The organism is Enterococcus sp. 3G1_DIV0629, from assembly GCF_002141285.1.
Taxonomy (GTDB): Bacteria; Bacillota; Bacilli; order Lactobacillales; family Enterococcaceae; genus Enterococcus_B; species Enterococcus_B lactis.
In genome coordinates this window covers 436,349-494,019 of the sequence record NZ_NGLI01000001.1, presented here as the reverse complement: position 1 = coordinate 494,019, position 57,671 = coordinate 436,349, and the positions used below count along the sequence as shown (strand labels likewise).

General features: G+C 38.7%; 54 protein-coding genes and 1 riboswitch (1 of these 55 cut by a window edge). Of the genes, 12 read left to right on the top strand and 42 right to left on the bottom strand.

Translation table 11 applies throughout. The features are described 5' to 3' along the window. Together A5816_RS02440 and A5816_RS02435 are read right to left on the bottom strand one after the other, a co-directional pair. On the bottom strand, nt 1–283 hold the 5' portion of the coding sequence (locus tag A5816_RS02440; protein ID WP_002291603.1) for a putative DNA-binding protein. The gene continues 56 nt to the left of window position 1, outside the view; the window shows 283 of its 339 coding nt (coding positions 1–283); it begins with the start codon at nt 281–283; its stop codon lies off the left edge, out of view. After that, nucleotides 243–746, bottom strand: coding sequence for a DUF523 domain-containing protein (locus tag A5816_RS02435; protein ID WP_002291604.1), 504 nt, complete (start codon nt 744–746; stop codon nt 243–245). The genes A5816_RS02440 and A5816_RS02435 overlap by 41 nt, the downstream gene beginning before the upstream one ends. Nucleotides 747–876: 130 nt before the next feature. Between A5816_RS02435 and A5816_RS02430 the strand changes: the two genes are divergently transcribed. Both A5816_RS02430 and A5816_RS02425 read left to right on the top strand, forming a co-directional pair. Beyond that, nucleotides 877–1,581, top strand: a complete 705-nt coding sequence (locus A5816_RS02430) for a response regulator transcription factor (RefSeq protein ID WP_002291606.1) — start codon at nt 877–879, stop codon at nt 1,579–1,581. Continuing rightward, nucleotides 1,578–3,314, top strand: a complete 1,737-nt coding sequence (locus A5816_RS02425; RefSeq protein ID WP_086310599.1) for an ATP-binding protein — start codon at nt 1,578–1,580, stop codon at nt 3,312–3,314. Before A5816_RS02430 ends, A5816_RS02425 begins: the two co-directional genes overlap by 4 nt. 92 nt (nt 3,315–3,406) lie before the next feature. On the opposite strand, the gene A5816_RS02420 is transcribed toward A5816_RS02425, so the two are convergent. The 3 genes from A5816_RS02420 to A5816_RS02410 all read right to left on the bottom strand — a co-directional run bounded on the left by A5816_RS02420 (nt 3,407) and on the right by A5816_RS02410 (nt 7,697). After that, complete coding sequence (locus tag A5816_RS02420) at nt 3,407–5,878, bottom strand: cation-translocating P-type ATPase (protein ID WP_086310598.1); 2,472 nt, start codon at nt 5,876–5,878, stop codon at nt 3,407–3,409. A gap of 250 nt (nt 5,879–6,128) precedes the next feature. Then, entirely contained in the window at nt 6,129–7,019 is an 891-nt protein-coding gene (locus A5816_RS02415; protein WP_002320320.1) for a phosphate ABC transporter substrate-binding protein PstS family protein, read from the bottom strand. Between the two features lie 195 nt (nt 7,020–7,214). After that, the gene (locus tag A5816_RS02410; protein WP_002291615.1) at nt 7,215–7,697 is read right to left on the bottom strand and encodes a hypothetical protein; all 483 of its coding nucleotides are present in this window, start codon (nt 7,695–7,697) and stop codon (nt 7,215–7,217) included. A gap of 207 nt (nt 7,698–7,904) precedes the next feature. Between A5816_RS02410 and A5816_RS02405 the strand changes: the two genes are divergently transcribed. Beyond that, on the top strand, nt 7,905–8,270 hold the full coding sequence (locus A5816_RS02405; RefSeq protein ID WP_002313555.1) for a hypothetical protein: 366 nt from the start codon (nt 7,905–7,907) through the stop codon (nt 8,268–8,270). Between the two features lie 64 nt (nt 8,271–8,334). Here A5816_RS02405 and A5816_RS02400 read toward each other — a convergent pair whose 3' ends face one another. Together A5816_RS02400 and A5816_RS02395 are read right to left on the bottom strand one after the other, a co-directional pair. Continuing rightward, the gene (locus tag A5816_RS02400; RefSeq protein ID WP_002291618.1) at nt 8,335–8,910 is read right to left on the bottom strand and encodes a hypothetical protein; all 576 of its coding nucleotides are present in this window, start codon (nt 8,908–8,910) and stop codon (nt 8,335–8,337) included. 73 nt (nt 8,911–8,983) lie between these two features. Continuing rightward, complete coding sequence (locus tag A5816_RS02395) at nt 8,984–10,276, bottom strand: hypothetical protein (protein WP_086310597.1); 1,293 nt, start codon at nt 10,274–10,276, stop codon at nt 8,984–8,986. Between the two features lie 257 nt (nt 10,277–10,533). Between A5816_RS02395 and A5816_RS02390 the strand changes: the two genes are divergently transcribed. Genes A5816_RS02390 through A5816_RS02380 form a run of 3 tightly spaced genes read left to right on the top strand, consistent with a single transcriptional unit; the run spans nt 10,534 to nt 14,716 of the window. Further along, nucleotides 10,534–11,478 (top strand): MoxR family ATPase, encoded by a 945-nt coding sequence (locus A5816_RS02390; RefSeq protein ID WP_256925975.1) that lies wholly within the window; start codon nt 10,534–10,536, stop codon nt 11,476–11,478. Between the two features lie 3 nt (nt 11,479–11,481). Beyond that, entirely contained in the window at nt 11,482–12,555 is a 1,074-nt protein-coding gene (locus A5816_RS02385) for a DUF58 domain-containing protein (protein WP_086310596.1), read from the top strand. After that, nucleotides 12,545–14,716 carry a transglutaminase domain-containing protein gene (locus A5816_RS02380; protein ID WP_086310595.1) on the top strand — a complete coding sequence of 724 codons (2,172 nt, stop codon included), beginning with the start codon at nt 12,545–12,547 and terminating at the stop codon, nt 14,714–14,716. Before A5816_RS02385 ends, A5816_RS02380 begins: the two co-directional genes overlap by 11 nt. 112 nt (nt 14,717–14,828) lie before the next feature. Here A5816_RS02380 and copB read toward each other — a convergent pair whose 3' ends face one another. The 19 genes from copB to A5816_RS02280 form a co-directional block, all read right to left on the bottom strand. Continuing rightward, complete coding sequence (copB, locus tag A5816_RS02375) at nt 14,829–17,000, bottom strand: copper/silver-translocating P-type ATPase CopB (RefSeq protein WP_086310594.1); 2,172 nt, start codon at nt 16,998–17,000, stop codon at nt 14,829–14,831. 19 nt (nt 17,001–17,019) lie between these two features. Beyond that, nucleotides 17,020–19,206 (bottom strand): cation-translocating P-type ATPase, encoded by a 2,187-nt coding sequence (locus tag A5816_RS02370; RefSeq protein WP_086310593.1) that lies wholly within the window; start codon nt 19,204–19,206, stop codon nt 17,020–17,022. Then, on the bottom strand, nt 19,206–19,415 hold the full coding sequence (gene copZ, locus A5816_RS02365; protein WP_086310592.1) for a copper chaperone CopZ: 210 nt from the start codon (nt 19,413–19,415) through the stop codon (nt 19,206–19,208). Before copZ ends, A5816_RS02370 begins: the two co-directional genes overlap by 1 nt. A gap of 12 nt (nt 19,416–19,427) precedes the next feature. Then, nucleotides 19,428–19,868: a CopY/TcrY family copper transport repressor gene (locus tag A5816_RS02360; protein ID WP_002291784.1), complete on the bottom strand. Its 441-nt coding sequence runs from the start codon at nt 19,866–19,868 to the stop codon at nt 19,428–19,430. 73 nt (nt 19,869–19,941) lie between these two features. Beyond that, nucleotides 19,942–20,481 carry a topology modulation protein gene (locus A5816_RS02355; RefSeq protein WP_086310591.1) on the bottom strand — a complete coding sequence of 180 codons (540 nt, stop codon included), beginning with the start codon at nt 20,479–20,481 and terminating at the stop codon, nt 19,942–19,944. A gap of 109 nt (nt 20,482–20,590) precedes the next feature. Beyond that, nucleotides 20,591–22,057, bottom strand: a complete 1,467-nt coding sequence (locus A5816_RS02350) for an APC family permease (protein WP_002291780.1) — start codon at nt 22,055–22,057, stop codon at nt 20,591–20,593. A 310-nt stretch (nt 22,058–22,367) separates the two neighbouring features. Beyond that, nucleotides 22,368–24,449, bottom strand: a complete 2,082-nt coding sequence (locus A5816_RS02345; protein ID WP_086310590.1) for a heavy metal translocating P-type ATPase — start codon at nt 24,447–24,449, stop codon at nt 22,368–22,370. Between the two features lie 142 nt (nt 24,450–24,591). After that, entirely contained in the window at nt 24,592–25,374 is a 783-nt protein-coding gene (locus tag A5816_RS02340; protein WP_086310589.1) for a cyclase family protein, read from the bottom strand. A gap of 342 nt (nt 25,375–25,716) precedes the next feature. Beyond that, nucleotides 25,717–26,076: a YccF domain-containing protein gene (locus tag A5816_RS02335; protein ID WP_010732208.1), complete on the bottom strand. Its 360-nt coding sequence runs from the start codon at nt 26,074–26,076 to the stop codon at nt 25,717–25,719. Between the two features lie 29 nt (nt 26,077–26,105). Next, on the bottom strand, nt 26,106–26,447 hold the full coding sequence (locus A5816_RS02330) for a hypothetical protein (RefSeq protein WP_086310588.1): 342 nt from the start codon (nt 26,445–26,447) through the stop codon (nt 26,106–26,108). Continuing rightward, nucleotides 26,444–27,118: an SGNH/GDSL hydrolase family protein gene (locus A5816_RS02325; protein ID WP_086310587.1), complete on the bottom strand. Its 675-nt coding sequence runs from the start codon at nt 27,116–27,118 to the stop codon at nt 26,444–26,446. The genes A5816_RS02330 and A5816_RS02325 overlap by 4 nt, the downstream gene beginning before the upstream one ends. 168 nt (nt 27,119–27,286) lie before the next feature. Continuing rightward, the gene (locus A5816_RS02320) at nt 27,287–27,673 is read right to left on the bottom strand and encodes an iron-sulfur cluster biosynthesis family protein (protein ID WP_038398575.1); all 387 of its coding nucleotides are present in this window, start codon (nt 27,671–27,673) and stop codon (nt 27,287–27,289) included. A gap of 403 nt (nt 27,674–28,076) precedes the next feature. Beyond that, the gene (asnS, locus tag A5816_RS02310; RefSeq protein ID WP_002308688.1) at nt 28,077–29,375 is read right to left on the bottom strand and encodes an asparagine--tRNA ligase; all 1,299 of its coding nucleotides are present in this window, start codon (nt 29,373–29,375) and stop codon (nt 28,077–28,079) included. Nucleotides 29,376–29,414: 39 nt separating this feature from the next. Next, nucleotides 29,415–30,605: a pyridoxal phosphate-dependent aminotransferase gene (locus A5816_RS02305; protein ID WP_086310586.1), complete on the bottom strand. Its 1,191-nt coding sequence runs from the start codon at nt 30,603–30,605 to the stop codon at nt 29,415–29,417. A gap of 20 nt (nt 30,606–30,625) precedes the next feature. Then, a complete protein-coding gene (locus A5816_RS02300; RefSeq protein ID WP_038398574.1) occupies nt 30,626–31,153 on the bottom strand; it encodes a DUF5590 domain-containing protein in 528 nt (175 codons plus the stop codon). A 46-nt stretch (nt 31,154–31,199) separates the two neighbouring features. Beyond that, complete coding sequence (locus A5816_RS02295; protein WP_086310585.1) at nt 31,200–33,989, bottom strand: helicase C-terminal domain-containing protein; 2,790 nt, start codon at nt 33,987–33,989, stop codon at nt 31,200–31,202. Between the two features lie 146 nt (nt 33,990–34,135). Further along, complete coding sequence (locus A5816_RS02290) at nt 34,136–34,336, bottom strand: cold-shock protein (RefSeq protein ID WP_002288762.1); 201 nt, start codon at nt 34,334–34,336, stop codon at nt 34,136–34,138. Between the two features lie 451 nt (nt 34,337–34,787). Continuing rightward, nucleotides 34,788–35,108 (bottom strand): hypothetical protein, encoded by a 321-nt coding sequence (locus tag A5816_RS02285; protein ID WP_002291761.1) that lies wholly within the window; start codon nt 35,106–35,108, stop codon nt 34,788–34,790. 292 nt (nt 35,109–35,400) lie between these two features. Continuing rightward, nucleotides 35,401–36,519, bottom strand: coding sequence for a hypothetical protein (locus tag A5816_RS02280; protein ID WP_002294874.1), 1,119 nt, complete (start codon nt 36,517–36,519; stop codon nt 35,401–35,403). A 232-nt stretch (nt 36,520–36,751) separates the two neighbouring features. Between A5816_RS02280 and A5816_RS16470 the strand changes: the two genes are divergently transcribed. The 3 genes from A5816_RS16470 to A5816_RS02270 all read left to right on the top strand — a co-directional run bounded on the left by A5816_RS16470 (nt 36,752) and on the right by A5816_RS02270 (nt 39,619). Beyond that, nucleotides 36,752–36,874 carry a hypothetical protein gene (locus tag A5816_RS16470; RefSeq protein ID WP_002291757.1) on the top strand — a complete coding sequence of 41 codons (123 nt, stop codon included), beginning with the start codon at nt 36,752–36,754 and terminating at the stop codon, nt 36,872–36,874. A gap of 117 nt (nt 36,875–36,991) precedes the next feature. After that, entirely contained in the window at nt 36,992–38,299 is a 1,308-nt protein-coding gene (locus A5816_RS02275; protein ID WP_086310584.1) for a serine hydrolase, read from the top strand. Between the two features lie 120 nt (nt 38,300–38,419). Beyond that, on the top strand, nt 38,420–39,619 hold the full coding sequence (locus A5816_RS02270) for a YdcF family protein (protein ID WP_086310583.1): 1,200 nt from the start codon (nt 38,420–38,422) through the stop codon (nt 39,617–39,619). A gap of 28 nt (nt 39,620–39,647) precedes the next feature. On the opposite strand, the gene A5816_RS02265 is transcribed toward A5816_RS02270, so the two are convergent. From A5816_RS02265 to A5816_RS02245, 4 genes are all read right to left on the bottom strand, one after another. Beyond that, on the bottom strand, nt 39,648–40,916 hold the full coding sequence (locus A5816_RS02265) for a voltage-gated chloride channel family protein (RefSeq protein WP_086310582.1): 1,269 nt from the start codon (nt 40,914–40,916) through the stop codon (nt 39,648–39,650). 55 nt (nt 40,917–40,971) lie between these two features. Next, nucleotides 40,972–41,038, bottom strand: a riboswitch (Fluoride riboswitch). A gap of 41 nt (nt 41,039–41,079) precedes the next feature. After that, on the bottom strand, nt 41,080–41,727 hold the full coding sequence (locus tag A5816_RS02260; protein WP_086310581.1) for a FusB/FusC family EF-G-binding protein: 648 nt from the start codon (nt 41,725–41,727) through the stop codon (nt 41,080–41,082). 275 nt (nt 41,728–42,002) lie between these two features. Further along, nucleotides 42,003–42,506, bottom strand: a complete 504-nt coding sequence (locus tag A5816_RS02250) for an HD domain-containing protein (protein ID WP_002291751.1) — start codon at nt 42,504–42,506, stop codon at nt 42,003–42,005. 122 nt (nt 42,507–42,628) lie between these two features. After that, the gene (locus tag A5816_RS02245) at nt 42,629–43,393 is read right to left on the bottom strand and encodes an RNA methyltransferase (protein ID WP_086310579.1); all 765 of its coding nucleotides are present in this window, start codon (nt 43,391–43,393) and stop codon (nt 42,629–42,631) included. Nucleotides 43,394–43,500: 107 nt separating this feature from the next. Between A5816_RS02245 and A5816_RS02240 the strand changes: the two genes are divergently transcribed. Both A5816_RS02240 and yidC read left to right on the top strand, forming a co-directional pair. Then, entirely contained in the window at nt 43,501–43,776 is a 276-nt protein-coding gene (locus tag A5816_RS02240; RefSeq protein ID WP_002289551.1) for an acylphosphatase, read from the top strand. A 559-nt stretch (nt 43,777–44,335) separates the two neighbouring features. Then, complete coding sequence (gene yidC / locus A5816_RS02230) at nt 44,336–45,286, top strand: membrane protein insertase YidC (protein ID WP_002291748.1); 951 nt, start codon at nt 44,336–44,338, stop codon at nt 45,284–45,286. A gap of 45 nt (nt 45,287–45,331) precedes the next feature. Here the strand turns inward: yidC and A5816_RS02225 are convergent, their stop codons facing one another. The 12 genes from A5816_RS02225 to pfkB all read right to left on the bottom strand — a co-directional run bounded on the left by A5816_RS02225 (nt 45,332) and on the right by pfkB (nt 56,233). Next, on the bottom strand, nt 45,332–45,733 hold the full coding sequence (locus A5816_RS02225; protein WP_086310578.1) for a PTS sugar transporter subunit IIA: 402 nt from the start codon (nt 45,731–45,733) through the stop codon (nt 45,332–45,334). Between the two features lie 13 nt (nt 45,734–45,746). After that, nucleotides 45,747–46,556 (bottom strand): PTS system mannose/fructose/sorbose family transporter subunit IID, encoded by an 810-nt coding sequence (locus A5816_RS02220; RefSeq protein WP_002311319.1) that lies wholly within the window; start codon nt 46,554–46,556, stop codon nt 45,747–45,749. Beyond that, complete coding sequence (locus tag A5816_RS02215) at nt 46,543–47,433, bottom strand: PTS sugar transporter subunit IIC (RefSeq protein WP_002311317.1); 891 nt, start codon at nt 47,431–47,433, stop codon at nt 46,543–46,545. Before A5816_RS02215 ends, A5816_RS02220 begins: the two co-directional genes overlap by 14 nt. Nucleotides 47,434–47,445: 12 nt before the next feature. Continuing rightward, entirely contained in the window at nt 47,446–47,925 is a 480-nt protein-coding gene (locus A5816_RS02210; protein WP_024635520.1) for a PTS sugar transporter subunit IIB, read from the bottom strand. A 176-nt stretch (nt 47,926–48,101) separates the two neighbouring features. Next, the gene (locus A5816_RS02200) at nt 48,102–49,043 is read right to left on the bottom strand and encodes a hexose kinase (protein WP_086310577.1); all 942 of its coding nucleotides are present in this window, start codon (nt 49,041–49,043) and stop codon (nt 48,102–48,104) included. Further along, the gene (gene lacD / locus A5816_RS02195) at nt 49,040–50,035 is read right to left on the bottom strand and encodes a tagatose-bisphosphate aldolase (RefSeq protein ID WP_086310576.1); all 996 of its coding nucleotides are present in this window, start codon (nt 50,033–50,035) and stop codon (nt 49,040–49,042) included. The genes A5816_RS02200 and lacD (A5816_RS02195) overlap by 4 nt, the downstream gene beginning before the upstream one ends. Further along, nucleotides 50,028–51,224 (bottom strand): SIS domain-containing protein, encoded by a 1,197-nt coding sequence (locus tag A5816_RS02190; RefSeq protein ID WP_086310575.1) that lies wholly within the window; start codon nt 51,222–51,224, stop codon nt 50,028–50,030. Before A5816_RS02190 ends, lacD (A5816_RS02195) begins: the two co-directional genes overlap by 8 nt. 17 nt (nt 51,225–51,241) lie before the next feature. Continuing rightward, nucleotides 51,242–51,970 carry a GntR family transcriptional regulator gene (locus A5816_RS02185; protein WP_002311311.1) on the bottom strand — a complete coding sequence of 243 codons (729 nt, stop codon included), beginning with the start codon at nt 51,968–51,970 and terminating at the stop codon, nt 51,242–51,244. 441 nt (nt 51,971–52,411) lie between these two features. Further along, nucleotides 52,412–53,386, bottom strand: a complete 975-nt coding sequence (gene lacD, locus A5816_RS02180) for a tagatose-bisphosphate aldolase (RefSeq protein ID WP_086310574.1) — start codon at nt 53,384–53,386, stop codon at nt 52,412–52,414. Then, complete coding sequence (locus tag A5816_RS02175; RefSeq protein WP_086310573.1) at nt 53,383–53,841, bottom strand: fructose PTS transporter subunit IIA; 459 nt, start codon at nt 53,839–53,841, stop codon at nt 53,383–53,385. Before A5816_RS02175 ends, lacD (A5816_RS02180) begins: the two co-directional genes overlap by 4 nt. Beyond that, nucleotides 53,838–55,301: a PTS fructose transporter subunit IIC gene (locus tag A5816_RS02170; protein WP_086310572.1), complete on the bottom strand. Its 1,464-nt coding sequence runs from the start codon at nt 55,299–55,301 to the stop codon at nt 53,838–53,840. Before A5816_RS02170 ends, A5816_RS02175 begins: the two co-directional genes overlap by 4 nt. Continuing rightward, complete coding sequence (gene pfkB, locus A5816_RS02165; protein ID WP_086310571.1) at nt 55,283–56,233, bottom strand: 1-phosphofructokinase; 951 nt, start codon at nt 56,231–56,233, stop codon at nt 55,283–55,285. Before pfkB ends, A5816_RS02170 begins: the two co-directional genes overlap by 19 nt. A 142-nt stretch (nt 56,234–56,375) precedes the next feature. On the opposite strand from pfkB, the gene A5816_RS02160 reads away from it, so the two are divergent. Beyond that, a complete protein-coding gene (locus A5816_RS02160) occupies nt 56,376–57,125 on the top strand; it encodes a MurR/RpiR family transcriptional regulator (protein ID WP_002302187.1) in 750 nt (249 codons plus the stop codon). The last annotated feature ends 546 nt before the right edge of the window (nt 57,126–57,671 follow it).

The window sequence follows — 57,671 nt, the reverse complement described above, 5'->3', positions numbered from 1 at the left end:
GATACTTATCTGTAATATATGCGGTCATCTTTTCCAATATCTGTTCTCGGACAATATAATCAGAGAAGAGATGGAGTTTTTTTTCATAATCCTCCAAGATCTTGCTTGTCCGCTTGATATTGTCATATACTGCTTGACGACTTACTTCGTATTCTTCCGCGATCTCACCTAATGAAAAATCATCTGCATAATATAACTCCATGTAGTTCATTTGTTTTTCTGTCAATAAGGTCGAATAAAATTCAAAGAGCGCGTTCATTCGATTGGTCTTTTCGATTTCCATTCTGCTCACCTCTAGTTTTCAGCCATTCTTCATCAGAGAGCACAGTCATTTTTTGCTGAATAAAATAAGCAGTGGCCACTCCGGCGCCATTTTTTGTTATTCCGGAAAAGCTTCCATCATAAATCGAATGGGTTCCGCATGAAGGGCTTTTTTCCTTCATAATGACTAGATCAATGTGTTTTTCCTGCAATTTTTGATATGCTTTAATCGCGCCGTTTTTATACGCTTCCGTTACATCTTCGCCGCTTGTCGTCCATACTTTTGCTTGATCTTTCCACACATCGAACCCATTTCCACCAATGATTTCAGCAGGATCTCTAGGGATAGGCAATCCGCCGATTACTTCTGGACAGACCATGACAGCTTCGCCAGTTTCAACTAGTTCCATCAATTCTGGTACTTCTTTTTTCTGTCCATCATAGCGACAGGCTAGACCGCCTAAACATGCACTGATTCCAATCATTGACTGCTCTTCCTTTCTATTCAGCAAAGTGCCTTCCTATTATACCATTTATTTCTTTTGTAAAATAGCCCCTTGTACTGATTCTATGCTAAAATATAAACAGAATGAAACCTATTTAAAGGAGATTTGAATGAAAAAAATACTAGTTGTTGATGATGAACCTTCTATTGTGACGCTCTTGACGTTCAATTTGGAAAAAGAAGGCTATAAGGTAACCAGTGCCGCAGATGGAGGCGAAGGATTAGAATTAGCATTAGAACAATCATTTGATTTCATCATTTTAGATGTGATGCTTCCAACGATGGATGGCATGGAGATTACTCAGCGGCTGCGTCAAGAAAAAAATGAAACACCGATTTTGATGCTGACGGCTAAAGATGATCAGGTGGATCGGATCATTGGTCTGGAGATAGGTGCTGACGACTATTTGACCAAACCATTTAGTCCACGTGAAGTATTAGCCCGTATGAAAGCCATATTCAGACGGATCGAACCTCGTAAGCAATCAAAAGATGAAGCTGAGCCTGAATATCTATCGATTGGACAAATCACTGCTGATTTGACCAATTATCAAGTCACCGTAGACGATCATCTGATTGAACTCACACCGAAAGAATTTGAATTACTCGTTTATTTCATGAAACGAAAAGACCGTGTGATCGATCGCGACACATTGCTAGACCGCATTTGGAATTTTGACTTCGCAGGACAAAGCCGAATCGTAGATGTACACGTTAGTCATTTGCGAGAAAAAATCGAGCGAGATCCAAAACATCCAAAGTACTTGGTGACTGTTAGGGGATTTGGCTATAAGTTTCAGGAACCAAAACGATGAAATGGAAAAAAGTTTATGAACGTCTCTTCTTTCTTATTCTTTTGATCAGTTTGTTTTTTGGTGGTTGGCAATTGATCTCCCATTATTTCCAACAACAGATCGTCGAACAGCAAGAAAGCTACCTGACAAAAAAAGCACAACTACTGATCCGGCAATTAGATGTCGAAAACCTCCAAGCAGCGCAAAACAAAACTGCTTTGGAAGAATTCGTCCATCAGTCGAACGAACGAATCACTTTAATGGATGCTAATGGAAAAATCTTATTTGACACAAACAATGAAACATTGAATGAACAGCGAAGTTCTCGTCCAGAAATAAAAGCTGTATTGAATGGTGGGAACCTAGGCAGCGCTTTGCGTAAAAGTACTACTTTGAATGAGGATCTTTTATACGTCGCATTACCAGTCAAAAAAGGAGGCCAGTTAGAAGCCATTTTACGTATCGCAGAACCGACAAGCGGATTTTTACCGAGAACGGAAAGTTTTCGCCGTTGGGTCTTTTTCTTCTTTCTGTCTTTCTTCCTTGTTCTGGCAGGAATGATCTATTACCTGATCTACCAAAAAAATCAGCCTTTGAAAACTGTCCTGCCTGTTCTTAGAAAAATGGTACAAAATCCAAACCAAGCAGAAGTAATCATGCAGACACCTGACCAATGGGAGGAATTGTATCAAACAATCAATGCGCTGAGCGAACAAATGAGTAAGATGTATCGAGCGTATACTACAACAGAAGAACAATTGTACACATTATTAAATGAACTGATGATAGGCGTATTCCTGATTGATGATGCTGATTCTCGTTTGCTACTGCTTAATCCAAAGATGCAGTTGCATTTAAACGTGACAAGCTATGAACCCGAACAACGGTACACAGAAGTCATCCAAGAGCCAAAACTCATTCAGCTGATTCACCAAGTGACTCCTGAGCATCCGCTGATCCATCAGGAGATCACCATCACTGAAGGACGACAGACATTAGACTTGAGTTTGCGCTACTTTACTAATTCAGAAGGTACCGGACAGATTCTAGGGGTGGCGTATGACTTAACGAAAGTGCGACGTTTAGAAAAGCTACAAAAGGATTTCGTTGGCAACGTCTCTCACGAATTAAAAACTCCTGTGACTTCACTGATTGGTTTTACCGAGACTTTACTGGATGGTGCAAAAGAGGACCCGCAAACTCTGACTTCTTTTCTTGAGATCATGCAAAAAGATGCGATTCGGTTAGATAAATTGATTCGGGAAATCATCCAGCTGTCAAAAGACGGTGAGAATTCTTACGAGATCCAGACGATTTATACAGAACCTTATTTCCAGCAAATCGTTCAAAATTATCAGCCAATCATCGAAAAGAAACGGTTGACGATTCGATTGATTGGAAAGAACGAACCATTTACTACTAAAACAGATATCCTTTATCCAATCCTCAAAAATCTGATTGAAAATGCTGTCCAATACTCAAAAAACGACAGCGAGATCATTATCCGTTATCAGGCAACAGATGAATTATCGTTTTCTGTCCAAGACTTTGGTATAGGTATCGACATTGAGGATCAGGAACGAATCTTTGAGCGTTTTTACCGCGTAGACAAGGCGCGAAGCCGACATTCAGGCGGGACCGGACTAGGGTTAGCGATTGTAAAAGACTACGTGCAACTCCTTCATGGTACGATTACTGTAGACAGTCATCTTGGAACAGGTTCGACTTTCACCGTTACCATTCCGAAAATGTAAAAAAGAGCAACTGCTCGTGCGTTTTAAAGTTGGATGACTCATCCTGCTTCGAAAGATACACGAGCGGTTGCTCTTTTTTAAGACGATTTTCTTCAATTTTCTCGTTTAAATATCGATAGAAATTTTTTAACTACGCGACTAAACGGCTTTGGCTCTTTTTCATTTTTACGTTCAAACAAATATTCTACCAATGTAGTCAAATGCCTAAAAATCGAATCTGCCGAGAAAAATAGAATGCTCAACAGCAAAAGCGATACAGCTGAGATACCGGTGATTGAAAACAGTTTATGCAAAAAAACGACCGAAAAAAAGATACCGCTAGCACAGAAAAGAATGATCTGACTTCTGAATTTATTCAGAGGTGAACAGATTTTATAGAGAACGAGGAACCCTACTGCGATCAAAAGCATAGTAGATGCTGTAGAAACATCTGTTTTATTTAGATTCAAAGTCACCCCGCAGATTACCAACGCACCGACTACGATCATATCTGTTAGTCCACCTGGCACAGCCTTTTCCATCACATTCATGATGAATTTCCCTCTGATTCGCTTTTTGTTTTCTTCTAGAGCAAGCAAGAAAGATGGGAGTCCGATCGTAAACAAACTAATCAATGTAATCTGTGATGGTTCTAAAGGATAGGTCAAAGCAAAGATGACTGAAAACAGCGAAAGCAAAAAGGAGAAAATATTCTTCACTAAAAACAAGCTGGCTGATCGCTCAATATTGTTCACGACGCGCCGTCCTTCTGCAACAACTTCCGGCATGCGTGAAAAGTCAGAATCAAGCAAGACCACTTGTGAGGCCTGCATGGCGGCTTCATTGCCAGAAGCCATCGCTATACTGCAATCTGCTTCTTTCATGGCTAGAATGTCATTCACGCCATCACCTGTCATAGCTACTGTATTGTTACGCTTTAGCAATTGAACGAAGATTTTCTTTTGTTCTGGCTTGACGCGTCCAAAAACTGTATATTTTTCGACAGCTGCTTCATATTCTTCTTCTGATAATTTAGACGCATCAACGTACTGATCAGCATGTGAAATCCCTGCTTGGACAGCTACATTAGATACAGTGAGCGGATTATCTCCAGAAATCACTTTGATGGCTACTTGCTGTTTTTTGAAGTAATCGAATGTGGCTCTTGCTTCTTTTCTGATAGGATTAGCAATCAGAATATAGCCTAATGGTGTGACTGCTTCCGTTAATACTGGTTCTTCAAGAATCCCATCGTACACACCAAAGACCAACACGCGATAGCCTTTTTCAGCGAAAGAAACAAACTCTTCCGCATATTCCGACAACTGATCTCGCAAAACCATTTCGGGTGCTCCTAAAACATATACCTTGTCTTCCAACGCTACACTGCTGAATTTTTGGACAGATGAAAAAGGAATGACCTGGTGATAGGATTGATCAGTGGTTTTTGTAAAGTATTCTTTGACAGCTTCCATTGTTGCATTATCTCCTGCCATCGCTTTTGCATAGTCAGCAATGCGCTCTTCCAGTTGATCTGATTGGCTGATTATTTCTTGTTTTTTAGAGACAATCACTTTTTGGACAGACATTTTGTTTTCTGTGATCGTTCCTGTTTTATCTACACAAAGGACATTTACTCTTGCCAATGTCTCAATGCTTTTCATATTGTGTAAAAGAACTCTTTGCTTTGCTAGTTTAGTCGCACTTAATGCTAATGCAATCGTTGTTAGCAAGTACAGTCCTTCAGGTATCATACCGATCAATGCTGCTTCCATTGCGACGACACTTTCTTTCATCGTGTTTCCATTAAAAAAGTAACTTTGAGAAAAAAGCAGAATACCGATAGGAATAATGATGATCCCAATCCATTTGATCAATTGATTAAGAGAAGCAATCATCTCCGACTGTTCTCCTTCTCCCATTGTCTTGGCTTTGACTGTCAATTGGGAAATATACGAATCCGCTCCGACTTTGTCTAATCGGGCGTAAGCTTTTCCGGAAACAACGAAACTGCCGGACATCAATGGATCACCTATTTCTTTGGTTATCTCATCTGCTTCACCTGTTAATAAAGCCTCGTTGACTTGCAGTTTTCCTTCCACGACCTCTGCATCTGCTGGAATCTGATGTCCAGTCTCTAGAATAACAATGTCATCTAATACAAGATTTTCTACATCTACTGTTTGTTCTATCCCCTCTCTTATGACATTGACTTTTGCTGTATTCAACACATTCAATTCATCCAAGATTTTTTTGGATCGAATTTCCTGAAAGATAGCGATTCCTGTATTGGCTATGATAACTGGTAAAAAGGTCAAGTTTTTATAAGATTCTACTAGGCAAAGCAAAATGGCTAAGATAAGAAAGATCAAATTGAAATACGTAAAAATATTTTCTAATATAATTTGCTGGTTTGTTTTGAATGTGGGATCGACTGAATCGTTTGCTGCACCTTTTTCTATTCGTTCCTTAATTTGTTCTGCTGTCAATCCTTCTTTATACGAGGGAAAAAGACGGATAACTTTGTCAGATGATTTTTGTGTTCTTTTCTTTTTTTTACTTCGATTTGTCCATTTATTCTTCATGTGGCTACCTCGATCAATTTCGTTTTCTGGATATTTACAAACTTCTCCTATCCAGTATAGAACAGATATGAAAAGTGTTCCTCATATTAAGCTTGCATACACCTTTCATTCCTGTCATATAGCAAAAAAAGAGCGACGACAGTTCTATGTCGTCGCTCTTTTTCTCAATTAAAGGAAAAATCTATATGCGGGGAAACATAGTTGATTTTTCCTTGATAGTCACAATAACTGTAGGATATTTATCTGCTAGTTATTTGATATTTCCTTCGTGATCACGTTCTACTTCCATCATTGTGATTGGTAAATAACCCAATTCTTTGACAGGTCCTTCTTGGATTTCTTCTGTCATCATGTAGTCTAAGAATTTTTGGACTTCAGGGGAAGGTTTTCCGTTCGTGTACATATGTTCATAGGACCAGATTTTCCAGCTGTTATCCGCTACATTCTCTTCTTTTGGTTCTACACCGTCGATACTTAGTGCTTGTGTGGAATCATCGAGATATGAGAAGGCTAAATAGCTGATTGCTCCTGGTGTTTGACTTACAAGCTGCCGAACAGTTCCTGATGAGTCTTGTTCTTGGGACTGTATAGGTGTGGCACCATCTAGTCCCCATTTTTCAAATGTCGCACGGGTACCGCTGCCGTTTGCACGGTTCACAACGTTGATTTTTTGATCTTTCCCGCCAACTTCATTCCAATTAGTGATTTTTCCTGTAAAGATATCAATCAATTCCTGTTTTGTGATATCTTTGACACCTGTATCTTTGTTGACGATTGGTGCCATCCCGACCACTGCTACTTTATGATCCACTAATTTAGAGGCATCGATCCCGTCTCTTTCTTCTGCAAATACATCAGAGTTTCCGATAGTAACTGCTCCAGCTTCGACTTGGCTCAATCCAGTTCCGCTTCCTCCTCCTTGTACAGAGATTTGATAATTCGGATTTTCTTGCACAAAACTTTCTTGCGCTGCATCGACCAAAGGCTGTAATGCTGTCGAACCTACCGCAACGATTTTTACTTGTTCATTTGAGTCACTTGAATTATTTTGTGTGGCAGAGCCATCTGTATTTCCTGATCCTGAGCCGCATCCGGCTAAAAGAATTCCCATCATACCTAGAGTAAACAATACTTTTTTCATTTTATTGCTCCTTTCTTATTTACAACTAAAGTTTATCAGTCGACTGTAAATCCCTCGTATGGTTGCTGTAAAAATATAGTTAAGTTATGTAAAAATCATGTAAACGTTTTTCGGATTCTTTACACGATAATAAAAAAAGCATATGAGAAACAGGAGTTTTCCGCCGCTCATATGCTTGTTACCGATGATCCACCATCAACGGTTATTTTTTATAGATACAGATCGTTCACTTTTTATCCGGATCTCTGTCCAGAAGTAAAAGAATGTCGCAAGAATAAATGAGACAATGACTAAATAGAAACACGGTTTAATGGTCAAGAAATACATGGAAGGATACGCTGAATCCTTCAGTCCGCTCTCGCTCAAACCATTAGGGCCGATGATCATACGAGGCAACAAGGAAAACATAGATGTGAATATGAGTAAACAAGAAAAATAAAGCAGCTGCCAATTATAATGATTAATCAGAGATTTTGGCAGTAATAGACCTACACTTATCACTAAGTAAAAAACAGTCAAAGCTGGAAAATTTCTAGAAACCACAAATCCACTTCCTTGGATCAGCCCTAATATCTCTGCACCTTGCACAACAGCATTTACCCATGTAAAAGGTAGCAAAACGATAGGAAAAAACCAAAAAAATAAATAAAGCCGATCGATTACTGCTTTTCTTCTCATCAATGTTCCCCCAAACCAATTTTTCTTTCATCATACTATACAATTTTCTATCTAAAAAAATTAGGGGGAAAAACTTTTTTTTTAGAGATAATGGCATGAGAGTTTATTCATTTAATCTAGAAATAATGAAAAAGTAATTGATTATTATATGATTCAATTTACAATAAAACTAACAAAATAATAACACTTGTTAGGTGGTGACAAAATATGATAAAAACGTGTTGGAAGAATCTTCCATTGCTTTTATCTTTTGTTCCTTATGTGCATTTCGCTTTACTGCTTGATTTCTATTATCATTCCGTAAGCGGATTCATCACATTGATATTTTTATCTCTTTTTGCTGGATATTATTTCCAAAAAAGCAGGCGTATTTTATCTTTATTTATCGCCAATATTATATCTACTGTCACTTCCTATTTATTTTGCGTCAATTTTGCTGAATGGCGGTACTTTTATCATCCTTTAAAACCGACCCAACTGATTTTGATTCTAGCTGGCATTTACTTAGTTCCACAAATCCTTGGGTCATTATGGGCGGTAGCCTTATCTTATAAAAAAGCACGGCATCCCTAAAAAAACAAACCCTATATGTACAAAGAGAAGCTGTTTTTCTTCTTTTTGTACATATAGGGTTTTCTTATAATTCATGTAGAAAAATTTTCTTGATAATGATCTTATCCATCAATTGGGATTGACTGTTTTGCTCCCCTATGATTTCAGCGATGATGGTCCGATTTTGCGGTTTTCTTCTTAGCTGGTAATTGATTTTCCCGGTTTTCATCAATTCGCTGAGCATATCCACGACCCCGCCAAATCCGGTTTTTTTCGTAATAAAACCAAGTGCGACCATTCGTTCATCTAGATTTTTTGCTGTAATCGTCACACCAGTAATAAGCGAGTGCTGTAATGTTTGAGCCAGCTCTTCCATCCCTTCAGCATTGGATACGACGGAAGCTGTTTTATTGACAGATTCTTCGTGTATTTCTTTTTCCTTTGGTTCTTTCAGTTCCTCTTTCACTGTTTGACGAAGGACATCTAGTTCTTGCAAGAGCGTTTCGTATTGTTCTTGGGTCAGCATTACACCAGCTACTTTTTCCCGATTAAATATATATACGCCAGTTCCCGCGTCTCGCGCTTGAGCAAATACATCCATCGGCGATCGTTTTACTTCTGTGATCGAAGATGTGGGAACTTCTAATTTCTTTAATTCCAATGGATTTCCTCCTTTACTAATCGCTTTTTATTATAGCATAGACTGATTTGTTTTGATCTTTTTTCCAAAGGTTTTATCGGTTTTTCCCTAACCAGTAATTGATATCTGTAAGAAGTCTTTCGATACCAAATGAAGGATGGTACAGATACGTTTTTTGATCTTCGTTATGGTCTAATGGAAAAAAATGATCCGTAATCACTAGATCTGCATAACGAGGTGGTTTATTTCGAGTGCAGACATGAATTGAAATCCGTTTTCGATGTCTTAGCGTTTTGTTCAGTACCCCGGCAAGTCTTCTTGCTTCCTGATGTTCATAACGAAAAAAAAAGACGATTTTCACTTCAGGAGGATGGACATCTAAATAGCCCCGTTCTTGGAGTGTCTTAAGTAAAAGCATTCCCCACTCAACTGCGGGGTGTGCAAGTGCTTGTTGGATTGCTAGACGAAATTGATACAGTTTATCTTTGGAATTGGGAAACTTTTCTAATGTTTCCTGATAATAACGAACTTCTTCTTCCACCAATCGATCATGGATACCAATCACATAACGAAGCCATTCTTGGTAAAGTACTTTTGTCAGTTTTGATTTATTTCCATTTTCAAACTCACTATTCAGCCAAAACAGCGAATCAAGCTTTTCAGTTACGATCGTCAATTTCCGATAGTCTTGTGTCTCTTCTATCCGTTCCCACCGTTTTTCAGTAATCTGATTACAGCTCAAGCGCAAGATCGCTAGATAATTTTTTTCTTTTATTGGCAAAATCTGCTCTTCTCTAAAAAGTAATTCTGGAAACAACTCAAAGAAAAGGGTTCGACTGTCTCCTAAAATCTCGATTTCTGCTGGATCCTTTCGTTGCTTCAATAATTGGATGAACATCTCTGAAAAGGACTGCTCTCCATCGTCTGCAAAAAAATGGGGGAAATCTTTCAAGAAACAAAATAGCCGGTACCGTATTTTTCTTTCTGAACCAAAGATCTGCGCTTTTTTATAAGAAAACGAAAGGTGATACTCACCAAACCATTTTCTCAACCGCTCTTGTGTAGAACGATCATACTCCTGCTCATAAGGTTCATTCAACAGCAGATTTTTCAGTAGACAAAAAGGTGGTGATTGAATCAGAAAAACAAAAAGGAGGTAAGGTTCGCTATATCCTTGATCATAAACTAACTGAACGGTTTTCTTATGAAGAATCAGCTGGATTGGACAGTCGCTTTCTGCCAAACGTTTTAGATGCCGATCAACTGTTTTGACATCGATTTTCAGTTCTTCAGCTAGATCCGTTTTTCGCCAGATCAGATCTTTCATTAGGTTGATTAGTGAAAATAAATTCTGTGCATTTTTTGATAATAGTTTTTGCCATCTCATTGATCATCTCTCACCTAGTTTCTAAACATATTGTTTGATCAGAAAGGGCTCTTTTCTAAAAAGATAAAAAGTCCCTTTCTATTTACTTAATTACGCAAATTTCTCTCATTATTTTTTATTTTACTTAATTTAATTGTATTCTCATTTTAAAACGAATGTACTTTAAAAAAACATAATAAAATCACTTTGCTTGTAGGATGTATCCCCTTCCATTACAATTAAAATAAATAGTGATTTCATGAGAAGGTGATGTGGAAATGGAAGCTAAAATCGAAGAATCCAAACAAAAAATCGATCAGTTGATACAAGAATTAGAAAAAGCGGTCCTCGGTAAACGTTCCACTATCCAATTGATGATCGTTGCCCTGCTAGCAGGTGGTCATGTCTTGTTCGAAGATATTCCCGGTGTAGGTAAAACATTACTAGTCAAAGCACTAGCAAAGGCTGTGCAAGGAACCTTTAGCAGAGTCCAATGCACACCCGATCTTCTTCCTAGTGATATTTTGGGCTTTTCCGTCTATAACTCACAATCAAAAGAGTTTGAATTTCGTCCGGGACCAATCTTTACAACGATCTTGTTAGCAGATGAAATCAATCGTACGACTCCTCGCACTCAGTCAGCACTTTTAGAAGCAATGGCAGAGAATCATGCAACGATCGACAACAATACATACCCCCTAGACAATCATTTTTTTGTCTTAGCTACACAAAATCCAATCGAGTATGAAGGAACATATCCTTTGCCGGAAGCACAGCTCGATCGTTTTTTATTCCGACTACAAATTGGTTATCCTTCTTTTGACGACGAACTTCTGCTACTTTTGGATAAATTTGAAAAAGTGTTGGATAATTTGAAGGTCGTCTTGAACAGTCATGAAATAGAAGAAATAAAAACAAGTGTGGCGAATGTCTTTGTCAGTCCAGAAGTGGCATCTTATGCCTTGCAGTTAGTATCCGCAACAAGAACCCACTCTGCTATCCAGCTTGGTATCAGTCCACGAGGAAGCCTTGCCTTTATTCAGGCAGCAAAAGCCTATGCATTGATCCATGGGAGAAATTACGTCACGCCCAAAGATTTGCAGGATTTAGTTCCTTTCGTTTTTTCCCACCGCCTGATTTTTTACGATCGTTCATTGAAGGAAGACGAAAAGACACAAATGATCCGTGCCCTTGTTGCACAAATCCCAATTCCCGTGAGGTAGATAATGGAAAAAGCCAAAGATTATTTCATTAATTTTGTGTTATTTCTGATATATTTCGTCATTGTCTTTTTTGCTCTTGTATTCAACAATTCTTTAGGGTGGTTCTTATTGGCCTTTTTTACTCTTTATGTATCATGGAGTGTGTTTTCATTAAGCACCTTTCTAAAGAAACTTTCTGTTACTTGCACAGTCCAGCCAGTCGTTTATCGTAAAAAAAGTATACAGGTTATTTTTTCTATAGCCAAAAAGAGAGCTTTTTCTTTCCCTCTCCCTCGTTTACAGATCGTCTTTCCAGAGATCTTTGCAGAAAAAAAACAAGAAATATTGATCCTTACAAATAAACCGCAAGAAGTCCAAGTACTTTGGCAACCAAAAGAGAGAGGGTTCCATGAAGCATTAACCGTCATTTTTACAGCCTATGATAGTCTAGGACTTTTTAGAAAAAGGACAAGAAGGGAGCTTTCTTTTCCTGTGACTGTTCTTCCTGCTTTTCATAAGACTCAAGCAGAAACATTGCAGAGAGTTCTGGAAAAAAAACAACAGCTGAACGCGTATCAAAAAGGTCTTGATTTTCGAGAACATCGCTCTTATCGCCCCGGCGATTCTTTTAACCGAATCGATTGGAAATTGTCTGCTCATAGTCAAGAGTGGTTATATCGCGATTACGAGTATCAAGAAGAAGAATATTCTCCGCTTCTTTGCTTTTGGGGTTCACCTAGCTTGAAATTTGACCATCTGCTAGATTTGTATTTTTCTTTATGGCATCTGAGAAAAGAAAAGCAGCCAGAACTTCTGATATTAGGCGACCGTATCTTTCATGGCAAAGATCCTGGATATACCTATTTTGCTTCTTTGAACGCTGGAGATGAGAAAACTTTTTTGGCACACTTGAAAAAACAGGCAAAAAAACAAATCGTCCTCTTTATTCCTGAGCATTCTCCTGAAGTCTCAGAAGCTGTCGAAACATTGTCGAAAGATCGAACGGTCTATCTTGTTTATTTCGCAGAAAAACAAATCATGATCCAAGAAAAAGACAAGGTATGTTCACTGCCAGGAGGTGAATGGATTGACGATTAAATGGGAAAAATACCTGCGTGGCGTTTACTCCTTTATGATGCTAAGTGTAGGTGCTCCGATATTTGTAGCAGCTAATCAATTGCAAAACAGCTACCCTCTTATCCTAACTATTGGTATCCTATGTCTTATTGTCTGCTGTATTCCTAAAAAATGGGTACGATTGCTGCTTTCTTTGCCAGTAATGATTGGCTGCTTGTTTACCTATTTTCCTTCAAAGATATTTTCTTTATTATGGGTCTTACAGTTTTTTTCGTCAGTTACAGAGGAATTCTTCCATCTATCCCAAGGTAAACTTCATTATTTACCAGAAAAGACAGCTTTTTTTCTTATATTGTTGTTGATCTATTTATTTATTACTTTGACCGTGGATTACGACTATTGGTATGCACCCTTTCTTGCGTTGATGGGTTACTTCATGATGCTTACCGTTTTTCGGGAAAAAGAACTATTGTACGAAATGATTGCGGTAGTAGCTGTTTTATGCGTATATTTGGCAGCAAGGCAATTTTTCTCCATCCGATTGTTGTCGGGAAACGCTCGATTCCAGTCGTTTACTACGATCCTGCTTATTTGTTTGTTCACTTTCAGCGCCATCTTGCCTTTATATCTCCCAAAAGTACACCAATCTCTTGAGGAAACGAGTGAACCGATCCGAGAATATCTTAATGATGAGGGGCTTTATGACACACTCCATGAGTACCAATTAACCGGAAGTGCCAGAACGGGTTTCAGTGAAAATGATGAACAACTTGGTGGTCCATTGTATGATAATGGCGAAGTTGTTTTTACAGCGAACCAGAAAGTAAACGGCTATTGGAAGATAGAAAATAAGAATCATTATACCGGTTCTGGATGGGTAGAAGATCCGGATGCACCCATCCAACCAATCCAAGAATTTCCTGTTGATATCACAAGCTACCAAACAGTTATGGAAGAAAAAGAAAACATTACATTGACGCTAAAAAACCAAGCTTTCTTACCTTATCCTTATGGAAATACTACCTTGACTGATTTTTCATTAGCCAGTGGACAAACGCTTTACTATTTGCCTGAAAGCCAACGATTCATCCCTGTCCCGAATGAATCGACGCGATTGGCGTCCTTACAAACAGAAAGATTAGCTTTTACGAGAGAAGAATTAAAAAGCAGTCAGTTAGAGGCCGATGATTTAGAAAATCAACAGACAAATCTTCAGTTGCCGAAAGGTTTGCCTCAACGTATTGAGGACTTAGCGATCGAATTGACCAAAAATGAAGCAACTTTAATTCGTAAAGTCGAAGCTGTCGAACAGTATTTGAAAACAAGCGGGAATTTTCGCTATTCCAAAACGGATACCGGACATACGCCTAAAGAACGCGATTATGTAGATTATTTCCTCTTCGATTCAAAAATCGGCTATTGTGACAACTTTTCAACTGCTATGGTCGTCCTTCTTCGCACGCTAGGCATCCCTGCTCGGTGGACAAAAGGGTTTACGGATGGGATTAGAACAGGAACAGATGAGCAAGGAAATGAGGAATACAGCATTCTCAATAGTCATGCTCATTCTTGGCCAGAGGTGTACTTTCCTGGGTTTGGCTGGCTCCCATTTGAACCAACCCCTTCATTTGCCAATCCAACTATTTCACAACCAGCCGCTGAAACAACAGAAATCGTCCACTCTGCTGAAGAACAACCAAAAGAAAGCGAAAATATAGCAGAAACTATTTCCAGTGAGAAACCTGAGGCTATTTCGTCAGATAACACGACACTCACACCGTCTTATAAAATCGTCTTATTCAGCCTTGGGGTGTGTTTATCCGTCTTGTTGTTCTTTCTATTGTTATTTAGAAAATCTCTGCGCTGGACAAGTTATCTTATCTATCTTCATTTTTTTGCTTCTACTAATGCGGTTGCGTATCAAAAACTTCTCCACCATTTGGAAACACTGGTACCGCGCAAACCCGCAGAATCTTTGCAGGCATACAGCCAACGAATAGAACAAACATTCGATCTAGATCAACGTTTCATTCGATTAACTGCTCAATATGAAGCAGAAATATATGGACAACAAGCAGATCCGGTAAAATTCGATAAAAAAACCTATTTAGAACTAACGCATATAATAAGAAAAACGGTATACAAAAAGGTTATGACAAAAGGGAGCAGCTTCAAAAAATAAGATAAAATTACTAGAGAATCTACTTCTGGAATGCCGAGAACCAGCTGATTGAGCATCGATTATTCGTAAAAAAAGGTTGTGACACGTGTTTTGTCACAACCTTTTTTCATTATTATTTGATTTTCAATGTCAAAGCATTCAGCGCTACGACTACCGTACTTAATGACATCAAGACAGCACCAACTGCTGGACTTAATAGGATACCAATTGGTGCAAGTATTCCGGCTGCTAGTGGGATTGCGAGAATATTGTACCCTGCTCCCCACCAGAGGTTCTGGATCATTTTCTTTCGCGTTTGCTTAGCTAAATCAAGGAAATGCAAAATATCTTTTGGATCGCTGTTTGTCAAGACGACATCCGCAGAATCGATTGCGATATCTGTTCCTGCACCTATTGCCATCCCAATAGAAGCACGGGCTAAACTTGGCGCATCATTGATCCCATCACCCACCATGATTACTTTTTTCCCTTGGTCAAGATATTTCTGGACAACAGCTTCTTTATCATCTGGTAATAAACCGCCGTAATATTCTTCGATCCCTAAATAATCTGCTACTGCTTGAGCAGCATTTTTATTGTCGCCAGTAAGCATGACTGGAGTGATTTTTCTTTCCTTTAATGTTCGGATAAACTCTTTTGCTTCTGTTTTTACTACGTCACCTAAAGCAACGATTGCAGCTAGATGATTTTCTAAAATCAGGAAGCTGATGGTATTTCCTTGTTCTTGGTAAGGTTTCAATAATGCTTGTTCTACGTTTAATCCGAGACGCTCAACTTCTTTTTCATTAACTATTTTCACTTGTTGGTTTTTGACTGTTGCCTCTAGCCCAACTCCTGAAAGATTTTTTAGATTTTCGGCTTGATAAGGCTTGATTGCATGTTTTTTCAAATAATTCATAATGCCAACAGCCAATGGATGATTGGCATTTGCTTCCAATGCTCCTAAATATTGAAGGATTTCATTTTTATTGAACGCATCATCAAGAACTTCGACACCCGTTACCGTAAATTTTCCTTCTGTCAGTGTCCCGGTTTTGTCCAGCATGATCACATCTAGATCATTGGCTTGCTCTAGTGCGTTGCGGTTTTTCAAAAGCAATCCGTTTTTAGCGGCGATCGATGTGGAACGAGCAACAACTAATGGGATAGCTAAACCTAGAGCATGGGGACAGGCGATGATAAAGACAGTGACCATACGTTCCAATGCATTAGGAAGATCTGTCAAGAACAACCATGCGATAAATGCCAAGATACCGACAATTAAGGCAACATAAAACAGCCATTTTGCCACTTTGTCTGATAATGACTCTAGCTTGGATTTTTCTCCTTGTGCTTTTCGCACCATTTCCATAACCTTCGCTAGATAACCATTTTCACCAGTTCCAGTTACTTCGATTTCGATCGTTCCATCCCCATTGATAGAACCGCCGATCACTTTGTCATTGGCTCGTTTTTTGATTCCTTTTGATTCGCCAGTCACAGCTGATTCATCAACGATTGTTTCACCTTTCAAGATAACACCATCTGTTGGCATTTTGTCACCGGAACGGACGATCAAATGATCGCCTTCGTTTACTTCTTTTAGTGAGACTGTCTCTTCTTTTCCTTCATTTGTCAAGCGTTTCACTGATTCTGGCAGTAATTCTGCTAGTTTTTGTAAAGCATTGCTGGCATTCGAAACAGCGTTCATTTCGATCCAGTGACCTAGCAACATAATGACGATCAATGTAGCTAATTCCCAGAAGAAATCCATGACGTGCGTATGAGGATTGATCAGATTCGCGATAAACGAATAGACACTATAAATATATGCAACTGTAATCCCCATCGCGATCAGCGTCATCATAGCAGGACTTTTTTGTTTCAATTCCATTTTTGCCCCGCTTAAAAATGGCTGTCCGCCATAGATAAACAGTATAGTTGCTAAGATCAGTACGAGCCAATCCGAACCAGGAAATGTTATTTGGAAGGGAAATTCCATTCCCATCATTGGTGAAAAAAGAATGATTGGGATAGCTAGGATAAGCGATAGCCAAAATTTTTGTTTGAAATTCCCCATGTGCATGGAATGATCCATGCCGCCATGATCGTGATCCATGTGCATCGAATGGTCCATTTGTTTGCTGTCCGCTATATCTCCATGGTTATGTTCCATATGCATTGAATGGTCCATCTGGCTATGGTCATGCTTCATCTCCATCTGTTTTTCGTTTGAATGAGCACTTTCTTTGTTTCCTGCTTCTTTTTTATGCTCCTGTTTTTTCTCCATATCGTTCCCATTCATTTTTACTCCATCCCTTCTCTTACTTTTTCATGTGCTGATTTAAGCTCAGGGAGTTCAACAATACACTGACGGAACTAAACGCCATCGCTCCTCCTGCAATGATTGGATTCAAAAAGCCTAATGCAGCAAAAGGAATGCCAATCGTATTATAGACAAAAGCCCAGAAAAGATTTTGTTTGATTTTTCTCAATGTCATTCTAGACAACTCGATTGTTTGAGCAATGGACGCCAAACTACTATTCATCAGCGTTACATCTGCTGTTTCCATCGCGATGTCCGTTCCACTTCCCATTGCCATACCAACATCAGCTAATGCGAGAGCTGGCGCATCATTGATTCCATCGCCTGCCATACCGACTTTTTTGCCATCTTTCTGCAGTTTTTCCACATAGGCTGCTTTATCCTCTGGAAGTACTTCGGCAAAGATGTGCACTGGATCAATACCCACTTGTTTACCGATCGTTTCGGCTGCCAGTTTGTTGTCTCCTGTCAACATAAAGACATCTAATCCTTTATCCTGTAACTGCTTGATTGCTTGTTTGGCTTCTTGTTTGATTTGATCTGCCACGGCAATCAGCCCGATTACTTGCTTTTCATCAGCTAAAAACATGACTGTTTTTCCCTGCTGTTCTAATTCTAACGCGTGATCTTGGTATTCATCAAATGATAGGTTCAATTCAATTAATCGTTTACGTGTACCCGCAAAATAGCGTACTCCGTTAATCGTACCGCTGATTCCAGCACCTGGGTGAGCTGTAAAATCAATCATATCGTATGTTGCTACTTCTTGCAGTTTTCCGTATTCCACGATTGATTTACCTAGTGGATGTTCAGAAGCTTGTTCTAAAGTATAAAAAATAGATAGGACTTCTTTAGAACCGACTAGATCTGTAACTTTGGGCTTTCCTTCTGTAATCGTTCCAGTTTTATCCAAAACAATGCTGTCTAAGTGAGCAGCTGCTTCTAATGCTTCTCCGCCTTTAATTAAGATTCCGTTTCGTGCGCCAACACCCGTTCCTACCATGATAGCTGTTGGAGTCGCTAAACCTAATGCACATGGACACGCAATGACTAATACAGAGACGCTATGGATCAATGCAAGTTGCCAATCACCCGCGATCAAACCTGTCGCCACTAGCGTGATGAATGCAATGACTAAAACGATCGGAACAAAAATCCCTGAGATTCGATCTGCGATTTTTTGAATTGGTGCTTTGCTTCCCTGAGCGTCTTCCACCATTTGGATGATTTGAGCTAAAACTGTCTGCTTACCAACTTGTGTGACTGCCATGTGAAGCAGACCATTCGTATTGATTGTTCCGCCAAAGAGTGTGTCATCTGGATTCTTTTCTACAGGAAGACTTTCGCCAGTAAGCATACTTTCATCGATCGCACTACTTCCTGAAATGATTCGACCATCTGCTGGGATCTGCTCACCAGGACGGATGACTAGCTGATCGCCAACGACAACTTCTTCAATCGCTAACGTTTCTTCTTTACCGTTTCTTATCACTTGAGCTGTTTTTGTTTGAAGAGACATCAATTGTTTGATTGCATTACCTGTTTTCGTTTTTGCTGTATGTTCCAAATATTTGCCGAGCAAAATCAGCGTGATGATCATACTGCTGCTTTCAAAATAAAGATCTTGGGGATGTCCACGGAAAAATCCGTTGTAAATGCTCAATGCAAAAGCAGCTGATGTTCCAATTGCTACCAGTACATCCATATTTGGTGCTTTCGTCTTGATTGCATGATACGCCCCTTTATAAAAACGTGCACCAACATAAAATTGAACAGGGGTAGATAGGACTAACTGAACGATTGGCAAATGAAAAAAGTGAACAATTCCCGCATGGCTCCCCAACATCATGGCAATCATTGATAGCATCAATGGCAAAGTCAAAATCGTACTCAATACAAGATCGAATAGCATTTTTTTCAAATATGCTTGCTTTTCTTCCGCAATTTTTTGTTTATGGGCTTCATCGTACAAAATCGCACCATAGCCGATATTCTCTACGCTTTGGATTAATTTTTCAGTGGTCGTCCCTTCATATTTGACACTTGCTTTTTCAGTGGCCAAGTTGACTGTGGCATTGACAACACCAGGTTGTCCGTTCAGCTCTTTTTCGATCCTAGCAGAACAATTTGCACAAGTCATACCTGTAATGACGAATGTGTCCATTTTGGTTTCTGCTGCTGCCATCAAATCACCTCTGCTTTATATCCCAATCCATTGATTGCTTGACAAATCTTTTCGGATTGGACTTTTGTTTCATCAAACTTGACCGTACCGTTTGCTTTTTTCAAGTTCACTTTTACTTTCTGTACGCCGTCAAGTGAGCTTACCGCTTCTTCGACTCTTGCAACACAATGATTGCAGCTCATACCTTCGATTGAAAATTGTTGTTTCATTTTTTCTTCCTCCTATTGATGTTGTTTACATTCACATTGGCCTGGGATACAGTTGCATTCGATTGTTTCGACTGGTTGCTTTTGTTCTAATTGTTTCAAGATTTCATTGATATCTTCTTGAGTCAAAGTAGCTTCTTCTACTAGATCTGCAATCGTCTCTCCAATCCTTTTTGCACAGATATGGGAAAAAAGATTTTCCGTCGCACTACGAACTGTTTCCATCTCTGAGACAGCTGGATGATAAATGAATTTTTTTCCTTCTTGTTCTGTCCAGATCACTTCTTTTTTTACCAAACGTCCCAGCAAAGTTTTGATCGTTGCTGGTTTCCAATCCATCGAATCAGCTAAGATCTGCGTGATTTCTTGGGCAGTCGTCTGTCCAAGTGTCCAAATAACCCGCATGATCTCCCATTCTGAATCGCTGATTTTTACCGGCGTTTTGACTTTCTCCATTTATTTCACACCTTTCGTTTACAAATGTAATCAATAACTTATGAATACAGATTACACTTGTAAACAAAAACTGTCAATTATTTTTGCTCTCTATTTTCAATTTAGTTAAAAATTCTTGTTTTCCCCCTCTTGTTTTAAGGATGATCAGTTTGTTTCGTGCATGGTTTTCTTGGATCAGCTGTTGTATTTTCGGCTCATTGTTTTCTTCAAAATGCCAGATAAAAGATAAAAATTCTACGTATTCCTTATTTAGTTTCTCTGTAAATGCTTCAGGTATATCTGGCCGTGATTTTTTGTTTATCTTTCTTTTTAGAGAACGCCAAACTACTCGGTAGATGGCGACATAACGCGGCACTTTAAGCCAAATGATTTTATCTGCTTCTTTGATTCTCTCTTCTAACGTAGAAGTATAATTTCCCTCAACGATCCATGACGGATTAGATACCATAAACGATTGCTGTTCTTGCAAAAACCACTTTTTTGCCTGAATACTGTAATCTGTTGTATGCCATAAAAGGTCTAGCGGCAGTAGCGGAAAGCCCGTGATTTCTTTGATCTTCCTTGCGAGGGTCGATTTACCCGACCCACTTTGTCCAATCACGATGATCTTCATTTTCCTCCCTCACTTCTCTTTGGAATTTGGTTCGATCATACCACTTATAACGACACAAAAAAACAAGAGTTGGCTCTACACGCCAACTCTTGCAAGAAGTAATTTTATTTTAAGGCTGAACCACAGTTTCTGGCTCAGTGATTTCTTTATTTTTGTCTCGACGAGCGATGGCCGGCAAGATCATGCCTAATAAGATCAAAACGATTGGCGTGATGATATTCGTGAATAGCTGGAACCACCATGCTTTAGGATCCGCAGTATAATCTACTTTTGGCACCATTCCTAAGATACAGGCGAACGCAGTGAAGGCAAAGCACCAAGCACCGAAGATAAACCCGATTTTTGGATTTTTGACAAATTTATATTCAGAATTGAATTTCTTATAAGCTTTATTCAACATCATATACGCCAAGAATACCCATAGGTAACGCATTGGCATAACAACTGAGTTCAAGTTCGTCAACCATTTAACTAATTCATTCATATCTTTGATACCGAAGATTGGCAGCAAAATAATGATTCCTACTAGTATACCTGTCAAAAGATAGCCGTTTACTAATGTACCTTTATGACTACGTTTACGTAGCCAGTTTGGTACGAATTCTGGATCTGCATCTGCTAACAAGATTTTTAACGGTGCATCGATTGAAAAGGCTAATGCGGAGATTTGTCCGATCATATTTGTCAATGCGTAAATAATCATCAATGAGTTACCGATACCATAGTAATTACCTAAAATTTGAAAAGCACTGTATGCCCCATTTGCCATCAAGTCTTTAGGAATATTATCGCTAGCAAACAGCATGCCCATTGCGACTGAACCTAATACAGCACAAATCCCTACCATTGCTGCTAAGAAAATCATCCCTTTAGGAAATTCTTTTGCAGGGTTTCTTGTAGAGTTGACATAAGGGGATATTTTTTCCGCTCCTCCAACTGCAAATACTAACATAGAGACGGTTGTGAAATAACTGAAGTCAAAGGTTGGAATATAAGTTTTCACTTGATTCATATGCGGTGTGGCAAATTCCATCGTTGGGTTGATGAACGGTGCCGTTACTGCTAAAAGAATAAATAAGATCGACATAACGAACATCGCTGTTCCGGCTAATCCGCCGATTACTTTCAACGTAGAAAGTCCTTTTGTTGATAAATATAAAAAGGCAAGAAATATAATAAGTGAAATAACTGCTACCATTTGGACTGACATCGTATTTACGATATTTCCATTTCCTTGGACCGCCCAACCCCCTGCAATCAGGATGGCTTGAGGTTTTTGTGCCAAATAAGGAATATGCACGACCCAGTAAGTCCAAGCAGCATAATATGCCAGCCGTTTATTGGATGTCGTATTTTCGACCCATGAACTGACGCCTCCTTTACTATCCTTGAAGGCTGATCCTAATTGTCCAACGATCAATGCGTATGGAATGAAATAAATGGCTAGAATCAATAGCCAAGAGGTGACAACTGATACTCCTTGCTGGGCATAGTTATTAACTACATTCCCCATGCCCCAAACCATGTTGAATGCAATTAACGCAACAGTGAACCAGCGTAATTGTTTATTGTTCATTCGTTCTCTCCTTTATAATAAAAATTTGTTAACCAAATGTAATCATATTCAATTTTTAACAAACTTACAAGACAGCGTTATTTTATGTGTGTATTCTTTTATTTAATACACATCATTTTTTCATATTTTTTCCATCAAAAAAAGGAGTTGTTTTCTTTCATTTCATTGATTTTATTGTGTTTAAAGCAATTTTGAATTTTCTGTAAAATTAAAAACACCGGTTATTTTATAATCTTAGCTATTTTCTTTGTATTCTTTTATTAAGAAAAAGGAATAAAAAAAGAGGACGTTCATTCGTCCTCTCTACTGGTCAATATTTATTTTTTACATGTAAGCTTCGCATGGCATTCAAAACAGCTAGGACAGTTACCCCGACATCTGCAAATACTGCATCTCCCATTGTTGCAAAACCAAAAGCACCTAAGGCAAGTACCAGCATTTTTATCCCAATAGCAAAAACAATGTTCTGCTTGACGATCTTCAATGTTTTCTTTGCTAACCGGATCGCATCTGCAATCTTCGATGGTTGATCGTTCATGATGACTACATCTGCTGCTTCAATTGCAGCATCGCTTCCTAATCCACCCATTGCGATCCCTACATCTGCTCTTGCTAGCACCGGTGCATCGTTGATCCCATCTCCGACAAAAGCGGTCTTTTTATTGCTTCTTTGTAAGATTTCCTCTAACCGCTGTACTTTATCTTCTGGGAGTAGTTCACTGTATATCTTGTCCACACCAACTTGCTTCCCGATATGATCAGCGATTTTTTTCGAGTCACCTGTCAACATGACTGTGTGCTTGACACCAGCCTGTTTTAGTTGAACCAATGCGTCTACGGCATCTTCTTTCAAGGTATCCGCAATGACAAGATAACCACTATAACTTTGGTTGATTGCTATATAAAGCAATGTACCGATTTCTTGACTTGAAGGAAAAGAGATCTCAAACCTTTCCATCAATTTGTGATTACCTACTAATATTTGTTTGCTGTCAACTTCAGCTAAGATCCCTTCACCTGCAAATTCTTGGATATTTGTTGCCGGTAAAAGCGGACCTTCGTAGCCTTCTAAAACGGATTGAGCAATCGGATGTGTAGAAAACTGTTCTGCACTTGCAACATATTGCATAAATTTCTTTGAATCAATTCCTGTTGGATCGATCGTCTGGATCGAAAAGTCGCCTTTCGTTAATGTGCCAGTTTTATCGAATACCACTGTCTCAGTTTGTGCAAGCAATTCCAAATAATTTGAACCTTTTATTAATACACCAATTTTACTTGCTCCTCCGATCCCACCAAAGAAACTAAGGGGTACGGAAATCACTAATGCACATGGACATGAGATCACTAAAAACGTCAACGCACGGTAGATCCATTCAGAAAACGCCGCTCCAGAAACTATTGGAGGTAAAACAGCCAATAAGACGGCCAGCCCTACAACGACTGGTGTATAATATCGCGCGAATTTGGTAATGAAATTTTCAGCTGGTGCTTTTTTGCTGCTGGCATTTTCTACTAATTCTAATAATTTACTGATGGTAGAATTTTCATAGGATTTTTCTACTTGAACTAAAAATGGTTTATTTTTATTGATAAATCCACTTAATACTGTTTCACCAACATATACAGATTTAGGAACGGATTCACCTGTAAGTGCTGATGTATCGACTAATGAGTCTCCTTCGATGATCGTTCCATCTAACGGTACACGTTCACCAGGCTTAACAAGTACATACTGACCAATCCGCACGTCTTCAGGATTCACGGTCATCAGTCCTTCTGCTGTCTGTATGTGCGCTGTTTCTGGACGGATAGCCATCAATTCACGAATCGATTTTCTTGAATGATTGACTGCCAATCCTTGGAAATATTCGCCGATTTGATAAAATAGCATAACCGCTACGGCTTCTGGATATTCACCGATCAACATAGCACCAATCGTAGCAACAGACATGAGGAAATTTTCATCAAAGATCTGTCCTTTGACGATATTCATCACCGCTTTTTTCACTACATCATATCCTATCAGTAGATAAATCAATAAATACCCTATCAAACGAATTGGTTCATTAAAATCAAATAATAGCAAGACAGCGATACCTGCAAGTGAAAATAAAATCCGGATCAGCGTGTTTCTCTCTTTTTCATTTCCATGTTCAGATACTTTTTCCTTGTCTATTTCTGTTACCTTGACATCTGGTTCTAATTTTTTCACTACTTTTTTTGTTTCCTGTTCAACCGCAGCTAATTGATCTTCCTCTACGTCAATCGTTAGTTTTCCAGAAGTGAAATTTACCGTTGCTTCCTTAACTCCATCGATTTGTTGGACTCCTTTTTCGATTTTCATCGCACAGTTCGCACAGTCTAAACCTTCTAATCTGTAACTTTTCATTTTAATGACCTCCTCGCTTTAACATATGAATATCTCTTCATAACTAATTATAAATGAATGGTTATTCATGTGTCAAGGTATCCGAAAGAAAAAATGAAAAACATCTGTATCGGAAAATTTCTTCCAATACAGATGTTTTTGCTTATTCTTTCTTTTCCTCTTCGATCATTGCCACCGCTCTTATCCAACCCGCACTTGCCTTCTTGATTTTGACAGGATAGCAACTCAGTTTGAATCCTGTTGCTGGCAATTTGTCTAAATTCGTTAATTTTTCGATATGACAATATTTTTTTTCGATCCCTGCAAAATGTCCTTCCCAGATGATCGAAGGATCTCCAGTTTCATCAAATTCTTTTGCGATATAAGGTAATGGTCTGTCCCAAGACCAAGCATCTGTACCAACAACACGTATTCCTTGTTCCAGCAGCCATAATGTAGCTTCTCTGCCGACACCGCATCCGCTGATGAGGTATTTCGGTGTTCCCCAGTATTGATCTGCTCCAGTTCGAATCAATACGATATCTTTTTCTTTCAATTCATAGTCGATTCGAGACAAAGCTTCTTCAAAATCTTTCACAGTCAGTTTAGTTCCATCTGGCTTATCTGAAAAATCTAATACTACTCCATCTCCATAACACCAATCTAAAGGAATCTCATCAATTGTCCAAGCAGGTTTGCCCTTGTCCATCGTTGGATGGTAGTGATAAGGTGCATCTAAATGTGTCCCCGTATGTGTTGTCAGTTCGATTTTTTCGATTGCCCAAGCTAATCCATCTGGAAGATCTTTTGATTGAGCCGTTCCAAAAAAGCGAAGCATATCTGGCACGCTTTGTTCATGGTCCATATACATAATCTGTGGGATCATTTCCTTTGGATCACTTGCCAAATCGTTTTCAATTGTTATGCTTAAATCAATAAATCTCAAAATTCAACCTCTCCTCATGCTTTTTTATCTCTATTGTTATGAAACTTATGACACGATAATAACTGACCAGCCACTGCTTATTTTTTCTTTTTTTGAATACTAAATAAAAAAAATATAAAAGCCGTATCGCTGATTGATGCTCTATCATTCATTATGACTGATTTAAAGAAGTCTTTTAGAACTATTTTTTCAATAATAAAAAAATGAAGTTCTTTAAAACCGAATAGAAAAAATGAGTTTTCAAAATATAAAAAGAACCAGATAAAACACGTGATAGTTGTGTTTCATCCAGTCTTCTCGTTCATAAAACATGTTTAGGATACTCTTTTAGAATATCCCGACTTATATAATCTCTGCGCCAAATGGCATCAACGCCAATCGAGCAAGCTTGAAAGATTGCTTTGCAAATGGTATCCCTATAATCGTGATACATAGAAGGATGCCGCTGACGACATGTCCGAGAGCAATTGGGAGGCCTGAAACGATCAGCCAGATGATGTTGACAATCAATGACATGCCGGACTGGTGATAAATTACTTCTTTGCCAAACGGCGCAAAAGAAAGGGAGGCGATTTTAAAACACTGCATACCGATGGGGATACCAATGATCGTGATACACCAAAGTACCCCTGCTACTAACCAGCTAAGACCACCAATTAGTCCGCCAAATATAAACCAGATGACATTTCCTAAACAACTCATTGTATTTCTCCTTTTATTACTGTTTTTAATTAGAACTGGACAAAAAACGACTTGATTTTTCGTTTTTTAGCTTCCAGCATCAAGTATTCCGCAAATTTTTTTTGGATTTCTTCTGTTTTTTCTTTTGTTACTAATGTGTGTTGGATTAGTTTTCCTGCTGGTCGATGATCCACCCGTTCTTCTGATTGCTGTTCATCTGCTTGCGCAAAACCGATAATCCGGTTTTCTTTTGTTACAGCAACGATCAATAGTTTATTCCTATCATGTAGTTCAGCTGCCGTTTTTACTTTTACGAATGACTCTGGATGATCAGTAATCAGCTGATTGATTTGAGGGAGATCTTCTTTTACAGCCCTTCGTATTTCCATCATTTCTCCTTTTTCTTTCGTTCATTTTTATTTCCACTAAAAAAATCAACTGCGGAAATCGCATCTATCCAACTTTGTGCAATAATCTCATGTCCGCCAATCGTTGGATGCACGCCATCTTCTTTTGTATATTTCGAAAAACCATAAGCGATTCCTAAAGCATTGAATATTCCATCTAAAGGAATCAGCAATGTGCCATATTCTTTTGCGAGTTTACGAACGATTTGAATCTTAGGGTCTAAGTCTTTGCGCCACCCATAACGATCATTTGTCACAGGAAGTACAAAAGGTTCCATTAAGACGATATTGCAGATTCCAGCTGCTTGAAGCTTATTTAGTAACTCTCGATAAACGGATTCAAATTGCTGCACAGATTTCTCAGTGCCGAATATAGCTTGATCTCCAGTATTATGCCACGTATCATTGATTCCAATCAAAATCGATACATAATCAGGTTGCAGAGCTAAACAATCTTCTTGCCAGCGTGCTTGCAGATCTGCGATTTTGTCTCCTCCTATCCCACGGTTTATACATTCAAATTTCATCGTTGGATATTGAGAGATTAGTTTCCCGGCAATCAAAAGCGGATACCCTTTACCTAGATCCGTTGCTTCTGAACGGTCTCTTCCTGCGTCTGTAATGCTGTCACCAATAAATAACACACGTGTTTTCATTTGTCAAAAACTCCTTTTTGAATAAAACGACGATTTCCTTCCTTATATTATCCCATAAGCTCTACCAAGACGAAAGAGAAAATAGATGTATAAAAAAAGACACCCGCCTAGTTTCCTCAAACGATTGGATGAATACTCAGCAAGTGCCTACTTTTTTATGCTTTTTTCTTAACGTGCCGGATTTTTCTTGATTCCTTCGTTGTTTGATTCAGTGAAATCGATCAGACCTAAGTTTCCGTCAATCAGCCCACTGTCGCCCGTCAAACTCAAAATATGACGAGAAGCATCAAAACGTATATTCATATGCTCATCTAAGTCTGCCAACGAATATCCCTTTACTAATATCTCTCCTAGATTGCTTGGGATAGATTGGTCATAACTTTCTGTCGACATATCTGATCCGATGATTCCAAGGGTGAATTGAACTTGCATGTGGATCATTGCATGCTGAGAATACGGACCTACTCCATCTTCGAATGTTAATATTAGTTTGTTTCCAGGTGCTAGATGCTGCTTTATTTCAGCAGCAGAAGCATTATCAAATCGGATCTCCATTTGAATCGCCTTCTTTGTATATGTTTGATTGATTGCGATTTCATTATAGAACCTTGTGAATCAAATAGCAATTTCTTTTGCTTTCTTCTCTTGTCTGCTGGAAACTTCCTTTATCCCGTATTAAAAAAAAGAACTGCGAGAGTTCGCAGTTCTTTTTTAGAATAAACGGTGTTCAATCAGCTGACCCTCGATATTAGCTCAAAAAACGGTAAAATATGAGAAGCTATTTTTCCGTTTTGTTTCTCTAATACTCAGGTCAAGGCACTGATTTCACAACCTCTTCCTTAAACGGTGTTCAAAAGCCAGTTTCTCGGTATTAAGTCAAATTTATGCAAAAATGTGGAAAGCCATTTTCACAAAATTTTTCTTAATACTCGAAACTAAACAGCTTTTTCATCACTTCTTATGGATAAATTCGGTTCAACAAACGTGGGAATGGAATAGCTTCACGCACATGGTCGATACCAGCAATCCAAGTGACTGTTCGTTCAAGACCTAGACCAAAACCAGAGTGCGGAACAGAACCGTATTTACGTAAATCAAGGTACCATGAATATTCTTTTTCATCCAAACCGTGATCACGGATTTGTTCTAACAAGAAATCATAGTCCGTTGCCCGTTCGCTTCCGCCAATGATTTCACCGTAGCCTTCTGGTGCGATCATATCTGCACAGATCACCACGTCTTCTCTTGTTGGATGTGGTTTCATGTAGAATGGCTTGATGGCTTTTGGATAGTTTAGGATAAAGACAGGTTGTTCGAATGAATTCGCAATGAACGTTTCATGAGGTGAACCAAAATCTTCGCCCCATTCGATGTCATCAAATCCATTTTTCTTCAGTAATTCGATTGCATCATCGTAAGTAATACGAGGGAATGGCAATTTTGTATAAGTTTTTAAGACTTCTTTGTCTCGTCCTAGTACATCCAATGCGTATTCGCAATGATCTAAAACATTTTGTACTAAGAAGGCTACATATTGCTCCTGTACTTCTAAACTTTCTTCTTGGTGAGTGAAGGCCATTTCTGGTTCGATCATCCAGAATTCAATCAAGTGACGGCGTGTCTTTGATTTTTCAGCACGGAAAGTCGGACCGAATGAAAAGACTTTTCCGAAAGCCATAGCAGCAGCTTCCATATATAATTGACCACTTTGAGATAAATAGGCTTTTTGATCAAAGTAGTTTGTTTCGAATAGATCTGTTGTGCCTTCTGGTGCTGAACCAGTCAAGATTGGCGGATCGATTTTGACAAAATGATGTTGATTAAAGAATTCATACGTTGCACGAATGATTTCATTTCTGATTTGCATGATCGCATGTTGTCTTGAAGAACGTAGCCATAAATGACGATGATCCATCAAGAAATCTGTTCCGTGTTCTTTTGGTGTGATTGGATAATCGTGGCTCTCGCTTACTACTTCCACATTTGTAATCCCGATTTCATAACCGAATTTTGAACGGCTGTCTTCACGGATTTCTCCAGTTACTAGCACGGATGTTTCTTGGTGCAGATTTTTAGCTGTTTGGAAAACTTCTTCTGGCACTTCGCTTTTTACAACCACCCCTTGGAAAAAGGCTGTTCCATCTCTTAATTGTAAAAATGCGATTTTTCCGCTTGATCGTTTATTTGCGACCCAAGCGCCGATTGTTACTGTTTCTCCCACATGGTTTTTCGAATCGATGATTTGAATTTGTTCCACGTATGACTCTCCTTTTATATTCCTTGAATTTCTTCAGGATTAATTTTGACTTTTACTCTCAATAAATTGCTTGATTCTGCGTACCGCTTCTTCTAACGTAGCACGATCAGTCGCATAACTCATGCGGACATTTTCTGGTGCCCCAAAGCCTTCGCCAGTCACAAGTGCTACCCCTGTTTCTTCTAAAAGATCTTCTACCCATTGTGTGACATTTTCATACTTACACATGCGTAGCGTTTCTTTTACATTAGGAAAAAGATAGAAAGCTCCTTGCGGCTTTTCAAGAGAAACACCTGGCAGTTCTGCCACAAGCGGATATAACGTATTCAGGCGTTCTTCAAAGGCGTTCCGCATTTCTTCCACTGTATCTTGCTCACCTTTCAATGCTTCAACAGCTGCATATTGACTGACTGCTGTCGGATTGCTAGTTGACTGGGAAGCAATAGCGATCATTCCATTGATAATTTCAGGATTCCCAACCGCATAACCGATGCGCCAGCCTGTCATCGCATATGTCTTAGACACGCCATTGATGATGATGGTCTGATTTTTGATTGCTTCTGAAATCGTTGCAATTGGAGTAAACTCATTGCCATTATAAACTAAACGACCATAAATATCATCAGCAACTATCAAAATATCATTTTTTACTGCCCATTCACCAATTGCCTGCAGTTCATTCTTGCTATAAATCATTCCAGTCGGATTCGATGGCGAATTGATGATCACGGCTTTTGTTTTTCCTGAACGAGCTTGTTCTAACTGTTCAACAGTAACTTTCCAGTTATTAGATTCTTTCCCTTTCACAAAGACAGGAAGACCTTCTGCCAGTTTCACTTGCTCGCCGTAACTGACCCAATAAGGCACAGGAATGATGACTTCATCTTGCGGGTCCAGGATTGTTTGAAAAAGTGTATACAAAGCAAATTTCGCGCCATCTGTTACGACCGTTTGTGAAGATTCATAGACAAGTCCATCGTTTTTCTTCAGATAATCAACGATCGCCTGCCGAAGTTCTGGGATTCCTGCTGTTGGTGTATAATAGCTAGCTTTTCCGTTGCGGATTGCTTCGATTGCTGCTTCTTGGATGTTTTCTGGTGTCGCAAAATCCGGTTCTCCCACAGTCAAACTCAGCACATCTCTTCCTTTTGCTTTTAACGCCTTGGCTTTTGCCGCAGCTGCCAAAGTAACAGATGGTTCTAATCGTTTCGTTCTTTTTGATAACTCCATCCCATTCATTCCTTTACCTATTAAATTCCCTTGATTGTCTTGACTTCATCTCCTGATTCAAAACCAATCAGGTAATAATTCAATTTTCCATTTGTTTCTTTTCCTACTACTTCCCATACAGGCTGATCATCGTACATTCCTAAAGCTGCTTTTTCGATTTGGATTTCAGGATGAGCTGCAGCAATTGTTTGTTTCGCTTCGTTTTCAGTCAATCCCTTCGTTTGATCCAATACTTTTACTTTTTCACCAGATTTAGGAATGATAACGGCGATTTCTTTTCCTTTATCATTCGTACCCGTCAATGAAAAGTACGTTTTCTTTCGAGTAAACCAGTAAAAATGATCGGCTTCCTCGAGATTTGCATATTTCTTTGCGATTTCTACTGCTTCTTTTTTCGCCTGGACCGCCGGACGACTGGAACGCAAGTAAAAAATCGAGCTGATCACGATGACCGCTAATAAAAATACGATCAAGCCAAGCAACACGCGATTAACCGTTTTTTCCTTTGTCTGTTTTTTCTTCAAGGGTCGTCGCTCCTTTATCTTCATTCCTTTTCATTATAGCAGATTTTAATGATGAAAAAAGACGGCACCTTTAACTTCCTTCTTCATTTTTCTTTAAGAATTCATGGATATCCTGATAGATTTCATCCATAGCTAGCTCTTTTATCGGTACTTTTTTCGGTAATGCATGGATGATTCGTGCACCATATTTTGCAGTGACTAATCTCCGATCCAAAATAAGTAATACGCCACGATCTGTCTCCGTCCTTATCAAACGACCTAATGCTTGGCGTAACTTCAAAGCTGCTTTAGGCACGGATTCCTGATAAAAAGGATTGATTCCCTCTGATTCCAGATAAGCATTCCTAGCTTTGACCATCGGACGTAACGGGTTGTCGAAGGGTAAACGTGTGACTACAACGATCTGCAAAGCATCTCCAGGTAAATCTACGCCTTCCCAAAAGCTGTCAGCACCAAATAATACGCTTTTTTCTGACAAAATGAAGCGTTTCAAAAGTTTTTCCCGACTTCCTCCAAATCCTTGAGCAAGAATTTCACGTCCTTTTTCTAGCATAGACAAATGCATTTTCTGATATACCTTTTGCAAAACATCATGAGAAGTGAATAAAACAAGGATCGGCCGATCTTCTTGTTCAATCAATCCTGTGAGTGCTGCTTCTAAATAATCGATATATGCTTGATTGCTGACTTGATGGACTGCAGGTGCTTCTTTCGGCACATAGATTCTTGCCTGTTTCTCGTAATCATAAGGAGAAGCAATCACTTTAAGAGGTGCTGCTTCAATGCCAAGTCGTTTAGAGAGATACTGTCGATTAGGTCCGATCTTCAGCGTTCCTCCAATATAAAGAATATGGTCATATCGAGGATACCACACAGTTGACGGCAACATCGCCGCTTGAAAATCATGGAGATGAAAAATCATCTGCTGTGCTGTATTCCCGGGAACGAACCAATGGATCAAATGATCTCGCCAGTCTTCTATCCATTGGTCCATCAGCAAGTATTGCTTGTCTAATTGATCAAATAAGCTATATAAACTTGCTAAATCGATCCGCATCTGGTTGGTCCAACTTTCTTGGATAATCTCAAAAGTCAAGCGCATTTGTGATTGTAGTTGTTGGATTTCTTGATAGAAAAGTTGCAGATGATCCATTGCTGTCCCAGATTCCAGTGGCAGCTGATCCAACATTTCTTTTGTCATCATGACTTCTTCTGGATATTGTCCGTTAGGTTGTTTGCTGCTTACTAAGTTCATTAATCCCTCTGCCACGCAAATCTGCGCTTCGCATAGCGCAGAGAGTTCTTCTCGATAAATCGACAACCAGCGTAAGGCTTCATGTTCCTTCGGCAAATAACTTTGTATGCGGTCAAATAACTGATTCGGCTCTTCCAGCTGCTGGATTTGTTTATGGAAGTAGTTAATACTTAGTCGTTTATCATTTACTTTTTCAGCAATTTCCGGCAAATGATGCACTTCATCAATCAACAAATAAGGACTAGCTGGAAGCAATGGTTCTTTTCGCTGTGTTTCTTGTACTAAAAATGCATGGTTGACAATCAAAAAATTGCTTTGTTTGATTTTCTTTTGCAAGAAACGCACAAAATCTTGTTTGTAAAACGACTGATTCCTTGCTAAAAACCCGGTTCCTCTGTGCGCGACATCTGCAAAGAATGCATGGTTCAGATTAGTTAAATGTAATTCATCCAAATCACCGGTCTTCGTTTGTGTTAGCCAAACTAAGACAGCCATTTGGTACAAAGCATATTGTTTTTGTCCCGGCGGTTCCACAAGTGTACCTTTAAAACGCTGTAAATCAATATAGTGGCGATAGCTTTTGATAATCACAGGTTGTATCGGCTGCTGTAGCAATTGATTCAGTAATGGAATGTCTTTTTCCATGATCTGCTGCTGCAAAACAAGCGAAACGGTGCTGATGACAGCTGGTTTTTCAGGTGTAGCCAAATAACTCAAAGGCAACAGATAACCAATCGTTTTGCCCATTCCTGTAGCTGCTTCGATCATCAAATCTTTTGATTCATCCTTTGTGAAATGGTCGTAGACAGCATTCATCAGCCTGTTCTGTTCTTTTCGATACATCAGTGTTTTACCAAACATTTTTTCTTTTGCTTGTTTTTTTCTTGGATATGTCCGCTCGCCATAATGGACGGATGTGAATAATTCCACTTCTTTTTTCTGCAAAGCTAGCCCATCGACAATTTCTAATGAGAGATCAAGGGGCTCCGGGTTTTCTTTCATTTCTTCAAGCACGTGGTAAATGAAACGACTCGTATCCATTCCTGTATGGCTACTCAATCGTGCAATCTGCTCTAATGTGATGATCGGCAATTTCCTCATTCGTTCTTCGATCAGTAAAAGAAGCTGACCTGTCACTTCGGCATCACTATCCGCCTGATGAGGATTCTCATGAATAAAGCCAAGGCTTTCTGACAAATCAGCTAAGCGAAAACTTGGTTCCGTCGGCAAGAAAATTTGTGCAAGTTCTACGGTATCGATGCCCGGTATCTTCAAACTAGGAAGTCCGCATCGCATGAGTTCATGGTTCAAAAAATTATAATCAAAATAAATATTATGCGCGACAAATATGGTGTCTGCCAAAAGATTGTAAATCGTTTGGGCGACATCTTCAAAATAAGGCGCTTTTTGGACGCGTTGATTCGTGATCCCTGTTAAATGCTGGATTTGTTTTGAAATCTTCCGCCCTGGATGAATATCGATCGAAAAACGTGAAGTAATCCGACCAGCTTCAATCATGACGCAGCCAAATTGGATGATCCGATCTTCTTTTGGATTCGTCCCAGTCGTCTCGATATCAACGACTGCATAAGTTCTTGGTTTCAAAATATCTTCCTCTTCTCCTGCCTCTAATGTTCTTTTGAAATTATACTACAAAGTGCAGAAAAATACTCTCATCGCTTTTTAAGGAAAAAAAGACAAAAAAGCCCAGACACGTAAATGTCTGGACTTTTATTTTTAGTATGGGTGAATTAAGCTTTAGTAACGTTTGTTGCTTGAGGTCCGCGTTGACCTTCTTCAACGTCGAAAGTTACTGCTTGGCCTTCTTCTAAAGTTTTGAATCCGTCGCCTTGGATAGCTGAGAAATGAACGAATACATCGTTTCCGTTTTCTGCAGTGATGAATCCAAATCCTTTTTCTGAGTTAAACCATTTTACTGTACCTGTTTCCATAATAAAAATCCTCCTTGTGTTTCAACACATATTTTGCAATTACTTGAATGGTGTATATCTGGAAGATGTTTATTTGAAACAAGCTACCACAGATTACCGAACAAAAACTACTCCTATAGTATATCATACCGTTTACAAAAACGCTAGAGTTTTTCGATATTTTTTTATAAAAAAATGTTTTCTCAGCGATTACATCAAGTGAAAAACCGAACTTTCTTAATGACAAACGTTCTATTGTTCAGATACCCCTCTTTCGACCCATTGCACCTCTTTAAACTAAAAAATTATTCTGTCTGACTATTTATTGTTTCTGTTTCACCGGTTGAGGATGGGGAAGACTCTTTAGTAGGTCTGATGTTCTCATGGTATTTCTGATAGCCTATGACAGTGACCAGAAGAACAAGGCAGACCAATACGATCAACGAGATTAATTTTTCTTTTTTGTTCATACCTATACCTCATAAATGACAGGATGATGCCCATCATATTTCTGAGCATGGGTAACAGCAAAAGCTGCAGCTGTTGAATGGAAGAAATGCCAGCAACTTTCGTAATCACATGACGGACAATACCAAAAATAGCCAAACCTTGGCTGCAAAGCCCGTTCTTCTGTTTCAGGGAACGCAGAATCAAACGCTGATGTCTGCGCATAAATATTTTTGTACATACGTGCGCCTGTGCTTAGAGAACGCTGTGTTTCTTCTGCAAAAACTGGTTGACTTGTTAAACTTAGGGATAGAGACAGCAAACACCATAACAGTCTTTTTTTCATAAAGACCTCCTTATCGATAAGTTTTTCCCAATTAAAATCATATCTCAAGAACGACCGTTATTTGCATTTCATTCATAAATGGTGTTTTTTGTATCATAATCGTCAAAAAAGAGGTCGTGACGATGTCACGACCTCTCCTTTAAACGGTGTTCCAGAAGTAGCTTCTTCGGAAATAAGCCGAAATTTCACAAAAATTTGAGAAATAATTTTCGTAAATCTCTTCTTATTTCTTGATGCAGAACAGCTTTTCCTCTCTAATACTCAGATCAAAACACTGATTTCACAACCTCTTTTAATAACGAAGAATCGCTGTCAGACTCTTTTCATCTGGCGCATCTTTTTGATCCAAAATAAACACTTTCCCACCATTAATAATCACATCGTCTGCCAAAGCATTCAGCACTTGACGCCGATCATATTCTGTTTCAGGATCTTCTCCGAAACCATCAGCTAAGTTTGACGTAGCGATAAACAAATGGGATACTTTTCCTTCTTTCGCAGCTGGAACGATATCAACTAACTGATCGATGAATTTCTTATCTAAAAGTTTATTGTACTCTTTTGATTCTTGGGCTGCTAATTCACTTGACAGCTTCTTCGCTCCTTCTTCGATATCTCTAAAGGATAGTTGTGCTGGAGAAGCAGAAATCGCAACGTCTGCACAATAGTAAGGATTTTTGGCGATTTTTTTGAACATCGTCTGATTTTCTGGTAGAGCGAATAAATAAATCGGCCATTGTTCAGGATTTTCGAAAGAATCCTTCAAGTACGTATCAACTGCTTGGTAATAGTTGACCCAATCGATCTCTACTTCTTCATCTTTTGGATTCACACCATGGAAAGTCACGCCATCTCGGGCACCGCCCCCTCCATTAGAAGAGAAGTTCAAACCGCCACCTGTCAGTTCAGATCCCAATGCAGTAACGACATCGACCGGTGCCCCTTCTGGTAGAGACACTTCTTTTACTTGTTTGTTGCTGACTTCATACAATTTCATGGAGTCGCGGTTCAATCCCAACAGATAATAGGAATAGTTGAACTGTCCATTTTTGATAATGGCCAGTAAATAAGGAAGATCACTTACATAATATTGATCGTCTACCGGGATACTCAAACGATGGATATAGGTTTGATCAGCAGTTATAATGACCGCTACACTCGTAGTTGCACTACGCCAAAACGAAGGATCTCCTAACAAATTTTCAATTTTTTCTTGGAACGGGGACCAGTCATGCTCGGAATATTTTTTTTCAAACCGTTTCTTTGCTTCTTTTGCAAAATTTTTGAATTTGATTTGATCTTTTTCCACATCTTGATGTGCGACATGCGTATTCAGCATGATCGTGACGAACGGTCCTTTAGCGCCTTCTGAAGTCAATTGTGACAATAGTTCTTTATCCTTTTTTGCCATAAACGTACCCCTCCTAAAAAAATCATTCCTTTGTGTCTATCTAAAGTCTACCACAACACTATTTTTCCATACAATAAAACGTATCTAAAAAAATAAAACGGTTTCTACAGTTGGATATTTTGCAATTTTTTTAAGTTATCTTCATAATTTCCTCAATTATTTGGGCACAGTCTTCAACTATTCTTCATGAAAGGCTGTTAGACTAAGAAAAAGAATAAAAGAGGTGGACCTTATGCATTTGATTATGATTTTTAGTTTATTAAGTATCATCAGCTTATTTGCTTTCAGCGCTTCCCGCTTATTAGAGGCGGAAACACAGCCTGTCCCTGTAAAAGTACGAAAAAATGACCGCTAACCTTTTCATAACGCGCGTTCTTATCCTAAAGTTTTTTTCAGAAACATTGAAACTCTCTTCCCTCTCTGATAAAATTTTAATTTGTAGCGAAACAAATTAAATACAAGGAGATCGGATATGTCCATAAAAAAAACACGTCTAGTCCTATTATTGGCTAGTCTCATTCTTTGCCTTGCTTCTTTTCTACCAGCTGTTGCTGTGCAAGCTGAAGATACTTTCAAAGTAAATGCAAAAGCAGCCTTTGCTGTAGATGCGCAAAGCGGTAAGATTCTTTATGATCAAGATGGAGAAAAAACCATGGGGATCGCTTCAATCACAAAAATCATCGGTCTTTACATCGTCCTTGATCAAGTAAAAGAAGGGAAACTATCATGGGATGATAAAGTTTCAATTTCAGATTATGCAGAAAATTTGAGTGTCACCCCAGATTTATCAAATGTTCCTTTGCATAAAGAAAATACCTACACCGTTAAAGAATTATTCGACTCTGCAATCATCCAGTCAGCCAACGCTTCAATGGTTGCCTTGGCAGAAAAAATCTCTGGCAGCGAAGCAAAATTCACTGAACGAATGAAAGAACAATTGAAAGATTGGGGAATCAAAGATGCAACGATCGTTAATGCATCAGGACTGAATAACTCTTATCTTGGCGAAAACCGACCAGAAGGTACTGGAGAAAACGACGAAAATCAAATGTCTGCTCAAGATGTGGCCATCGTGGCCCGTCATTTGATCTTGGATTTTCCAGAAATACTGGACGTATCTAGCACTACGACACAAATGTTTGGCGAAAACACGCAATCACCCGTGGAAATGGTCAACTGGAACTGGATGCTCCCAGGATTCGTGAATTATAAAGAAGGCGTGGACGGATTAAAAACTGGTACGACTGAGCTTGCAGGTGCCTGTTTCGTCGGTACGATCACTAAAAACGATCAACGAATCATCACTGTCGTATTAAATGCAGACGGCCATGCGGAAAACCCAAGTGCCCGTTTCAATGAAACAGCCCGCTTAATGGATTATTGCTACGACAATTGGTCAGAAAAAGAGCTTGGAAAAGCCAATGCAAGTATTCCTAGTCTAAAAACCATTGATGTAAAAGATGGAAAAGAATCAACAGTGCCCGTTGTGCTTAAAAGTCCTGTAAAAGTATGGGTACGGAACGACATGGATACTGGAAAATTAACAATCACACCAACTCTTGACAAAAAGCAAGTCACTGACAATGAGATCCAAGCACCTATGGATAAAGGGACAAAAATCGGTACCGCAACGATCACCTTGGCAGAGGATAAATTAGGTTATTTAGAAGACAACAACGCGCCATCCACAGAAATCATCACGGATAAAACCGTAGAAAAAGCAAATATTTTCGTTATTGGCTGGCGACGTGTCGCAGAATTTTTCGGCAACTTCTTTTAATTGAACAAAAAGAAAAAAGCATCTTTCCGTGAGAAAGATGTTTTTTTGCTTTTTCTAGTTTAAATAACAGCTTTTTTCATCTATTTTCGTTATACTGTATAAGAAAAAGGAGTTGAATTTATGAATCTAACCAGAGATCTGATTTTTTTGGTTCTCTATCTTATTGGGGTATTCTCCATCGTTTATTGGCGAAAACAGAAAAAGGATCCTTCCTTGTTCTTTTACAGCAGTACGTGGACATTTGCGGTAATCTTGACTTATTTTGTCGTGTTGGAAATTTTTTATTCGACCTTTTATTTTTTGATTCCCTTAGGTTTTTTCAGTATCTTTGCCTTTTCCTATTTTTCAGAAAAGCGAAGGCTGCTGAATGGTCTTTTATTCAATGTTTTCCTCATTAGTTTTGGCATCTACTTATTTGTCTTGCTATACGAAACACAAAATATTTTTCTTGGCGGACTGATTGCCTTGATCACGATCCCGTTACTGCTTGTCCTTCTATTCGGGATTTATGGATTGATCGTTTTTCTTTTTTGGAACGGTGTCACAGTTTTACGTAGAGAATCGCATTCATTAGCTAATCTTTTAACGTTGATACTAGCCATTTTTCTTACATTGTTTCTTGTTTTTGACTTTTTCTTGTTAAAATATTTGCCGCAATGGATAAATGCTTTGTTTTTATGTATTCCATTGATCTTGATCTATCTATTTATCGTATTCTACAACTTTTTGACTGTCTCATTCTTGTATCAGTTCAACCGCCCTCGATACAACCAAGACTTCATCGTTGTGTTAGGCGCCGGGTTGATCAATGGAGAAACAGTTTCTCCTCTTCTTGCCAAGCGAATTAATAAGGCAATTGCTTTTTATTGGGCACAAAGCCGTGCGACATTAAATCCGCCTATCTTATTAATGTCGGGTGGACAGGGAGCAGACGAAAAAGTACCAGAAGCAATTGCGATGAAACAATATGCCATGGAACAAGGAATTCCTGAAAGAGATATTCTTGTCGAAACCAATTCGACAACCACTTTGGAGAATATGCGCTATTCAAAGGAAATCATGGATCAGCAAATGAAAGGTCCCTATCGCGCAATCTTCAGTTCCAACAATTACCACATTTTCAGAGCTGGTCTCTATGCACGACAAGCGAAACTGAAGGCAAATGGTATTGGGGCAAAAACAGCTTTCTATTACTTGCCTAACGCGTTCTTAAGAGAATACATCGCCATCTTGATGATGAACAAAAAAAGACATATGATCATTTGCGGATTGCTTTTCGCAGGTTCCGCATTCTTATCACTGATCACTTTACTTTTCTAAAAAAAAACAAGGTGTGACAAAACATATGTCACACCTTGTTTTTTTCTTTTATTCTCTTGACGATTGGCAAGAATAGTATTCCTTTTTTGACGGCTACTTGCTGTGCAGAATAAATACCGCTGTTCCCTGAACACATAAAGCTGATCAAGCAGATCATAAAGAAGTAAACAGCAGCTTGTGAACCAAATAATTCGATTCCCATCACAAAACAGGCAATTGGTGTATTTGTCGCACCAGAAAATACCCCGATAAAACCCAATCCAGCAAGAAAAGGAACAGAAACATGGAGCAAAGGTGCTAGTGCTGCGCCAAGTGTTGCACCAATCTCAAACAGTGGTGTCACTTCTCCCCCTTGGTACCCCGCACCTAAAGACAAGACTGTGAAGAATAATTTCCCAATAAAATCATATGCATGTGCCTGTCCATTAAATGATTCCTGCAATAACGGAAGACTCAACCCAAGGTAACGTTGTGTTTGCAAAATCAACGCTGCGGCTACAACTACTGCTCCACCTATCGTATTTCGCCAAACAGGATGAGGAATCCATTGCGTATAACGTGCTTTTAAAAAGACGATCGAACGGCTGAATACCCAACCAATCCCACCAAAAGCAATCCCAGCAACAAAAACTTTGAAGAACAGCAACATATTCCATTCAGGAATCACACCCATTTGGTAATGTAGATGAGAAACACCATAGTTTTCCGTCATGAAATTTGCAAAAAGCGCAGCAAAGAAGCTAGGGAAGATCGCTTCTGTTCGGACTTTCCCGATTGCCAACACTTCTAATCCAAACAATGTTCCGGCTAAAGGTGTGCCAAATACAGAACTGAAACCGGCACTGATCCCGCTGATAATCAAAATCTCCCGTTCTGCTTTATCCAATCGGAACAAATGGGCTATATTATCAGCTAATGCTCCCCCCATTTGGACTGCTGTTCCTTCACGACCAACAGATCCCCCAAATAAATGAGTAGTGATGGTCCCAAACAAGGTCAATGGAATGAGCCGCAACGGGATGTTTTCTTCTCCTCCATTCCCTTGATCGATCACTAAGTTATTCCCACGACTAGAAAGACCGCCGTGATACGCATAAAGATAAGCAAAAAGAGCACCACTGACTGGTAGTAGATAAAGGAGCCAAGGGTGTGCTAGTCGGATATCTGTCACAAATGTCAGGCTATTTAAGAAAAAAGCAGACAAGCTCCCCATGAATACTCCCAGAATCGCTGTAATCACCAGCCACTTCAGCATGTACGCCAAAATACGCACTGGACTCGGTAATTGTTTTTCCATAAAAAATTCCTCCTCAAATAAAAAAACGCCTACTAAAGAAAGGGGCTGTCCCCAGACTTTAGTAGGCGTCATTAGCTATCTTACGTTAGCATTTAAAGGCGAACACCATCACCTATTCACTTCCATTAAAAGATAGCATACTTTTCTGTAAAAAACAATAAAATTATCGTTCTTTCTTTACACGTTCAGCAAATTCATAGAAAGGAGCTAATTTCGTTAACTGTTGATTACATTGGTCACTATCATGACAAATATAATTCCCCTTTTTCGTATACGTGCCATCAGAACCGGCTTTCGTTGTAGAAAGAAAGAGCGAAACATTCGATGTTTTCTGACAGATTGCACAGATTCCCTTATTAATCGTGGGTGATAAAGTACCGCTGATCCCTTTTAATTTTCCATCTTCGTAATAAACCATGAATTTTTTTTGTGTCCCTGGATCATTCCAACCGATGTACGTATGTGCTTGCAAGTCGATTTCGTTCCAAGCTGGTTGTTTGAGTTTTTTCACTTTTCGGAATAATTTATCGATTTGTGGTTTGCTCGGCTGCATAAACGGCTGGACGATTTGTTTCAGCTCCTCCAATGCTCGTTCTGCTTGCGTTTTTGTCAGTTTTATATCTAAAACTGTCGCTAAAAACGTATCGATTTCTGGTGGTTCGTAACCTAATACATCGCGAATCTTTTCAGCTGCTAGAGCCTGAACCGTTTGTACCGTTTTTGAGTCATTGACAGATGAGTACGCATTTAATAACTGATCAACTTCTCTTTTTATAAAAAAATATTGATATGGTTTCATTGTTTGTTCCATGATTTTAAAGTCCTTTCTTCTATCCAAAGTGCATACTTTGTAGAAAAAAGTGATCTTCTGCAAAGTATGTGTTACCTGAAGATCCCGGACTCTTTTAAATAAGATACGTTTTGCATCTTATCATCACCCCCTTTAATGTTCATTCTTCTATGTACATGATTCATTCGATAAATAAAAGTAAACTGTATCTTGACCAGATAGTCAACTGCAAACAGAAAAAACCGAGAAAATCGGCTAGATTTTCTCGGAATATGACCTATTATTGGTTTTACCTGTTAAATCGAAGATTCTTTTCCAAAGTAACGTTGCCATCTCTTACGCATACTTGCTGACATAGGCTGAGCGGCTTCTTTGACTGCGCAGTATTTGTCTACAAATGTTACGATATATCCTTCTTTGTACTTAGGCGGTGCGATCGTTGCGCCCCACATGTGCTTCAAAATGATATCTCGCTCAAGATCCGACAATTCGGTGATCTTTTCTGCATTCTTTACAGCGATTCTTGGATGGATATACGCATGTGTACCTTCATCAAATTTCGTCGTACGCCAATCATAGTAGAACAGATCATGCAAAAGTCCAGCACGCGCTGTTGCTTTAGCATTGCCACCCCATTTTTTTGCGAGCAGATAACTATAGTAAGAAACACTGATGGAATGCTCCAAACGAGTGGAATGAACATGCTGTGTGTAATTCGCTAATTTTTTCACTGCTTCTGTTTCTAAAAGATCTTCTACATAAGACATATATTCTTCGTCTTCACGCCATTTTTCTGTCATAATTATCGATCTGCCACCTTTTTGAATTTCATTTTCTTCTGAAATTGATCTAAGTATACCACCAGTGTTCGGATTATTCTAGTCGCCTTGGATAAAATAGCCAAAGCTTAATAGTTCCTTAATCATAAAGAAAAATGATAAAGAACAATCCCTGCCGCAACCCCAACATTCAATGATTCCGCATTTCCTTTCATCGGGATATATACGTTCTGATCAGTCAAAGACAAGATTTCCTGACTTACTCCCTGACCTTCGTTTCCCATGATTATTGCGAAGTTATTTGATTTTTCTACTTTGTCTAATGCGTGTGCTTCTTCATTTAATTCTGTGCCATACACTGTAAACCCTTTGTCTTTCATTAAAGGGATCACTTCTGTCAAATCTTTTTGCAACACAGGCAAATGATAATTGCTTCCCTGCATGCTCCGCAGCACCTTTGTACTATAAATATCTGCCGTTCCTTTGCCTAATAAAACACCAGCCATATCAAATGCATCTGCCGTACGGATCATCGTCCCTACATTTCCAGGATCTTGTACATTATCTAATAACAGCCAACCTCCTGAAAAATCTGGCGTGCCTTCAGCCGTTAACGCCATCACTGCTAAGATCCCTTGTGGTGTAGGTAGATCCGATACAGCATCCATGACCTCATCCGAAACTAGAAAAGTAGAAATCTCTTTGTTTGCGGCCAGCCAGTCTCCCCATTCTTTCATGCCTCGCTGTGTCACAAAAAGTTCTTTTATTTCTGCATCAGACGACGCAGCCTCTTCAATCAGATGGAACCCTTCCAAAAGATATTCTTCCTTTTCTTCCCGATATTTCTTTTTATGTAGTTTTTTTAATTCTTTGATTCTTGGATTTTTTGCTGATTGGATCTCTTTCACATTCCTCACCTCCCCATGATTATATCATGGAATAGGTGCTTGAGCTTGTTTCATCCTAAAAAAATCGGTATCATTAATTTATAAAATAGGAAAGAAAGGTGACGAACATGCGTAAAGTTAAAATGAACGTCCAAGGACGCGTCCAAGGCGTAGGATTTCGCTACATGACCAAGATGGTTGCTGATCAACTAGGCGTGACTGGAACGGTAAAAAACGAAGACGACGGCTCAGTCACAATCGAAGCAATCGGCAATGACGACATCATCCAGAAATTTATTGAAGAAGTCAAGAAATCTCCGAGCCCAAGTGGACGAGTGCAGTATGTGGATGTCCAAGAAGACCCGATGATTGAGGAACGAAAGAAATTTGATGTGGTGGGATAAGGTTGTTTTTGAGGCGCTTTGCCTCGAGTATTAAGGAGAAACATTTTCAAAATAGCTTCTCATATTTTGAAATGTAATGACTTAATACCGAGAGGCAGCTGATAAAACACCGTCAGTTAGGTTGTGAAAAAGCTGGTCTGCATCAAGCATTAAGAACAGGTTGTGAAAAATAGCTCTCCATATTTTTCAACAGGCTGGACTTAATGCCGTAGATGCAAGCTTTTGAACACCGTCAATAAGGTTGCGAAAAAGCTAGTCTGCATCAAACATTTCGGACAGCAGTGAAAAAGCTGATCTATCACTTGCAGTGAGTTCATTTGACTCCGCTTTTTCGGGCAGAATAAAAAAAGTTTTTAGTTTATTAAAATAAGAAAGAAACACTTGGAATCATCCTACTTTTTCCTAGTATTTCTTTCTTGATTTTTTGTCTTTTTTTCAAAATTTTTCGCTACGTAAAAGAACGAATATTTATATGAAATTTCTATGAAGTTGATTGAATTCCATGCGCTTTTTTAGTATAGTTAAGTTTGTGTAAAAATTATAGAAGAGGAAGTATTCTATGAATAAATGGAAAAACTGGTTATTGGGATCCGGACTTGTCAGTATCCTGCTCTTTTTATCTGGCTGTGTGCGGATGGATTCAAACGGAAACCCTGACACTTCGGGAATCGTTTATCGAGTACTCGTCCATCCTATGGGCCAAGCGATTACATATCTAGTTGAGAATTTCAATTGGTCTTATGGCTGGGCAGTTATTGCAATGACTGTGATCGTCCGTATCATCATCTTGCCACTAGGTATTAGTCAATCGAAAAAAACAATGATCCAATCTGAAAAAATGCAAGCGTTAAAACCACAAGTTGAAGCAGCACAACAAAAGCTAAAAGCTGCAACAACACGTGAAGAACAAATGGCAGCACAAGCAGAAATGCAGCAAGTATACCGCGAAAACGGATTGAGTATGACCGGCGGAATCGGCTGTCTGCCTCTATTGATCCAAATGCCGATCTTCTCTGCCTTATACTTTACGGCACGTTATACAGAAGGTATTCGGGAATCATCTTTCTACGGCATCGATTTAGGCTCACCAAGTATGGTGCTTGTTGCCATTGCAGGGGTCGCTTATCTGCTTCAAGGATATATCTCAACGATCGGTATTCCTGAAGAACAGAAAAAGACGATGCGTACGATGCTGATCGTCTCTCCTGCTATGATCGTCTTCATGTCGATCAGTGCGCCAGCCGGTGTTACACTTTACTGGGTAGTCGGTGGTGTGTTCAGCTGTCTGCAAACATTCATCACAAACGTTATGATGAAACCACGGTTGAAAGCACAAGTGGCAGAAGAGTTGAAGCAAAACCCACCAAAACAAGTCGTCACTCCAAGAAAAGATGTGACAGAATCAGCTAAACCAGCTGACAGCAAACAAGCAACCAAACAAATCAAGCAACCCAAAAACAGTACAAACAATAAAGGCCGCAATGCAGGAAAGCAGCAAAAGCGAAAATAAAAACATAGGACAAAAAAGATGAGAGCTAAGCCCTCATCTTTTTTGTTACTCTTCCTCTTCTGCTATTCCATTAATTAATTCGTTGACAAAGACAATGCTTTCACATCCTGCACGAACAAACTCGGGCTCTGAACCAATCATTTGTGAGTTGATAAATTCAATGACCATCGGAAGATTCATCCCAGCATAAAGAGTAAACTGTTGTCCTTCCATTATTAGTTTAGAAATGATATTTGCAGGTGTACCGCCTAAAAGATCGCATAGTACCACAAAATCATTTAACGAATCTGTGACAGTGAGAAACTTTTGCTTGTATGTCTCAGTGCCATCTTCTGGTAATAAAGGTAACGTGTAGATATCCTTTTGAGGCCCCATGATCATTTCTGTACTTTTTTTCAATTCCTCACAAAATTTTCCGTGACTAATCAATACCAATTGTCTACTCATTTTTCGCTCTCCCTTATTTCGAAATCACACCCAATGCAGATAAAGCAACACACACAATTAATACGATAAAAATCGCTCGAGTAGGAGTCATATTTTTCTTTCCTAACAACCAATAAACACCGCCGACGATCCCAGCGGGTAAAATTTTAGGTAAGATCATATCGATATAGTTTTGCATATTCAATGTCACGTCGCCAATCGTTGGTGCCCATGAAAATTTAACATTGATCATTGTCGCAACTAATGCCCCTACCATGAATACCCCTAATAAAGTGGCTGCGTCCGTTAATGCAGTTAAGCGAGATTGCATAGTAGTAACTAAGGAAATTCCTTCTTTGTATGCAAATTCAAGTTGCTTCCAACGAAAAACCATGACAACGATCTGAGCAAAAATCCATATAAACACACCTATCGGATTTCCATCAGTTGCCATATTCGCCGCCAAAGCCCCAAAAATCGTTGGAATCAAAGCAGCAAATACGGAATCTCCAATCGCTGCAAAGGAACCCATCAATCCAGCTTTCAGCCCCGATACGGTTTCCTTGGAAGCAATTCCTTCTTTTTCTTCCATTGCAAGATCAATCCCAGTAATGATTGTATTAAAAAAATTAGAAGTATTAAAAAATTGCGTATGTGTTTTCATCATCTCTTTTAATTCTGGTGTGTTGTCTCCATATATTTTTCTTAGTTGTGGCAAGATAGTATATAAATAGCCAGAACCCTGCATTCTCTCATAGTTCCAACCTAATTGAAAAGTGAACAAACTTCTTCGATTGATTTGCTTAAAATCTTCTTTTGTTAATTTGTAATTAGATTTCGTCATCTTCGATTTCCCCCTCAACAGAATGTGATGGCTCACTAGCTAATGGTTGATGGTCTTTGTTTTGATCATTCTTATAACTGATCATTGCTAGTGCTAGACCAATCAATGCTACAGCAAGCATCGGCAGCGAATTGAAAGTTGCCGGAAGATCTTTAACAACGCTTGCCACACTTGTTCCTAATAATTGAACATTAGAGAATAACGTTGCTAATAATGCCGTGATCGTAAATCCTAAAATAAGATAAGAAAGATGTTTTTTTACTGGTAAATAGCGCAGAAGAATGGCAAACCCAACAGCTGGTAAAACAGCTCCTGCTACTGAGAGCCCATCGCCTAGCCATTTTAGATTCCCGTTTAAAACAGAAACAACATTTTCAACTAATCCACCACCAAATGCTAAAGCTAAAAATACAGGAATCATACGAGAGAGCGACCAAGGTAAAGCTCCCATTAAGAAATTGCGTTCGATTGCTTGATAATTCATGTCTTCTACGTGACGGTCAATACGATGGGCAAAGTATGTGTTAGCGAATCTAGCTAAAATATCCAATTGGATCATTAAGCTTGCTACAGGCACTGCAATAGCAGCAATCGCTTGTTCTGGATTCATTCCAAGAGAAATCGAGAAGGCAGTTGCTAAAATAGTCCCAGAGTTGGCATCTATTTTTGATGCGCCTCCAAACGTCCCCACTCCTAAAACTGTCAACTGCATACTGCCACCAATAATCAAACCTGCGTTTAAATCACCCATTACTAAACCTGCATATAACCCTGCAAACACTGGCGCACTCATTGAAGAATAGATCTGTAATTCATCTAAAATTTGATAACCTGCATATAATGTTAATAATAAGATCTGCCACCATTGAATATCCATGGATCATTCCTCCTATTTGATTAAAAGATTCATAAAGTCTTCTGCTTTATCGTTTGGTACCATTTGAGCAATTAAATGTATACCAAGCTGATCTAATTTTTTAAATACTTCGATATCTGCATCTACCACATTGATTGATTTTGTAATGGACCGTGTTTCATTCGTTTGTGACATATTCCCCACATTTACTTCTTTGATAGGAACTCCTTTTTCTACTAAAGATAAGATTCGATCTGGCTTTTTTGCTACGATCAATACTCGTTGAGAGTCATATTTGCCAGCTAAAATATTTGTTGCTGCTTTTTCAATTGGCAAAATGCTTAATTTTACCCCTGCTGGAGTCGCTAACTTCAATCCACTTTTTTCAATTGTGTTTGTGGCTACCTCATCATCCACGACCATGATTCGACTAATATTCAGCTTCGTTGTCCAAAGATTTGCTACTTGTCCATGTATCAAACGTCCATCGATTCTTACACCAATAATTGCCATCATGCATTCTCCTTATCTATTTTTTCTATTAGTTGTTCAATTAAATCTGTGACATCATCAAATATCCCTTCTGTTTCAAAGATAACGTTTTCATTTTTTTCTTTCTTATATTTCATTTTTAAGCCAAGAACAAATTCCCTCCCAACTAAAGAAAACGCTTTCTTTTACATTTAAGTTCATTTGATTTTCTTAACTTGAATGTGTTTCATCAACATCGTAACGTTCATAGGGTCGATCCAGCCAGTTTTCTCTTGTTGCGCGTTTGCCATGCCGCAAGCCATAGAAAATGCGAGAATCTCTTCGTTTGATTGCCTTTTTGATAACGCATTGGCCAATCCTGCAAGGGTCGCATCACCTGAACCAACAGGATTAACAACTGATATTTTAGGAATAATGACTTCGTAAAAACACTGAGCAACTTTTGCCACAGCACCTCTCTCTCCTAAAGAAACAACAACCCATGGCACTCCTTCAAATATTGGATGAGCTAATAAGGACTGAATTTTTTCTAATTGAATCGAAGAACAGATACGTTGGCCAATCAGTTCTCCTAGTTCTTCCAGATTGGGCTTGATAAGTAGTGGCTTCTCCTTACCTTTCAATACTTCAAGCAAAAATTTACCAGAAGTATCTAGTAATATGTCTTTCCCTTTTTTATCAGCTAAAGCAACCAATTGCTTATAGTAATCAAGAGGACATCCTTGGGGTAAACTTCCTGAGATTGTCATAATATCTGATATTTCGAGGAGCTGCTTAAAATGATCGGTAAATGTCTGTTGTTCTTTCTTTGTTATGAAGGGGCCTTGTTCCAAAAGCTCTGTTTGTCTCGAACCATGCAGGATAGCAATAGAATCTCTTGTCTCTCCTTTAATTGGAACAAACTGATGCATGATCCCTAACTGATCTAGCTGGTTCTTTAGATACTCACCGTGCTGGCCACCTATTAAACCAGTAGCTATCACCTCTTCTCCTAATAAATTTAGAACCCTCGCCACATTCACTCCTTTTCCTCCCGCTGTTTTATTGACTGTTTCAACTCGATTGACTTTGTCGAGGTTTAATTCTTCAACTGTATAAGCGATATCGATGGAAGGATTCAAGGTAACTGTCGTAATCATTTCATCTTCACCTTTTTGCTTTTTGTTTTATTGAACCAAGGGGTAGCGGTTTCATTTATTACTTTATTTAAAGTCTCGATGTTTTCTCTCCCATTTGTTCTTAACCAATGAATAGCTCCGTCTTTTCCATTTTCGACGTATGCTTTGACCCCATCTTTCCATGTCGCACGTCCACACAATACACCATTGAATGTGGAACCCGATTTATGAGCAAAAATCAGTGTTTGTTGAAATAATTCTGTTGAAACACCCCCGCTCAAAAAAATGAATGGTAATGGAGTCGCTTCACTTTGCTCCTTAAAGAAGGCGGCAGCCTCTTCTTTGCTGTGAATAAATTCACCTGTGGAATAGCCATTCACATAATTCATATTGACAGGTACTTCTACTTTCAATACATCAACTTTATATTTTGGATCAGAAAATTCTTTCATCATCTCAATAACTTTGTGGGGCTTGACTTTTGCATACTCGGGAGAAGAACTATCGCTTATTTGTGCGTCATAAGAAACTAATTCCAAATAGAAGGGACGATTTTCTCCTTCACACTCACTACCTAAACGTTCGATAAACACATGCTTCAAATGATTGATTTCGGGTGCTTCATCAACATCGTAGTAAAGTAAGAATTTTACTGCATCCGCTTGCTGTTCTTTCAATCTGAGAGAAGACCAATCCGCTAATAGATCAGGTAGACGACCAGGCGTAGTTGTGTCATAGCCGGTTTTCTCATAAGCTAACAATAACCCCGTCTCTTTTGCTCTGACTTTTGCTGCTGGCAATCCATATTCCGGATCCAATAAAATAGCAGAAGCATAGGGTGTTAGCTCAGCTGATACTAGTTCTTTGAATTCACTGATTTGGTCTTCACTTGGCTCTTTTCCCAACGATTTGATCATTTTTTTTAGAGCACCACGCTGATCGATCGCTAATGCACTAATAATTCCATCTTTTGTTGATAGTCTCTCCATTGCCCTATTTTTTTCTTCATTCATCTGTCATTTCTCCTTCGGTTTCATATTTATGAATGATGACGCCCTTGACTACTCGATTGACCGTGCCTGTTGGAGATGGTGTATCTGGTTTATTAGCTACTTTGATTGAAGTATAGAGTGCAATGATTTGTGCAGTCACAATCATTGCTAATGCAAGATAGGCATCGGGCAATTTACTCACCGAGTCTTCCAATAGCACAGTCATACCTGAGAAATCAATAGTACCCGGTTGCGCAATCGCAATGACATTGGCAGTGACCCGATCTTCTTTTATTTCCTCTAAAATATCTAAGTCATAATTTCGCGTATATGGTTGATTGCTCACAAAACCTACAACGAGTGTCTCACTATTTAAAAAAGACTTTGGTCCATGACGGAACCCCATCGAAGAATCAAAAATTGTAGCAACTTTACCTGCTGTTAATTCTAAAATTTTTAATTGTGCTTCTCTTGTCGCACCTGCCAAACTTCCTGACCCCAGATAAGCGATCCGTTCAAAAAAATCAGGTAATAACTTTTGAATTTCTTGATCTCTTGAAAGAAGATCTTGACCGATTGTAACTAATTGTTCAAGATATCTTTCTTTTTTCTCCATTGCTGTTTGATCAAAGATCCATAAAGCACTCAATAACATACACGTAAAACTTCCTGTCATAGCAAAACCTGCATCGTTTGCTCTCTCTGGCATCAATAACAGATAATTCTGTTTATCATCCTGTGCGTTTTTTGCCAACATCCCCTCTTCAGCACAAGTAATCGTCAAATGAAACAATGTTTCAACTTGTTCATTTGCAATTTGCACAGCCGCTACACTTTCTGGACTGTTGCCACTGCGAGCAAATGAAACTAATAAAGTCGGTTCATTTGGAAACAAAAATTCTTTTGGTGAAGCTACAATATCTGTCGTGCCAAAACTGTGGAAGACAAAAAACTGATTGTCTCCATGTTCATTTAGATAGGGTAAGAGCGTATCCCCAATATATTGAGACGTTCCTGCACCCGTAAAAATAACACGTATTCTTCTTCCGTTTGCTTCTTTTTTTATTTGATCAAAAAATAGAGCTAAATTTTCTTGGCTTTGCATCAATCTATCGATTGTTTCTTTCCAGAGATCTGGTTGTTGTTTTATTTCTTGTGTCGTGATTGCTGCACCTATTTGTTTTAATTTGTTCTTCGATAGCTCAAACATGTTGTTCTCCCTCTCAATCATTTTCGGATATGCCGAATTTTATAATGAAACTGGTCCGCTCTTGCTACACTATCCGTATATTCGATAATCTCATTTTTCACGTTATAGGTTATCCTCGTCAGATGTAAGACGGGAGCGCCATCAGCGATTCGTAGCACAACAGCATCTTTTTTTTGCACAATACTTGCATAAAACTCTTCATCAGCTAATTGAACTTGTTGTTCATAATCCTGTGAAAACACATCATACAACGGTTTACTTTCAAGTAACGGCAAATCAAGTCCCATAAATAGTTTCGCCGGTAGATAAGAACGCTCAACCATCAATGGCTCTTCATCTGCCAAACGCAATCTTTTAAGTTTAAATACAGTTTCACCTAAATGGATGTTCAAATTCTTAGCAATTCTCTTATTAGCTTCCATTTGTCTAAATTCTAAAATGACCGTCTTAGGGACGCGCCCTATTTCGCGCATTTCTTCTGTAAAGCTATACGCTCCAGCTAAGTTCGATGACTTATCAGACAAATCAGAGACATAGGTACCTTTTCCATGTCTTCGGTAAATATAACCTTGATTTTCCAATTCCTGTAAAGCCAGACGTACGGTGGTACGACTCACCCCATAGTGTTGACAAAGTTCTCTTTCAGATAACAGCTTATCATGCGGAGTCATCTGTGTTTCGATACGATCCTTCAATAAATCAACTAGTTGATAATACAATGATTTTCCTTTATTTGAGCTCTCCATAAAAATTACCTCTTCTTTACTGGTTATAACCACAACACAAGAATAGTGAATTCTTAATCATTTGTCAAAGGTTTTTTAGACTAAAAAAGCTATTATAACAACGATCCGAAGTTTTATAGTTTGAATAGACAAAGATACCTTAAAAATACAAGTTACCAATAAAAGAACAGAAAAAAAGACGAACCACATAAGCGATCCGTCAAAATGGACTAACTTATCAAGCAGCGTAATCCACATTAATCCCTATGATATTCCTACAACTATCGTTTTATTACTTCCAATATCATTTACAACAATCAAAAATAGCTTATTAATGACAAACGTTATTAATAGTTTTAGATAACTTTTGCAGTTTTATACTTTTTTTCTATAAAATTTGACAAACATTTTTTTAAATAACTAATTATTTTTTCGAATCTGTCACTCAGACAATCCTTTTTCTTACTTCTTAACATAAATAGATGTCGCTGTTTCTTCTAATAGTGTACTTAATTCTTTAATATTTTGTTTTCCTTCTTCTAATATCCAACTACTCGCTTTTTCTTCGCCTTCGGTAACAAAAGGTGCTACTCCCTTCGCCCATGTTGCTCGTCCACATAAGACACCATTGAATGTCGAACCTGATTGTTTTGCAAAACGCAATGTATCTTGAAATAGTGCAGCGCTGACTCCCGCACTTAAAAAAATAAACGGTTGTTCAGTCACTTTCGATTGTTCATAGAAATACGTGGATGCCTCTGCTTGACTATAACAAGTCTCTTGCCCATATCCTTCCACAAATCTCATATTCACTGGCACTTCTACTTTCAATACATCCACTTGATAACGTTCTTTTGAAAATTCTCGCATGGCTTCAATAACTTTATGCGGTTTTACTTTTGCGTAGTCCAGAGAAGACGGATCGCCAATAGTTGCATCATAAGAAAGGATCTCTAAAAAGAAAGGTATGCCTTCTGCTTCGCATTCTGAACCAATCCGTTCTATAACTATTTGTTTTTGCACATTAATCTCTACTGGTTCATCAACGTCATAGTACAATAAAAATTTACAAGCATCCGCACCCACTTCTTTTAACCTTTTCACTGACCAACTATTCAATAAATCTGGTAGTCGGCCCGGCATTTTCGCATCATAGCCGGTTTTTTCATAAGCTAGCAACAAGCCACATCCTTTCTCTCGAAGCGCTGCTGCAGGCAGACCATATTCTGGATCGAGTAAAATAGCGGAAGCATACGGAGTCAGGTACTGAGAAACCATCTGTTTAAATTGGATGATATCTTCTGATGTAGCTTCTTTATATTGGTTGATCATTTTCTTCAAAGCACCACGCTGGTCAATAGCTAACGCGCTAATAATTCCAGCTTCATCCGTCAATCGCTTCAAACGTTCCTGTTTTTCTATACTCATTTTCTTCATATATCTTCACCTATTTCTTTAGTTAATATTGCGGCTATTTCTGTTTTTGATTTTGCTGCTCTCAACTGTTCTGTAACCTCTTTTCGCATCAATGATCGTGCAACGAGAGACAATAATTTCAAATGAGTCGTTCCTGCTTCTGAATCTGGGATAAATAACGAAAAAATAAAATCAACTGACTGTCTATCTAAACTGTTCCATTCAATTCCTTTGTTCAGTGTGACGATAATCAAACTAGGTTCATTGATTGTATGAGACTTCGCATGAGGGATAGCAAAACCTGACATTATTCCTGTAGTGCCTTCTTTTTCTCTTTCTAGAAGTTTTTGATATACTTCTTTTTCGTCATGAGCGATTCCTAAACAGAATGTTTGCTTTGCTAAAAACTTAAATGCTTCTTCTTGACTATCTAATGGCTGTTGTAAAAAAATGTTCTCTTCATGAATGATTGTCATGATAAGCCTCCTGCTCTTCCTTCTTCGATAACTGTACGATTTGCTGCTTTATTATCCATCTTCTTGTCTTTATCAGTTACTCTTTTCTTTTGGATCAAACCTAGTATCACTCCACCAACGATCGAACCAATAAGAATCGCTGTAACCCATTGGATTTTTCCCGTCACTACAGGTAACACTAAAAAACCGCCATGTGGGGCTGGTACTTGGACACCAAACAGATAAGTCAAGACAGCAGCAATTGATGAGCCTAACATCATCGTTGGTAATACTCGGATCGGGTCTTTCGCAGCAAACGGAATAGCTCCCTCCGTAATATGAGTTGATCCTAAAATAAAATTAACCAAACCTGCATTACGATCATTAGTATCAAAATATTTACCAAACAATAAAGTTGCAAAACCAGTAATCAACGGTGGTGCAATGCAAGCTGCTGACACGCCAGCCATAAAAGTCGTGTTTCCCTGTGCCAAAAGAGCTGTACCTGTTACATATGCCGCCTTATTAATCGGTCCTCCCATATCAAACGCACACATGCAACCAACAATCACGCCAAGAACAAGTGGATTCGAATGTTCAAATCCAGCTAAAAAGCTCATCATTCCTTCATTTATAGCCTTCATTGGACCCGCCAACAAAGACATCACGATGCCAATAAACGCTACACCAATAACTGGATATAAGAAGATTGCCTTCAAGCCATCTAGTTGTTTAGGTAAAATTGTCAGTAGCTTTTGCAAAAATAAGATAAAATAACCTGCTAAGAACCCAGCTAAAATACCTCCTAAAAATCCAGTACCGCCATTCATGGCCACGATTCCACCAATAAATCCAACGACTAACCCTGGACGTTTCGCGATCCCTTCTGCAATATAAGCTGCTAAAACTGGAACCATCATCCCCATTGCTGCATCGCCAACCGTTTTTAACATCGCCGCTGTAGCATTATATTGTGCATGGTCTGGATCAAAAGAATAGATTCCCCAAACGGCAAATGAAATAGCAATCAATACTCCGCCAGCTACCACGAAAGGCAACATATGAGAGACACCATTCATCAAATTTTTATAGATGCTGCGACCAAAATTAGCACCACTTATCGTTTCTGATTCTAAAGTATCAACAGCTTCATTATCTGCTAAGATGGTCCCTTTTCCTGCCAATGCTTCGTCAATCAGCCGTTGTGCATCCTTGATTCCTGTACTGACAGAAACATCAATGACTCGTTTTCCCGCAAATCTTTCTGAATGGACATCTTTGTCTGCGGCAATAATGACAGCATCTGCCTGTTTGATTTCTTCAGCCGTTAATTCATTCTCGATCCCAATTTGTCCATGGGTCTCCACTTTGATCGTGATGCCTTTTTTCCTAGCTGCTTGCTCTAATGCCTCTTGCGCCATGTAGGTGTGCGCAATTCCTGTCGGACAACCGGTTGCTGCAATTAGTTGATATTTTCCCATCTTTCGAACCTCTCTTCCTTGATTTTGATTTGTTTACTTAATTCCTCCACATCCAAAAAATCAGTCAGTCCTTTACGAAAAGCAGTCGAGCTGCCTGCTGCTATGCTTTTACGTAACGTTTCATCAAGCGGTCGTCGATTCATGTATCCTGCTAAAAAAGTGCCTAACATGGCATCACCTGCACATGCTGTATTGACGACTTTTCCTTTTGGCGAGTTTCCCCGAACCACCCTGTCTTTCGTAAAAAGAATCGCTCCTTTCTCACCGAGGGATAACAAAACATTTTCTGCTCCTGACTCTACTAGTCGTTGTCCATAAACAAAGTAATCTTCATCTGTAACCATTTTTCGTCCGAACCAAAAAGAAAGTTCTTCCTCGTTCGGTTTCAACAAAAATGGTCGATAGGGCAAACAATCCATGACCTCTTGATCACTACTATCAATAATCAAATGAATCCCCTTTTCCTGACAAATCCGACTGATTTCCACTAAAACCTTCGGAGACATTCCTCTTGGTAAGCTCCCAGAAACACAAAGGTAATCCTCTGCTTGTAATGCTCTTATTTGATTTAAAAAATTATGGACAGCTGCCTGCGGTATTTCAGGTCCTTGATTCACTAATTTGTATTCTTCTCTCGTTTGATTGACTTGTGTAAATACATTGATACGCGTCATACCAGGCACTTCAATAAACTCTGTATGGATTTGTTTCTTCTGTAAATAGTCTTCTATATATTTTCCTGTGAAACCAGCAGAAAAACCTAATGCCGTACTTGGGAAATCTAGCATCTTTAATACTAGTGACACATTCACCCCTTTTCCGTTTGCCTGAATGTCATCCTCTTTTGTGCGGTTTACCATAAAAGGATGCATCTCTTCTGTTTCAATAAATAGATCAATTGCCAAATTCATCGTGCATGTGTAGATAGACATAACCAATGACCTCCTTGACTCTATTATGAAATACGCGAAAGAGAAAATGTTTTCTTAATCGTTCCAACACAAAGAAAACCTTTACATTTATAAACACCTCGTGCTATTTTTTAACTAACTTTTGGTGAAAGAAGGAAAGAATATGGATCACAAATTAAGTGAAACAGAACAGTACCTCTGGAACTTTATCGAACACCACATCCTAGAGATCCCTAACTACTCCATCGTGAAACTAAGTGAACAAGCAAATGTCTCAACAGCCACCATTGTGCGGACAATGAAAAAGAAAGGCTATGAAGGATTTACTTCGTTTAAGCACCATCTAAAAGAAGGAGAAAACAAGAACATCAATTTTTCTTTCTTAGATAAAGTAGACAAAGGTATCCGTCGAGCCATTCTAAAAAATGAACAAGAAGTGGTACGTACGATCAATATGTTGGAAATCGGGAACATTGAAGATGCAATACAAAGAATCAAATTTGCTGACCGGGTTTTTGTCTTTGCACGAGGATTTTCAGAAATGATTGGTCAAGAGATGCTCGTAAAACTTCAATTAACAGGGAAAAATTGTCAAATGCATACCGATCCAGAAATCATCAAAAGCATCAGTCGAAAACTAACTAAGAAAGACAGCGTTATTTTTGTTTCTTTGAACGGCGAGACAAAAGAACTCGTCACCGCCGCAAAGAATTGCTATGATGCAGAGATTGGTTCGATTCTAGTTACAGCCAATCATTCCTCTACACTCAAAGATTATTGCGAGATAAATCTCGTAGGTTTCAAATCAGAAGGTTCTTATTTCCCTGATTATGAAGTACGTTCACGCTTGCCTCTCCAGATCATCGCGAGAATTCTGCTCGATGCCTATGTATTGCGTATGGGGGAGAATTGAGGGTATTTGATTTGCGATTGATAACGATTGCAAATAATGGGATTAACAACACTATGAAAAAATCTATTAAATTAATTTTTAAACACTACAATTTAAAATTGATAAAATACATCAATATCATTTTTATTTATATAGAAAATTAGTAGGAGATCAAAAACTTCCTAAATGATTAAGAGATTGTAAAATAATTTATGAATGAATAAATATATACCATACGCACCATGTAAAACATTATAATTTTCCAATACCACACTGAGAAGTACTCACATATATTAATGTTTTTCATATATTTTTCATAATCAATAGCTTAAATGTCCTATAAAATAGTTTTCTGTCTCTAAAAAAAAATTAATATCTCACTACTTATATACCTGCAATTACTAAAAGAGAACACAACGCTAAAAACTAAACAGTAATGTTAAAGTATGCTTTACTTCAAATTCGGATAATAAAACTGCTAAATGATTACCTAAATTGTTATCTGAGCTATAACTATTAGAATTTGCTATGTACTATTAAAAGCTTGAGATTCAAAACATTTACCAC

What these genes read in the sequence shown, in the direction of transcription:
- A5816_RS02435 (WP_002291604.1), bottom strand. Translation starts at nt 746, where the DNA reads ATGATTGGAATCAGTGCATGTTTAGGCGGTCTAGCCTGTCGCTATGAT.
- A5816_RS02430 (WP_002291606.1), top strand. Translation starts at nt 877, where the DNA reads ATGAAAAAAATACTAGTTGTTGATGATGAACCTTCTATTGTGACGCTC.
- A5816_RS02425 (WP_086310599.1), top strand. Translation starts at nt 1,578, where the DNA reads ATGAAATGGAAAAAAGTTTATGAACGTCTCTTCTTTCTTATTCTTTTG.
- A5816_RS02420 (WP_086310598.1), bottom strand. Translation starts at nt 5,878, where the DNA reads ATGAAGAATAAATGGACAAATCGAAGTAAAAAAAAGAAAAGAACACAA.
- A5816_RS02415 (WP_002320320.1), bottom strand. Translation starts at nt 7,019, where the DNA reads ATGAAAAAAGTATTGTTTACTCTAGGTATGATGGGAATTCTTTTAGCC.
- A5816_RS02410 (WP_002291615.1), bottom strand. Translation starts at nt 7,697, where the DNA reads ATGAGAAGAAAAGCAGTAATCGATCGGCTTTATTTATTTTTTTGGTTT.
- A5816_RS02405 (WP_002313555.1), top strand. Translation starts at nt 7,905, where the DNA reads ATGATAAAAACGTGTTGGAAGAATCTTCCATTGCTTTTATCTTTTGTT.
- A5816_RS02395 (WP_086310597.1), bottom strand. Translation starts at nt 10,276, where the DNA reads ATGAGATGGCAAAAACTATTATCAAAAAATGCACAGAATTTATTTTCA.
- A5816_RS02390 (WP_256925975.1), top strand. Translation starts at nt 10,534, where the DNA reads ATGGAAGCTAAAATCGAAGAATCCAAACAAAAAATCGATCAGTTGATA.
- A5816_RS02385 (WP_086310596.1), top strand. Translation starts at nt 11,482, where the DNA reads ATGGAAAAAGCCAAAGATTATTTCATTAATTTTGTGTTATTTCTGATA.
- copB (WP_086310594.1), bottom strand. Translation starts at nt 17,000, where the DNA reads ATGAATGGGAACGATATGGAGAAAAAACAGGAGCATAAAAAAGAAGCA.
- A5816_RS02370 (WP_086310593.1), bottom strand. Translation starts at nt 19,206, where the DNA reads ATGGCAGCAGCAGAAACCAAAATGGACACATTCGTCATTACAGGTATG.
- copZ (WP_086310592.1), bottom strand. Translation starts at nt 19,415, where the DNA reads ATGAAACAACAATTTTCAATCGAAGGTATGAGCTGCAATCATTGTGTT.
- A5816_RS02360 (WP_002291784.1), bottom strand. Translation starts at nt 19,868, where the DNA reads ATGGAGAAAGTCAAAACGCCGGTAAAAATCAGCGATTCAGAATGGGAG.
- A5816_RS02355 (WP_086310591.1), bottom strand. Translation starts at nt 20,481, where the DNA reads ATGAAGATCATCGTGATTGGACAAAGTGGGTCGGGTAAATCGACCCTC.
- A5816_RS02350 (WP_002291780.1), bottom strand. Translation starts at nt 22,057, where the DNA reads ATGAACAATAAACAATTACGCTGGTTCACTGTTGCGTTAATTGCATTC.
- A5816_RS02345 (WP_086310590.1), bottom strand. Translation starts at nt 24,449, where the DNA reads ATGAAAAGTTACAGATTAGAAGGTTTAGACTGTGCGAACTGTGCGATG.
- A5816_RS02335 (WP_010732208.1), bottom strand. Translation starts at nt 26,076, where the DNA reads ATGAGTTGTTTAGGAAATGTCATCTGGTTTATATTTGGCGGACTAATT.
- A5816_RS02330 (WP_086310588.1), bottom strand. Translation starts at nt 26,447, where the DNA reads ATGATGGAAATACGAAGGGCTGTAAAAGAAGATCTCCCTCAAATCAAT.
- A5816_RS02325 (WP_086310587.1), bottom strand. Translation starts at nt 27,118, where the DNA reads ATGAAAACACGTGTGTTATTTATTGGTGACAGCATTACAGACGCAGGA.
- A5816_RS02320 (WP_038398575.1), bottom strand. Translation starts at nt 27,673, where the DNA reads ATGGAGATCCGATTTGATAATGCTTCTGCTGCTGAAATAAAGCAGCAT.
- A5816_RS02305 (WP_086310586.1), bottom strand. Translation starts at nt 30,605, where the DNA reads ATGGAGTTATCAAAAAGAACGAAACGATTAGAACCATCTGTTACTTTG.
- A5816_RS02300 (WP_038398574.1), bottom strand. Translation starts at nt 31,153, where the DNA reads ATGAAGATAAAGGAGCGACGACCCTTGAAGAAAAAACAGACAAAGGAA.
- A5816_RS02290 (WP_002288762.1), bottom strand. Translation starts at nt 34,336, where the DNA reads ATGGAAACAGGTACAGTAAAATGGTTTAACTCAGAAAAAGGATTTGGA.
- A5816_RS02285 (WP_002291761.1), bottom strand. Translation starts at nt 35,108, where the DNA reads ATGAAAAAAAGACTGTTATGGTGTTTGCTGTCTCTATCCCTAAGTTTA.
- A5816_RS02280 (WP_002294874.1), bottom strand. Translation starts at nt 36,519, where the DNA reads ATGGCAAAAAAGGATAAAGAACTATTGTCACAATTGACTTCAGAAGGC.
- A5816_RS16470 (WP_002291757.1), top strand. Translation starts at nt 36,752, where the DNA reads ATGCATTTGATTATGATTTTTAGTTTATTAAGTATCATCAGCTTATTT.
- A5816_RS02275 (WP_086310584.1), top strand. Translation starts at nt 36,992, where the DNA reads ATGTCCATAAAAAAAACACGTCTAGTCCTATTATTGGCTAGTCTCATT.
- A5816_RS02270 (WP_086310583.1), top strand. Translation starts at nt 38,420, where the DNA reads ATGAATCTAACCAGAGATCTGATTTTTTTGGTTCTCTATCTTATTGGG.
- A5816_RS02265 (WP_086310582.1), bottom strand. Translation starts at nt 40,916, where the DNA reads ATGGAAAAACAATTACCGAGTCCAGTGCGTATTTTGGCGTACATGCTG.
- A5816_RS02260 (WP_086310581.1), bottom strand. Translation starts at nt 41,727, where the DNA reads ATGGAACAAACAATGAAACCATATCAATATTTTTTTATAAAAAGAGAA.
- A5816_RS02250 (WP_002291751.1), bottom strand. Translation starts at nt 42,506, where the DNA reads ATGACAGAAAAATGGCGTGAAGACGAAGAATATATGTCTTATGTAGAA.
- A5816_RS02240 (WP_002289551.1), top strand. Translation starts at nt 43,501, where the DNA reads ATGCGTAAAGTTAAAATGAACGTCCAAGGACGCGTCCAAGGCGTAGGA.
- yidC (WP_002291748.1), top strand. Translation starts at nt 44,336, where the DNA reads ATGAATAAATGGAAAAACTGGTTATTGGGATCCGGACTTGTCAGTATC.
- A5816_RS02225 (WP_086310578.1), bottom strand. Translation starts at nt 45,733, where the DNA reads ATGAGTAGACAATTGGTATTGATTAGTCACGGAAAATTTTGTGAGGAA.
- A5816_RS02220 (WP_002311319.1), bottom strand. Translation starts at nt 46,556, where the DNA reads ATGACGAAATCTAATTACAAATTAACAAAAGAAGATTTTAAGCAAATC.
- A5816_RS02215 (WP_002311317.1), bottom strand. Translation starts at nt 47,433, where the DNA reads ATGGATATTCAATGGTGGCAGATCTTATTATTAACATTATATGCAGGT.
- A5816_RS02210 (WP_024635520.1), bottom strand. Translation starts at nt 47,925, where the DNA reads ATGGCAATTATTGGTGTAAGAATCGATGGACGTTTGATACATGGACAA.
- A5816_RS02200 (WP_086310577.1), bottom strand. Translation starts at nt 49,043, where the DNA reads ATGATTACGACAGTTACCTTGAATCCTTCCATCGATATCGCTTATACA.
- lacD (WP_086310576.1), bottom strand. Translation starts at nt 50,035, where the DNA reads ATGAATGAAGAAAAAAATAGGGCAATGGAGAGACTATCAACAAAAGAT.
- A5816_RS02190 (WP_086310575.1), bottom strand. Translation starts at nt 51,224, where the DNA reads ATGTTTGAGCTATCGAAGAACAAATTAAAACAAATAGGTGCAGCAATC.
- A5816_RS02185 (WP_002311311.1), bottom strand. Translation starts at nt 51,970, where the DNA reads ATGGAGAGCTCAAATAAAGGAAAATCATTGTATTATCAACTAGTTGAT.
- lacD (WP_086310574.1), bottom strand. Translation starts at nt 53,386, where the DNA reads ATGAAGAAAATGAGTATAGAAAAACAGGAACGTTTGAAGCGATTGACG.
- A5816_RS02175 (WP_086310573.1), bottom strand. Translation starts at nt 53,841, where the DNA reads ATGACAATCATTCATGAAGAGAACATTTTTTTACAACAGCCATTAGAT.
- A5816_RS02170 (WP_086310572.1), bottom strand. Translation starts at nt 55,301, where the DNA reads ATGGGAAAATATCAACTAATTGCAGCAACCGGTTGTCCGACAGGAATT.
- pfkB (WP_086310571.1), bottom strand. Translation starts at nt 56,233, where the DNA reads ATGTCTATCTACACATGCACGATGAATTTGGCAATTGATCTATTTATT.
- A5816_RS02160 (WP_002302187.1), top strand. Translation starts at nt 56,376, where the DNA reads ATGGATCACAAATTAAGTGAAACAGAACAGTACCTCTGGAACTTTATC.